We start from the raw sequence: 56,160 nt of genomic DNA, 5'->3' as shown, positions 1-56,160 counted from the left end.
GTCAGCGAGCTGTTCTGGGCGGCCCTGTTCGTGGTCGGCCTCGGGATCGTCTTTGCGCTCGCGACGGGCGGTTACCACGGTGGTTTTCACACCGTGCACACCCTCACGCAGGCGATCCTGCCGGAGGAGGCCTGGGAGTGGCTGACGCGTTTCGGCGATGCCCGGCTGCTGTTCGTCGTCGGCCTGCTGTTCATACGTCGGCGCCCGGAGATCTTCTGGACACTGGTCGTGGCAGCCCTGATCGCCGGTCTCAGCGCGCGCGGCCTGAAGATCTACTTCGACCAGCTGCGGCCGCCGGCGGTACTGGACGGCACGCAGATCCATGTGATCGGGCCAGCGCTCAAGCACCACAGTTTCCCGTCCGGGCACTCGCTGTCGATCTTCGTGTTCTGCGGGGTGTTGGCCGGCTACTTTCGGACCTGGCGGGCACGTGGTGCCCTGGCGGCCGCCGCCGTGCTGGTCGGGACCAGCCGGGTGGCGCTCGGCGTGCACTGGCCGCAGGACGTCGTCGCCGGGGCCTTCCTGGGCCTGATCATCGCCGGCGCCGCGATCTGGCTGACCCGCTTCTGGCGCGTCGGGTTGCGCCCACAGGTCCACCTGGCGCTGTTGCTGCTGCCGGTGATCGCCTTGTTGCTGTTGTTGATCGACGACGAGGGCAACCCGGCGGAACCCGAGCTGATCTATCCGCTGGTCGCGATCGGCGCGGCCAAGCTGATCTACGACTACCGGGATCTGATCATTGGCGCGATTCGCCGCGCGCTGACACGCTGAGGGAACGGCACCGTGCCGATGAGGTTGGAGCGGCCAGCGGGAGTCGAACCCGCCTCTCTGGCTTGGGAAGCCAGGGTAATACCGATATACGATGGCCGCGTGAGCCACTCATTCTAGTGAGGGTGACGCCCGCTGGACAAGACATCAGTTGTTCGCGCCGCCATACATCCCCTCGATCTCGCCGGAGAAACGTTCCAGCACCTTGGCGCGCTTTATCTTCAGCGTCGGGGTCAATAGCCCGTCGTCGACCGTCCACGGATCCAGCGACAGGTGGACCTGGCGGATCTTCGCGTAGCCGGGGAAATCCTTCAGCGCGGCCTTGACGCGCCGGGTCACCGCATGCAGCACCTTGGAATCGCTCAAGCTGCGCGGATCCATCGGGTCGGCACCCTGGGCCTGGGCGAACGCCGGCCAATGTTCGCCGTCTATCACCAGCAACGCGGCCAGGAACGAACGCCCTTCACCGACCACCATCACCTGCTCGAACAGCGGGTCGAGCGCGATCGCCGACTCCATGTCGCCGGGCGGGATCTTCTCGCCGTTCGACAGCACCAGGATGTCCTTGATGCGCCCCGTGATGTAGATGTGATTGGTCTCATCGATGCGTGCCTGGTCTCCGGTGTGCAGCCACCGGTCCGCGTCGATCACCTGCGCGGTCGCGCGATGGTTGTTCCAGTACCCGAGCATCACCCCCGGACCCTTGACCAGCAACTCCTGGTTGTCGCCGATCCGGACCTCGACACCGCGGATCGGCACCCCCACGCTGCCGGGCACGTTGGCATTGAGCGGATTGACGCTGACGATCGGTGCGGTCTCGGTCAGTCCGTAACCCTGCACGATCGGCACCCCGAGCCCGATGAACACGCGTGCGATCTCCTCGTTCAGCGGCGCGCCGCCACTGATCGCGATGCGCAGACGACCACCGAGCTTCGCGGTGACCTTGTTCGCCACGAGGCGCTGCAGCAGCGGCCACAGCAGGCTGCCGAGCGGCCAGCCTCCACGCCGCTGCTGGTGCAGAAAGCGCTTCCACCCGATCTTCACCGTCAGGTCGAACAGGTGCTTGGCGATACCGCCCTTGGCATCCATCTGGTCGGCGATACGGCCGTAGACGCGCTCGAAGATACGCGGGACTGCGACCATCACGCTCGGCTGTATCTTGGCCAGGTCCTCGCCGAGCTGCGCCACCGAGCGCGCATACGCGACGCAGGAGCCGGTCATGATGCACAGGTAGTAGCCCGCGGTGCGCTCCAGGGTGTGCGACAACGGCAGAAACGACAGGAACAGGTCTTCCTGGTAGCAGTCGATCAACGTCAGCCCGCCATGCGCAACGGACATCATGTTGTTGTGGCTGAGCATCACGCCCTTGGGGCGACCGGTCGTGCCGGAGGTATAGACGATCGACGCCAGCGCATGCCGATCGCCGTCCTTGCGCCTGAAAAACGCGTCGGCCTTGAGCGGCAACCAGTCGTCGACCAGCTGCACGCGCGGGTCGGCCGCGACCAGGCGGTGCGCCGCATCGCTTTCTTCGAGCAGCAGCACGCGCTTGAGCGGACCTTCTTCGTCGACCACCTCGGCCAACCGGGCCCAGCGCCCGGCATCCTGCACCAGCAGGACATTGACGTCGGCCTCTTTGAGGATATACGCGATATTGTCGGGACGGTCGTCGGTATACAGTGGCACGGTGACCAGGCCGAGACTGAGCGCCGCCTGGTCGAACATCACCCACTCCGGGCAGTTGCGCAGCTGGATGGCGACGCGGGCACCGCGCGGCATCTGCTCGGCACGCATCGCCACCTGCCAGCGCGCGACCGCCTGCGCGATCTCGGTCCAGCTGTAGCTGACCCAGGCGCGCTGCGCCTTGTCGTAGTAGCGATAGGCCTCGCGCTCCGGCGAACGACGCACCCGCGCGGCGAACAACCCGTCGAGCGTGACCGCCTCGTCGAGCGAGATCAGGTTCTCGTGAAAGCTGCCCAAGCGGGGCTCCTCCGTCATTTGCCGGGCTTGGCTACCCGTGTTTTTCTTGGAAGTGGTGGCCGGGTTCGTCGCGAACCCGCTGGGTCGCGCTGAGTTTAGTGTAAAATCGCGTTTTGTTTCATCTACCTGGCAACCTGAACGGATGCACGTAGTGCTGAATGGCGAAAGGCGCGAAATCGCGGACGGCACCACCCTCGCCGATCTGCTGGACACGCTCGATCTGCAGAACCGGCGATTCGCCGTCGAGGTCAACGAAGAGCTGGTCCCGCGCAGTGCGCACACCACCCACCCGCTGCGTGCGGACGACAGGATCGAGGTCGTACACGCAATCGGCGGTGGTTGAGCGCCCGCCCGACGCACCGAACCGACATCCCTCCGCCACTCACCCATCAGTTTCAAGATGCTGCAAGACAACACCGACCCCCTGAACATCGCCGACCGCACCTTCACCTCGCGCCTGCTGGTAGGCACCGGCAAGTACCGCGACATGGACGAGACACGCGCGGCGATCGAGGCCAGCGGTGCCGAGATCGTCACGATCGCGGTGCGCCGCACGAACATCGGACAGAATGCCGATGAGCCCAACATCCTGGACGTGTTGCCCCCCGAGCGTTACACGATCCTGCCGAATACCGCCGGCTGCTACGACGTGAAGACCGCGGTGCGCACCTGCAAGCTGGCCCGCGAGCTGCTCGACGGCCACGACCTGGTCAAGCTCGAGGTGCTGGGCGACGAGAAGACCCTGTTTCCGGACGTGATCGCGACCCTCAAGGCGGCCGAGGAGCTGATCGCCGACGGCTTCAAGATCATGGTGTACACCAACGACGACCCGATCATCGCGCGTGAGCTCGAGGCGATGGGTTGCGTCGCGGTGATGCCGCTGGCCGCGCCGATCGGTTCGGGACTCGGCATCCGCAACCGGTTGAACATCCGCACGATCGTCGAGAACGCCAAGGTGCCGATCCTGGTCGATGCCGGTGTCGGCACCGCATCGGACGCGGCGATCGCGATGGAACTCGGCTGCGACGGTGTGTTGATGAACACCGCGATCGCCGCGGCCACGAAGCCGGTACTGATGGCCAGCGCGATGCGCAAGGCGATCGAAGCCGGTCGCGAGGCCTACCTCGCCGGGCGCATGCCGGCCAAGCGTTTCGCATCGGCGTCGTCGCCGCTCGACGGCCTGTTCTTCGAATAGGTCTCGGCGCACATCGCGCGGTCCGACGCCATGCATTCCGACCCGCCCGCCGACGACCCCAACGCCCGGCACCGACACCGATCAGTGCGCAGCTTCGTGCTGCGCGCCGGACGCCTGACCACCGGTCAACAGCGCGCGCTCGACCAGTTGCTGCCGCAGTGGGGCCTCGAATTCGCCGCGCAGCCGCTCGATCTGGCCGAGGTGTTCGGCAACACGCAGCCGGTGTACCTCGAGATCGGTTTCGGCAACGGCGAGAGCCTCGCCGCGATGGCCCAGGCGCACCCGGAACGCAACTACCTGGGCGTCGAGGTGCATCGCCCCGGCGTCGGTCACCTGCTGCTCAGACTCGAGGAGACCGGCTGTCGCAACGTGCGCGTGATCGCCCACGATGCGGTCGAGGTGCTGCAACAGATGTTGCCGGCGGGCGCGCTGCAAGGGGTCTACCTGTTCTTTCCCGATCCGTGGCACAAGAAACGGCACCACAAAAGGCGCATCCTGCAGCCTGCACTGCTCGACACCCTGGCGCGGGTGATCCGTCCGGGCGGCCTGTTCCATGCCGCGACAGACTGGCAGGACTACGCCGAGCACATGCTGCGCGTGCTCAACGACGATCCGCGCTTCATCAACACCGCCGCGGGCGGCGACTATGTGCCACGCCCCGCGGACCGACCGCCGACCAAGTTCGAGCGCCGCGGGCAGCGCCTGGGTCACGGCGTCTGGGACCTGGTATTCACACGGCAGCCGTGAGCAGCCTGCGCATCGAGCGTCTGACCGGCAACGGGGTCGACGCACCCGAGCTGCTGGTCGCCGCCGGCTGCTGTACCGCGCTCTCGGGACCGTCCGGCAGCGGCAAGACGCTGCTGCTGCGCGCGATCGCCGATCTCGACGAAACCGCCGGCGAGGTGTGGCTCGACGACCGGCCGCGCAGTGGCTTCAGCGGCCCGCAGTGGCGGCGCGAGGTCGGCTACCTCGCCGCGGAGAGCCACTGGTGGGCGGAAAGCGTACGCGAACATGCGAGTGGATGGCGCCCGTCCGATCTGCAGGCGCTCGGCTTCGATCCGGACGTGCTCGACTGGAAGGTGCGGCGCCTGTCGAGCGGCGAACGCCAGCGCCTCTCGCTGGCACGCGCCCTGAGCCTCGCACCGGCTGCGCTGTTGCTCGATGAACCGACCGCGAATCTCGACCAGCACAATACCGCCCGGGTAGAACAACTAATCGCCGACTGGCGCCAGCAGACCAGCGGCTGCGTGCTCTGGGTCAGCCATGACCCCGCGCAACGCGCACGTGTCGCAAGCGCGCACTACCGGCTGAACGCGGGTCATCTGGTCGCCGCCGATGACGCCTGACACACTGATTCCACTCAGCCCGTTCGACCTCGCCGTTGCGGCGCTGCTGGTGATGCTGCTCGCCGGGCTGTCGTGGCGGCTGCAGCTGGCGATCGGTCGCCGCATGCTCATCGCCGCCGCACGCAGTACCGTGCAGCTGCTGTTGCTCGGGCTGGTCCTCAAGGCCCTGTTCGACAGTGCCGATCCGTGGCTGGTCGCCGGGCTGGCGACACTGATGCTCGCGGTCGCCGGCTACGAGGTGATGGCACGCCAGAAGCACCGGCTGCGCGGTTTCTGGGGCTACGGCACCGGCGCGCTGTCGATGTTCCTGTCGTCGTTCTCGATCAGCGTGCTGGCCCTGGTCGTGCTGCTGCAGCCGGCGCCCTGGTATGCGCCGCAGTACGCGATCCCGCTGCTGGGCATGCTGCTCGGCAACACCATGACCGGGATCGCGGTCGCGCTCGACAATCTGACCCGCGAGACGCTCGACAAACGCCTGCAGATCGAGGCCCGGCTGGCGCTCGGCCAGGCCGCCGGCGAGGCGATCGGCGACATACGCCGTGACGCACTTCGCGCTGGGCTCATCCCGATCGTGAATGCGATGACCACCGCTGGTATCGTCAGCCTGCCGGGCATGATGACCGGACAGATCCTCGCCGGCAGCCCGCCGATGGAGGCGGCCAAGTACCAGCTGCTGATCCTGTTCCTGATCGCGGCCGGCACCGGCCTGGGCAGCATGACGGCGGTGCTGATCGCATCGAACCGGCTGTTCGACAGTCGTTCCCGGCTGCGCCGCGAGCGGTTGCGGGACTGAAGACACCCGGGTATTCCGGCGAAGCGGTCGACGCGTTTTCGCGAGGAGGCCGAAATGGACAACCCACCCAGCGTGCTTTTCGTGCTCCCCTGGGCCCTTTCGCCGGTCAACGGCGTCGACCTGGCGGTGTTGAACCTGGCACGCAGCGCAGCCGCGCACCGGGGGCTGCGGCCGCTGATGTTCTGTGTCGACCCGACGCAGGAGACCTGCAGCACCACCGAGTACGACGACATCCGGATGATCAGCGGACGCCTGCACGCACCGCAGTCCCAGCCGTTGGCCGCCGGTGGCACGGTCGATTTCCTGCGCAGCGTGCGCGGCGAACTTGCCGAGTGGCGCGCACTGATCCGTCAGCACAACGTGCGGGTCATCGACGCCCATTTCCCCGGACTGCACTATTTCACACTGGCCCTGCTGCGACGCCGAACACGGGGCCGGGTGCGCCTGATCTTCTCGCTGCACGGTGACGACCTGCGCGCGATCCAGGGTGCCGGCCGCATCGCCCGGGCGGGCGCTCGCTGGGTGCTGCGCCAGGGCGATGCCGTGGTGTGCTGTTCCGATGACCTGGCGCGCGTTGCGCAGCAGACGCTGCGCCTCGACGAGCGGCGCCTGCACACGATCTACCAAGGGGTCGACATCGAGGAACTGGAACGCAGTCGCGGATGCCGCTATCGACCACCCACCGGTGCATTCACGGACTACCTGGTATGCGTCGCCGCGTTCGATCAGAAGAAAGGCCAGGACCTATTGCTCGAGGCGTTCACCCAACTGGTCCGCCAGGGGCTGAAGGCCGCGTTGGTGCTGATCGGCCGACGCACGCCGTTTCTGACCCGGGTGCGCGGCCTGGTACGGCGGCTCGGCCTGCAGGACCACGTGTTCTTCGTGCACGACCTCGATCACCAGGACACCCTCGCGGCGATCCGCCAGGCGCGGGTACTGGTACAGCCGTCCCGGGAGGAGGCGTTCGGCCTGTCGCTGCTCGAGGCGGGCTACCTCGAAACGCCGATCGTCGCGACCGCGGTCGGCGCCATCCCCGAGGTGCTCGGAACCTACTATCCCTACCTCGCGCGCCCGGAAGATGCGGAGGCACTGGCCGAGACCATCCACGAGGTGCTGTACAACCCGACCGAGGCACGCCGCCAGGTCGAACTCATCCGACGGCATGTCGCGACACGCTTCACCTGGGGCATCGCGTACGACCGTTACGAAGGCGTCTGGCTGTCCGGCAGTTGAAGCAGCGGTGTTTCAGCGCGAGCGAGCTGCCAGTACCCGGCGCACCTGGGCGGGCGAGACCACGTCGAGCCACAGGCTGAACAGGGTGAGCACCAGCAGGCCCGCGACCAGCCCTACCAGCCGCCCGACCGGCATCAGCATCACACACGACAACAGCGCAAGAGCGACCGCGAGCAGCGGGCGCAGCGATGCCGAACGCCAGTCCAACGCGTCGGCACGCGCCAGTGTCCGCAGCTGTATCACGAGCACCGTGAAGTAACCGAGAGCGAGCGCGAGGAACGCACCGTGCAGATCCAGCCACCCGACCGCCGGTGGAAACGCCAGGGTGAAAACCGTCGCGCCGGCGAAAGCGGCACCGACCAATGTCGCGTGATGGGCCCGCGCGACCAGCACCCCCCAGAGCGCCTGGCTGCAGAAATGCATTCCGACCAGCAGCGTGGTCCACGGCAGCAACGACCCGACGGCCGCATAATCGGCGTCAAACAACAATCCCAGCGCCCAGTCGCCCAGCGCGATCGCTCCCAGTGTCAACAGTCCCGACAACAGCCAACCGACCCGAAGTGCGGCATCGGCGAAACGCCGCGTCTTACCATCGTCGCGGTCGGCGGAACGGGTCAGGACAGGGATTGCCGCTGAACCAAGTTCAGCCACCACCGAGCCCACAAGAGCATATACCTGCACCGCCAGCGCCAGCTGCCCGAGCCACTCGCCGTCGCCTCGCAGCGCGCGCAGCAGCACGACAGGTCCCTGGACGAGCCAGCCGAGCAGGAATGCCGATGCGAGCAACGGCAGGCCGGCCTTCAGCAATCTCGGCACAGCGCCTGGATGGACGGCTGGCCGGAGATGCGGATGGAAACGGCGCTCGACGAACGCAATGCTGGCCACCCCCTGCAACAGCCAGCAGGCCGCATGCACCACGGCCAAGGCCAACAGACCGAATCCCTGGGACAGCAACACCAGGCCGGCGAGCACCTCGAGCATGCGAAAACCCAGCTCGTGCACCAGCACATACTGTGCTGCCTCGCCACCGCGAAAGACCGCGTTCGACCAGGAAGACAACACGCGCCCGAACAATGCAACGGCGAACACCAGCAACAGGCTGCGCACCGGATCCGAATCGTCCAGCAACAAGCCGAGCACAAGGCTCGCCATGGCCGCTAGCAGGCCGGTTGCAAGGCGCAGTGCCAGGCTGTCTTCCACCACCCTGGAGCTGTCGCCCGAGCGTCGACCGATCTCACGCACCACGATCTCGTCGACACCGACGATGCCGAGTGGCACAAACAGCAGGTACCAGGACAGACCGTAGTTGAACAGGCCGTAGAGCTCGGGTCCGAGCTGATTGGCGATCACCACCACGTACACCGCCCGAGCGATGATGGTCGCGAGGCGCGCACCGGAGGCGTACAGGGTATTGATTACGATCGAGTGAACGCCTGACGGTCTCATCTCGTTACCTTTTCCGGCGACCGCATGAAACCAGAGGTGGGCACATCGGAGGATGGTACCGCGAATACCACACTGCGGCGCGCCACGGGACCATAGCGGGAACGAATGCATACCCGCACTCTAGGGCCTAGAATCTTCTGGCACCTGCAGGGCGAATAGGGATCATTCAATTTTGTCGGCTACCTGGCCGATACAGATAGGCGTGGACGAATATTCGCTACCGAGGCTGAATGACGGCAACACACCGGCCGGGTCAATGCCCGGGCAAAACGCAACAGTGCGGTGTAAGTCGTAATCGATAATCACAACAAGAACCATCGAATGAGCTGCCGCGCCTTCAACTGCCCCCTAGTCCCGCCAGCTGGCGCCGAATTCACATCGGCGCTGGTCGCTCGCATGCGGGGTGCCCGGCGATGAGCCTGAACACTGGAGAATCAGGACTGCTGATCAGCATTGTCGCGCCGGTTTTCGACGCGGCTGAGCACGCCCGGACGTTTGTCGAGGCGTTTGCCAGGCAGTCGCTGCCTGGAAAGGTCGAACTGATACTCGTCGACGACGGTTCTCAAACGCCGCTCTCGATCGCTTTCGAAGGGAACGACGGTCTCGATTTCAGCATTGTGCGGCTCCCACACAACCAAGGAAGGGCGGCTGCGCGAAACGCGGGCATTGCTGCGAGCAGCGCACCCTACGTGGCATTCATGGATATCGACTGCATTCCGCAAACCGACTTCCTGGAACATCTCGCTGCGCAGATCGCCACTGGCGCAGACCTGGTGTTTGGTCACGTCGAGTTCCGCTCCGGCGACAACTACTTCGATGCCTACGAGAACCGTGTGCAGCAATCCCGCCAGTCAGACCTGGGCAACTGGCAGCTGAGGATGACATCTGCGAACTTCGCGGTACGTCGTGATGTGCTGACGGCGGTAGGCGGTTTCGATTCAAGCTACCGGCAGTATGGACTCGAAGATCGGGATCTTTTCATTCGTATACGCCAGTCGTTTCCGGATCTGCAGCCGGTCTATCGCAAAGACTGCAGTGTGACCCACGTCGACCGCCCGCTGCTCGACGATGTGCTGCGCAAGTTTGAAGCCATGGGTCAGCATGCCGCGCCGTTGTTTCGACGCAACCATCCGCGCGAATATGCCGCCATGCCCTTGCATTATTTTGATGCGCGGTTCCTGGACGCGTATCGGGTGTTGCCGAAAGCAGTGCTGTCGAGGCTTGCGCTATCGGCCCACTCAACCTCCAACTGGGTTTTTGCATTGGCACGCAAGTGGCGCTGGCAAGGGGTCGCGAACACCAGCCTTCGCCTCCTGAAGGGTCTCACGTTCCTGCGTGGCACATTGCTCGACGAGGCCACGAATGACTAACCCGCCTTTCGTCAGCGTCGTGATGACGGCGTACAACGAACAACAGTACGTGGCCGAAGCCGTGCAGAGCATCCTCGACCAGACGTACCGCGAATTCCAGCTGATCGTCGTCGACGATGCCTCGCAAGACGCGACGCCCGAGATTCTGCAACGCCTTGCGCGATCGGACAGCCGAATCGAGGTGTATAGAAACGCTGAAAACCAGGGAATCGCACGCAGTGCGAACGTTGGCCTGTCGCATGCCCAGAGCAGCCTGGTGGCACGCATGGATTCCGACGACGTTTCATTGCCGCAACGTTTGCGCGCACAAGTGGACACCTTTGCAAGCCGGCCCGAGCTCGTATTGTGCGGCGGCAGCACGATTCGGGTGGACGCCGCGCGGAGACCCAGGGCAATAGGCGAATGGCCGCGTGAGCGTGATGCGATTCGCTGGTACGCGATCTTCAGGCCGCCGGTTGCGCAATCTGCCGCCATGTTCCGTTACGACGCCAAAACGCGCGATCTGCAATACGATGAGGCGTTGAATCCGGCAGACGATTTCGGCATGTGGTCGCGGCTGTTGCAGCGCGGAGAGATCGAGATCTTGCCGACGCCCCTGATCCAGTATCGTGAGCACAAGCGAAATGCAACGCATACCCGCAGACGACAGATGACGACAAACGCCGCCATCGTCTGTCGCGGCAACCTGCTGCAGGTCCTGCCGGCGTTCTTCGAAGAACACGGCGAGACCGCAGCCACCTCGATCGCCAATCTGGTGGAGCGAAACCCGCTGTCAGGTCCGACCGACATCGGGCAGACGATCGAACTGCTGTTCGCGGCGGAGCGCAGCTATCTGGCGTCCACGGACGCCCTTCCCAAGCAAACACGACACGCGATTCAACAGCTGACCGCACGCTGGCTCGTCCAGGCCCTCGCTTCGCCCGATGTCGCACCGCGCGCACAACGCCTGAAGGCCGCGCTCGCCTTGCGCCGAAGAATCCCACGCCTGTTATCCGAAGTCGTCGATTTTCTCAACAAAAGGATCCGGGCGAAGCGGTTTTGAAACGGCTCAATAGACGCGCGCCGACACCGACTTCAACCGCCGTCCCGCAGAAAAACGCGACGCCTTTCAACCGCCGCTGATATCGTCGAGAATTCGGGCGCACCCCTTAAGGATGTCTTTGCATGTCAGCTAGCAGCACAAACCAGGGTTTCCATGAGCGCCTCGGCGATCGACTGAGGGAAACACGTCCCAGCGAACTATGGCGACTGGCAAAGCGGGCGTTTGGGCTGTCGGCACTGGACCCCTCTGCGTACGACCCGGCGATCCTGGATGGTGTCGATATCCAGCGGATGCACGATATCGCATACAGCATAAGGGGCGAGAACTATCGCCCAGCGATCATCGTGCACGGTGTTATGCCTCGATCGGGGACCAATTTTGTTTCGGACCTGTTCAAGCTACACGACGATGTTTCGCACCACCCTCATCGGTTATGGGAATTTCCGCTATTACACACCGCCAAGAGCATCGATATTGCCCAGCGGGACTTTCTGCGAACCTATAAGAGGAATAGCGAGGTACTCACTAGGCACGAGTTCATGTCTGTTTTGGTCTCCGGTTACATGCGATACCTGCAAAGCCTGGCCGGAGAACACAAGACCATATTGCTCAAAGTCCCACATGCCGAATATTTGTACCTGTTCCATGCGCTGCTACCTCGGGACCACCTGATCGTGGTGTTGCGGGACGGGCGTGATTGCATCGCCAGCTATGAATCGACTTTTGGCCATGGTCTGTTGAAACCGGGATTTTCTGAGCTTTGCAAGAAGTGGAATTACTCGACTGTCGCCTCTTTGGCCTATGAGAAGTACCGCGTGTCCTCGCCGGGCGAAACGGTACTGGTACGATACGAAGATGCCAACGACGACCCCGCTACGACGATGCGGAACGTTATAGAGCGATGCGAACTGAACATCGATAACTATGATTTCTCGAAAGCAACAGCCCTCCCCGTTCGCGGTTCGTCGGCGATTCGCGAAGCGGGCAACGTGGACTGGAAACCGAGAGAGAAACCCGCCGATTTTCGACCAACAGGACGCTGGCATGGGTGGAGCGATGCCAAAAAAAAAAAGAGATTCAAGCGTGAAGCGGGCGCTGCCCTGATTGAGGCCAAGTTCGCAAATGATTTGTCGTGGTAAAGATTGCCGCCCGACGCAGCAAAGGGGAGTTGCCTCACCAAGTAGGCTGTCAATTCAATTGGGAAAGTCTGGAGTGGTTATTAACTCTTGAAAACAACGAACTGCGACACTAATACTCCAGCGCCAATAGCTATTGGTACCGCCTGACCAATGCTAGACCTGAACCGGTGCCACAGCCCCATGCCACATAGTCAAACAACCATATCGCACAGGCCGCGATACCTTGCACGATTACCCAGCAATGTATGACACGATACCGCCGCCCAAAGGCGAGCCCGAGATTGCACATATCTTTAGCGACGAGAAGTTCATCGATTCCGCACGCTACTACTTTGAACTTGTCGCGCCAGGGGCAAGCCAATACTTTCTCGTTTCCGAGGATGTGTCGGCAATAAAGTATATTAAAACCTTCAACCCACAAAAAATAGACGCCAAGACTGCGAGAGAATCATCCTTTGTCGAGAAACTCAATGGATTCAGAGCCATAGTCTTTCACTCAATGCGCCCTTTGCATATAGACATCCTGAAACTCATTAATAAAGACCCCAAAGTGGCCTGGGTCGGGATGGGTTTCGATTATTTGCCACTTTTGTACAGAAATACGAAAGAACTATTCCAAGCCAATACATATCGCCTGTATGTAAAACCGTCGCTGCGCAAGCCCGTTCATCAGCGGATTTTCAGATACCTAAAGAAGGTCGCAGGGAGCAGCCGAGATCCCTACAAAGAAGCCGTTTATGCTCTCGGTCGGACGACAATCTTCTCTCCCGTACTCGAGCGAGAATTCAGATTGATAAGCCAAGAATTTCATGCGGTTCGCGGCAAATACCTAAGGTGGAATTACGGCATGAATGCCAAACTCGTCGACAACATAGACGATGCAGCCGTCGTGTTCGATGAGAATATTTTGATTGGAAACAGCGCCGACCCACGAAACAATCATATAGAAACTTTCGAATTGTTGTCTAACTACGAATTGGGCAAGAAACGAATTATCGTTCCATTGTCGTACGGTAGCAAGAATTACGCGAAATTTGTGATGGATCATGGCAGGCACTTTTTCGGGAGCCGGTTTGAGCCCATCATGGAATTTATGGACTATGCCAGCTATATAAGAAAAATAAATTCTTGTTCTTATGTGTTCATGAACCATAATCGCCAGCAGGCAGGAGGAAACATCTTAATTGCTCTATTTTCCGGCGCCAAGTTGTTTCTCAACCAAAGAAATTTGTTCTATGAGGATTATCTACAAATGGGCATTGGCGACGAGGTTCTAGCATGCATGAATGAAGATGGAGTTGACATACATTCCAATACGGCATTCGAATATCTAAAATTGACCCGGGCGATCTTGAAAAAAGAAAGAGGCACCGAACAGCAAATTGCAAATACTCAAAACCTGGTTGACTCGATCACTCTGCAGCCGCAAGCGCCGGTCGCTTTTTAGCGACGAGATAGTGCAGCCTGTTTGGCCGGCCATTCAACAGCAAAGTTTGACCGTACCCCCGTAATCCGAGCCATGCGGGATGTGGGATTTCCTTGTATTTTGACCCCAAGGAGGCCCCAAGATGAAGCGCAAGCGCTACACAGAAGAACAGATCATCTCGATCCTCAAGGAGCTCCAGGCCGGCGCCTCAGTGCCTGACCTGGCCCGTCGCCACGGCATTGTGGAGAACACGATCTACCGCTGGAAATCGAAGTACGGCGGCATGGAGGTCTCGGAAGCCAAACGGCTGCGTGATCTCGAGCAGGAAAATGCCAGGCTCAAGCGCCTGCTGGCTGAGGCCGAGCTCGACAAGGCCGCGCTCAAGGAGTTGGTCGAGGGAAAGTGGTGACGGCCGCGCAGCGGCGACGGGCCGTGGAATACCTCAAGGATCGCCGTTTCAGTGAGCGTCGTGCCTGCCGCCTCGTCGACTTCAGCCGTTCTGCCATCTGGTCTCCGCTGAAAGGTCGCGATGATGCGGGGCTGCGCGAGCGGCTCAAGGCGCTGGCTGAGCAATATCCGCGCTATGGCTATACGACGTTGCATGACATGCTGAGGGCCGCTGGTCACGTGATGAATCACAAGCGGACCTACCGGATCTACCGCGAGGAAGGTCTGCAGGTGCGCACCAAGCGCCGTAAAAAGCTGATGCGGCCGCGCGTGCCGATGCTGGTGCCAGACAAGGTTAATCAGCGCTGGTCGATGGATTTCGTCTCGGATCAGTTGGCCAATGGCCGCCGCTTCCGCGTCCTCAACGTCGTCGACGATTATTCTCGGGAGTGTATGCTGCAGATCGTCGACACATCGATTTCCGGCCAACGAGTTGCTCGCGCGCTTGATCAGCTGAACAGGCCGTTACCGAAAACCATCGTTGTCGACAATGGCCCAGAGTTCACTTCGAAGGCCATGTTCTTTTGGGCGAAGCGTGCCAAGGTGAAGCTGCATTTCATCCAGCCCGGCAAACCGACGCAAAACGCGTTCGTCGAGAGCTTCAACGGCAAGTTCCGAGACTATTGTCTGGATCTACACTGGTTTGCCAGCTTGGAGGATGCGCGCGAAACCATCGACACCTGGCGAGACCACTACAACCACGTCAGGCCACACCGATCACTGGGAAAGAAACCGCCCGCCGTGTTCGCTCGGGAAGTGGCCTGATATGCTCAGACTCCCACATCAAACGTGGCTCACTTCCAGGGGTACGGTCAACGGTCACCATCTTTGCTAAATCAACATTGTCACTCATTCGAACCTTGGAACAGAGAAAGACAGAAAGAACACGGAATAGAAGCTAAAGACCACCCTAACACCGGCAGGAACCGAATATATCGGTGCCTGGGTATTGCTGATTTTACGTACGTCGACCGAACCGCAACCGCTTGGCCAGCTTTGCAATCAACGGCTGAAATTCGGAATAAAATGCGCCGTATGCACTGGTCGATAGCAATGCACTAAGCCCCCAGTACACCAACACATATGCCGTTCCCGAAACCACTAGCAAATTGAACCCCTCGAGAGGCATCGCCGCCCCCGTTACGGCCATCAAGCCTATCGCGACGACTGCAATGGCTGCTTGAACTGCGAAAGGTCGCACGAATTGCATCGGCGCAATCTCGGCTTCGCGTGCCGCAAAATAGATGTTTGCAGCCATACCTAGCACCGACACGACAACAAGTCCGTAAAGGTAGGTCATCAGACCAAAGCTGAAACCCACGACCATATTCATGACGCCAATGATTTTCTTTAGCAGTTCTAGGAGAAGAAATTGCCTTCCCCGACCCCTGCTGGACAACACGTTTACCAATACCGAATTGACAGGATAAGCAACACCGCTAAGCGCTAGGACAGCAAGATAATCCGCCGATGGCCTCCATTTTTCCGAGTAGAGAAATACGACCAAGGGCTCCGACGTAACATACACCCCACCGAACAGTAGAAACGACACAAACAGCACTACTTTGTAACTTTTAAGAACGACGGACTGAAACCTCGGCAGATCTTTTTGTATCTTGCTCAACACTGGGAGCAGTACAGACATCAGGCTCCCAGATGAATACTGGATCGCCAATTGATTCAGTACTTTTGCCCGCTGAAAGTAACCTAACGTCGCGATTGGAAACAGCTTTCCAATTATTACGTAGTCAACTCTCGCGTAAACACTATCGATTAGCCTCGCGAGAAACATATCTAATCCGAACCCCCAAAGTCCTTTCAACGCTTTCCACGAAAACGCTGCCTTGGGGCGCCAGTCACTTAGATACCAGAACAATGCTCCGGAAATCGCGCTGGTCGACAAGATCTGTATGACGAGAGCCCAAACGCCATATCCAGCGGCGGCGAAAACAATTGCGATTCCGCCAGCGGTTGAAGTTCCCAATAAAGTTATCGCAGATAAGCGCTTAGTGTTTAAATCTCTGCGCAAAATCACTCGTTGGGTTATGCCCAAAGAGCTAATCAAAAATAGTGGGGACGCCGCTTTCAGCAGCGTGCCAAGCTGAGGTTGTTGATACAGATCACCGATCCGTTCAGCAGACAAAAACAGCAACACACCCAGTACGGCACCGATGAGTACATTGAAGTAAAAGGCCGCGGAATAATGGGCGGCGTGAACATGCCGCCGCTGTATCAGCGCAATCCCGAGTCCGCCATCGATGAACACGTCGCCGACGGCAGCGAATGCGATAATCAATGCAACCAACCCGAAATCTTCGGGACTCAAGAGTCTCGCTAGTACCAGCGTTACTGCGAACGCAACGCCGCGAGTCGAGAGCGAACCCGCGAAGTCCCACGCAAGTGCCCTGACTCCCCTTTTCTTAAGGTCTCTCATATACCGGGTACTCTAGAATCTCGTTGCTAATTAGACTCGCTCGAGATGCAGTAGCCCGACAGATTTGGAGGTCGGTTCACACAGTGGCCACAAATGACGAACCAGTGTTCTGCAGCCGCGAGACTGAACGGATTTAGTGGAGTATGCCAAGACGTAGGCATTGACCAGACCTCAGGGGGCTACCAACGGTGTCGGCGGATCAATTTTTTTGAATCCCAAGCGCAGACAAACCCGTACGGACTGCTTGGCTCTCTGGCTTAAACGCATTGTTCGATCGTTGGCGGTAAAGCGCGCAACAGACCCGCATGGAGCAATTTAGCTGCCCCAACGAACCATCACTCAAGTGATCATGCGGCAGTTCACTCACATCTTCTTGAAACAGAATCATCATCCCGCTTTCGCCCCATCCACTAAAAGCGGCAAGTCGGGCATTGAGAAAATATTCTTTTGTCGTTGCCTTCATTCACAGCAACCTCCACGTCGGGGAGACGCGATTGGGTAACCGCAAGCGCAAGCCCGGACCGCACCCTACGATAACTCCAATGGCAGGAGACGACTAGCTGACGCCGCAGAACCCATCCGAGGCAGTTATTCACTCCCGCGATCAGTCTGATCACCGCACTCCATCACGGACAGGCCGCGCTCCCGTCGAAGCAGCTCACTTTCAGCCGGCATACAAACCGCACTTGGCATCTTCTCGCGCGTTCCCGTGACCCACTTTCAGTCTAATGAGCACTCCATTTCGAGCGAGTCATCGCTCTCTCTACGGCCGATCTTTGCGAACCCATGCTTCTCATAAAACGCAATTGCTCGGTGATGCTGTCGATTTACGTGAAGCAAAATGCGGTTACAATTCCAGATTTCGCTCAAACTGAAAATCGCCTCCATCAAGAGATCTGCAATGCCCATGCCCTGCCAAGCGCCCGCCACACAAACTGACGATATGTAGACGAAGCGCTCTGGCCGATTCACGTAGACTGCCGCATGCGCAACATCTGCTTTTTCGTACACGGCGAATAGGTTTTCGGCATTAGTCGACAATTTTTTCGCGTAGCTTTCAATATTGAGCCGTTCACTCAACGGCGGCTTGAATAGCCCATCATGTTTAATCAGAAATTGGCGAATTCTAGATATGCTAGAATCCGACACCCAAACCAGATCGCCGCGTATTGCCATCGATCTAAACGTCAGGACCCGTGGAAAACAGCTGCTGAAGCGAAACGAAGTTTTGCTCAGAAAGGTGCTTGGTATGAGGCATGGTCTCTTTCAGACGCTGCCTGTATTCTTTTCTTTGCGTCCAGCACATTTCTATTTTTTTAACCAACTCCATTTCTTTCGCCGGGTCCGCTACAAAATTCTGAGCGCCAGCTACCTGTGCGAATCCTCGCAACTTGTGAGCCTTTGGCTCATGCCCGTAATCAATTATGACAGTCGGCACCAACTGAGAAAGACCAGCGACGGCCGCGTGCACCCTTCCACTAACAAGCATATCGAAAGAACCGATAATCGCTTTGCTTTCCCACGCGTCATAGACACCGTCCAAAGCGACAACGTTCTTAGCTGATCCACGGCCGGCGATGACTTTCTGCAGTTGTTTAATTACGGGATAATCGCGCCCGTGCTTTAGCGAGAATTCCACGACTGGCACGTCGAATCCGTTGGAATGTGAGAGAAGTACGACCTTAGCGCCCAGTTTTTCGCTAATATATTCTACTGCTTCTGCGAACAAACGGTATTCGGCGTCAGCTCGCGGCCATTTGTCGAACGGACCCTCTAAGAAATTCCAGCCACACAGCACAAAGCCAACAACCGGCGTACTTCGGAATTCTCTGCTGATATTTTCTCGAGCTAGCAAAACCGCTGTCTTGTCAGCCGGTAACGGCTCAAACAAGAATGCGGGACAGGCCAGGCTTTTTGTTCGACTGATGTCGAACCCATTCTCTTTCAGGAGTTCAGTACTAATAGACTCACGATTGGTAACAAGGTCGAAGCCCGCGTACACTTGCTTTGCAAGTTCCCGAGTACGATCGTCGGTGAACGGACCCGGGGATCCAGCAATCATTGCTGTCTTTTTCCCAAGATTCATGGCGACTTGATCTTTCATTAAACCCACCTCAAACCGGTTCGGGCCTAAGAAATTCGCGTTATCTCCCCAGATGTCGCCACTAAAATCGACAACTAGGTCTGCCCATTCCACCGCAGCGATAAAGGCCGTGGAACCGTTCAATCGACCGGACTTCTTATACTCTTCTGTGATCGCCAACTCTGCTTCAGCGGCATTCAAATCCTTTCCCGTCCATCCGTAATACAATTCCATCGGCAAGACTTGGATATTTTCATCAGTGCAGAAGCGATCTGACAACTGGAAGGTCGTCCGTATGGTTGACATAGGAAAAGCGGCATGCAATTGCCTAATCATCGGCTCAAGGATGTAATAGTTGCCAATGTTGCCAAACTCCATCCTGCCCCAATGCAAAGTACATTGCCCGATAAGCAAAATATTCATAAACACTCCGTACTACAACTGATCAACTGATAACCGGCTGAAGGGGGAAAGTCGATTCATTTTTGAAAACACCTGATGGCGACGGATCTAGTAAAGTGGTTTTTGTAATTGCTCAAGGAGAACCAACATTTTTTGTTCGCACGAATCGACAAGTGAAAAAATTCCGCCACGAGGTGCGGTAGCTAAATGGCGAAAATCGGGGCGATTTGGGAAATTCATGTAGATTGATGCAGCGAGATGCAGGCTAGCAATCATCCAGGACACGGGCGGAATCGACATAGAGAAATTCTCGCGGAAAACTTTCGCTGACTTCACCGAAGCTGGCCAAACGTTTTTGTGCCATTACGCTACAATCGCTTTGTATAACCTAGCCTTTCATGTAAGCGTGTATTGATTCATCATTTCTATTACCGCTTCCTGGGAATTGGACATGAGGACATCGACAATCGACAGATTGTCGTGGAATTCGGCGCTCATCAACTGAGCGTAGTTACGCGCCGTCGATTGGAGGAAGGTCAGCCCCACCCCTTTAACAGCGAAATCGTCCTTATCATATAGCTGCACGCCGCCGATCGGATTAATATAAATGTCTCCACCCAAAGTTTTTACAATGTTTATTACGCGATCTGCACCTTTCAGCGCATTGTTCTTATCTAGCTCCGAGGAGACCAAGATCGGGGTTTCGCAGCACAGGTAACGGCAAATGATTTCCAACGTACATTGGATGTATCGAGATACACCTTCCTGCTGACAATTGACACATTGCTCAATCAAGCGAAATGCCTCAGGAAAATTTGCGGACTTTCGATAGCTTGAAGAAAGCCTGCCAAGAAACCGTTTCTTTTCTCTGTCGAAAGAATCGGCCCATGTCCGGGAGTTGATCGGAAGCAAGGAGGACGCCTTTGCGATTGGGAAGGTAAAATACTGAACATCCCCATTAATCAGCCACCGGTTGCGGTTGATCCATCCGCCTTTTATCCATTGCACATCGTCGTGGATCACGAACTGGTCAACGGCGCCGATGAGCTGAAAATACCCTATATATGGAAAGAGATAGGGTTGCATTATGGCAACTTTCATCACGAACCCTCGAACAAAAGTCGCAACAAGCCTGCTATGGCGTCGATATCTGCGCGCTGGATAGTGGTGCCTGTTGGAAACACCACCACCCGCTCGGCAACCTTCTCTGTATTGGGCAGCAACAAGCCGGCATGCGGATATAGATCCACGAACGGCTTCATCTTGTGGCATCCTGGCCAGAAGTATTTACGCACCAGTATGTTTTCCGCATGCAGCGCGCGCACCAAGTCGTCCCTGCGGATCGGCGCTTCGGGACTGAGTTCCATGACAACATACTGGTAATTGTTGTGTTCCTGATTGTCGTAGGGCATTACTGACAGGAAAGGAATGTCGGAAACAGCGTCCCGATACGCATTGTGGTTATATTTATTGGTATCGATGACACGTTGAACACGTTCCAGGTTGACCAATCCCATGGCAGCGGCGATTTCGATCATCTTCCCATTGGTGCCCGGGTAGATGACTCTATCCATCCCCGCAAACCCAAAATTTCGCATCAGGCGCATCTGTTCCGCCAGTTCGCCGTTGTTGGTCAGTACAGCACCCCCCTCAAACGTGTTAAAAAATTTTGTAGCGTGGAAGCTCAGCACCTCACATTCGCCGAAGTTACCCACCAAGGCACCCTTGCGCGAGCAACCGAACGCATGGGCCGCGTCGTATATCACCTTTAATCCGTAGTCATCGGCAATTTCCTGTAGCCCCTCGGTATCCGCTGTATGCCCCCAAGTGTGCACACCGATGATCCCAGTCGTGCGCGGAGTGATCATGCGCCTGACTGCTGCCGGGTCGAGCGTGTGCGTGGCGGGATCAATGTCCGCGAACACGGGCGTGATCGCCTGCCAGTGCAGCGCATGAGCGGTTGCGATGAAGGTGTACGACGGGACTATGACCTCGCCTTCGAGCCCCAGTGCGCGTATCGCGATTTCGAGCGCGATGGTCCCGTTGCACATCGCAACACAGTGCTGAACTCCATGGTATGCAGCAATCTGGCCTTCAAACTCCTGGACCAGCGGCCCGTTGTTCGTGAGCCAACGGCGTTCAAACATCTGTTCGACCAGTTGAAGGAATCGCTCTTTGCTACCGATATTCGGCCTACCCACGTGCAGCGGCTCGTCGTATGCAGGGGGTGCACCATTGATCGCAAGATCGGCCGAGCTACGAATTGTTTTCATAAAGCGCCATGTCCAATTGTGTTTTTATCGCCAACTTATCACCGAATTTGGTCGCATCGCCCTACCAACAGTGGAGTTGCGACATCCGTCCAGAATATCGAAGCAAACTCTATTCGGCTGAGGAATTGTGAGGATCACCAACTGCATTTGGTTTCTGCGAGTTGCAATTTATTCGGGTTGTCGGCTGCTCCGTGAGATTACAGAAGGTCATTGTTGGAAAAAATGGTCGCCCGATCCCGGAGCGGTTAGCGAGCCACTTGCTGAATGCCACCTTCGCCAGTCGCCCTAGATGGACAGTCATCAGGCTCGTCGGCCCAGCTCGCGAGAGAAACCGTCACCTGGGTCGGTTCGCCGTCAATGTTTGCTGCTTCGACGTGCACGTACCAATCCTCCGCAGCAGTTCGACAGTATCCTTTGCAACCCGTTTTGCTGACCGCGAAAATCTGTCCGAATCTGATCAATTCTCTTTTTTACTTGGTTTCTGGGCCTTCTTCGCAAAGAAAAGTTTTTCGCGGCTCGGTGCCAAAGTGCAACACTGTTTCACACCGCAAAGGGTGGCCCAATGCGGCAATTGTGTTCGAATTGAACTGATTATTCTCTCAACGGTTCCCCACCAACAGAAATGCGCACAAACTCGTAAGTGCGCACGATCTTCAACAGATAAATCGCGCCAACAACCATGGCAAAGCGAGCAATCCCCCCTTTGTACCGCCGCCTGGCATCCTTGATCTGAGAAATCGGCGGCATGAGCCCGCGAACAACTGTCTCCCCGTACTGCAGGAATTTTTTTAGTGGTGCAACAGAGCCCATTTCCAGCTTTTGCCGGCCACTCACTCGACGCGCCTTCACAATCAACTCGGCAAGGCTTGTCCGAGCCGGATGATAGACCTTAGCGCTAGGCACATACTTGAGTGTGAGCCCTTTTTGATGAACACGGTTGCCCCACTCCCGATCGCCGCCTGATCGCAACCCAGGATTGAACAAGCCGACCCGGTCAAACACATCTCGACGGGTAAACAGGTTTCCTGCGCCGCTATAGTGAAAAATCTCGACGTACTTTTCCTGGTCGAAATGAATCAGGCTATCGGTGAGTTCGGCAAGACTCGGTCGGCCCGGGTCCGCAAAACTGAACTCTACGGCCCCACCCACGAGCCCGAATTTGGGATCGGTATCGATAGCACTGACGCCTTCGTATAGCCAATTCGGATCTGCTTCGATGTCCGCATCGATGAAGGCGAATACATCTCCTCTGGCTGCAGCGATCGCCGCGTTGCGCGCGGCATACGACCCGGGCGTATCCTCGGCGATCAGCCGGATTCCGGACTCTTCGCCGACGACTTCTCCAATACGCGGGTTCGCGCCATTGTCGACCACGATAATCTCAAACAGGTCCGGTGGATACGATTGGTCGATCAGTGCCCGCAAACAAATGGCGAGCCCCCCCTTGTCGTTGTATACGGGAACCACCACGGAGACGAATGGCAGCGACTCCATGCCTCAAACCCCACCTTCACTTCGAATGAGGTGTAGCCGACGACGAACCACCCCCCCGACCCAGTCGAAATACCACCGCATTGGCAATACCCCTTTCACAACGCCTCTCGTCAATTCACGCAGAGAGGCAACAGGCGAGGACCTGATCTTTCTGGGAAAGATCTGTCGCACCCAGAATGCTGCCGCCGCTGCATCGCCGAGCTGTTCTCTGCGCGAGTCGAGAAACGCCTCGGACACCTCCACGCCAACTGACTTGCTGATTCGGTCGCCCCGATTGTCGTGCCGCCAGGTCACCAATGGTTGATCCACGAGCACAAAATCGGCACCCAAACGATCCGCCCGCAGACAGAAATCGTAGTCCTGGTGCCGCCGCAACTGCGGATCGAACCTTGTGCGCATCGCAAGCTCGCGACTGAGCAGAATCGTGCTCGTCTGAATATGACCCGCGTTCGTGAACAGATAGGTGCCCACCGATTCTTCCGCCCGCTTCGCCCGGCGAGGCAATATTTCAGTGCCGTGCGAAGACAGCGCGCGCACCTGCGTGTAACACAGCGTTTCCTCGGGGCACGTCGATCTGTCCAACGCGGCCAGCTGCTTCATCAACTTTTCAGGATGCCATTGATCGTCGGAATCCAGAAAGGCGACGTACCGTCCTCTTGCCTCTTCTATCCCGGTGTTCCGTGCGGCTCCACCGCCTCGATTGACCTCGTGCCTCACGAACCGAACCTTGTCACCGGAAAACTGCGCCACGATGCTCGCTGTATCGTCAGTAGAACAGTCGTCTACAACCACGACCTCAAGCGCGTCTATCCCGACCTGCCCCAAGGCGCTTTGCACCGCCGCGCCAAGGTAAGCGGCACGGTTGAACGTCGGAACGATGACGCTGATCAGCGGAGCATTCATTTCAAGCTGCCTGGGTTCAGGTGGTTCCGAATCCGTGCGATGTCACCCATGGAAGCCGCCAAGCGCTTCAACCGCATATCGGCAGCACCCACTTATAAGTAACACCCCGCAAATGTACCAGGACACACCCCGATCCGTTTCGATCGCGGGGATTTGGGATATTGGTGCCGGAGCCGGCCACAAACTGCATCGGACGCATCGACCGGCTGTGTCATTCAAAGCGATTCGAACAGGTCCACATACTCACCGACCATCCGCTCCAGGTCGAAACGTGCCACCGCGTCTTCGCGTGCGGCTTCACCCATTCGCCGCAGATTCTCCGGATCGGCGCAAAGCTCCCGGATCGCGTTCGCGAATGCAGCGGTATCGTCTTGCGCACAGAGCCGCCCCGTGACACCGTCGCGAATCACCTCGGGCAGCGACGAGCTGTTGCTGGCGATGACGGGCGTGCCACAGGCCATGGCCTCCATCGCGACCAGCGGCAACCCCTCGAGCCGGGTCGGAAACAGCAGCAGATCCGCATCACGGTAAGCGTTGCGCACCTGATCGTGATCCAGGCGGCCGAGCGACGTGGCATTGGGAAGGCTGGCCAGCGCATCGGTGGTACGGAGCCCCACGGCGTAGCGCAGTTCAAACCCGTCCCCGAGGGCCTGCATGATCGGCGCGATCATGTCGACCCCCTTACGGTGCGTCAGGTTGCCCACGAACAACAGCCGCACCGCCCTTCCGCTGACGGTCGGTTTCGGCTGGTCATGCGGCGTAAAGAATGTCGTGTCGATCCCGTTCAGGATCACTTGCGGTCTCGGATCACCCAGCACCCTATGATGCGCGTCGGCGGTGTATCGGCTGACGGCGACCTGCACATCCGAAACACGCTGGCTCGCGCGCTCGAAATGGGCCACCAGGGTCTTGTGAAAAACACCCTGGGCGAAGCTGCGGTAGGCGCTGAGCGCGGGGTCGAGCACGAACAAGTGCTCAATTGTGACGAGGGGGATGCCAGATCGCTTGAAGGCGAAACCATTCCAGCTGTTCGCCAGGGTGAGATCCGTGCCGGGAGGTGGGGGTACCCGACCCAGCAGCCACGGCGCATACTGCAGCCTGTGTGCAAACGGCTGTTCGACCGTGTCGATGTCGCGTCGGCGCAGGCCGTCGACCAGCATCCGCGTGAATACGTCCGAACCGCTCCCACCGCGGGTGTAAGGCAACCAGACCTTCATGCGCGACCTTCCATCATTTCCATCGACAAGCCACGAAAAGGTACGAGGGCAGGATGCCGCGCAGCGGCCTGGACCACAGATCGGAGTGGCGCAGCAACCAGCGTTTGAAACCCGGCGCACATTCGATCTCGCCAACCACTTTCACGCCCTCGATACTCACTTCGCGGGCTTTGTATCCGGCGTCCTCCAGCAGGGTGGCCAGTTCCGAATGACTGGGCGGGTCGCAATCGTACCGGCTGCCCCGCCCCATCCAGCGGACATAGCGGTCACGCATTGAACGCGGAAACCAGCTCAACAAAGGCAGGCGGAAATGGGGTTCGACAAGCGTCCACCGGTTGGGCACGGCCAGGTACAACCAGCCGTCGGGGCGAAGAACGCGCCTGATCTCGCCCAAGTGGTGCTTCTGCGCCGAGCGGTCGCCCACATGCTCCAGGACATGATTGGAGATACAGATGTCGAAACTTTCATCGGGGAAAGGCAGCGTGGTGTCCGTCACGAGTTGAAACTCGAAACCGTCGCGCAGCTGCCTTTGATCGATGACGTCAACGGCAGAAACCGCGCCATCTGACCCGACGCGGCCGGAGAGATAGGCAGCGATATACCCCGCCCCCGTTCCAACCTCGAGCACGCGTGCACCCGAAAGTTTCGTTACCAGGGACAGCAGGCGCTCGATCTTCACTGCCTTGCACGTGCGGGAATCCCGGTCGAGGGCGGCGTGGGGTTGGCGCGATTCGTCACTCATGGGCGGCCAGGTTCGGCGGAATTGAGCTGCGCGGAAAACAGATCGGAGAACGCGGCAGCCGACACCTCGCGGCTGAAGCGTGTGGTCACTTCGGCATGGGCGGTTTGCTTGAGGCGTTCCACCAGACCGGGATCAGCCGCCAGCGTCCGCACCGCGTCCGCGATCTGATCCGGCGCGCGCTCATCGACCAGCATCCCTGTCACACCGTCTTGAACAGAATCGACCACCCCACCCAGTCGAGTGGCGATCACTGGCACGCGGGCCACCATGGCCTCGAGGAATGTAAGCCCCTGGGCCTCGACCCACCCATTCTCGGCACGGCGCGACGGGCCGACGAATATATCCGCGGCAGCCATGTAGTAGGCGACCTCGTCCGGCTGCACCCAGCCGGTGAAACTAACGCTGTCCACGAGACCACCCGATGCCACGTACTGCTCGAGTTCGGGCCGATCCTGACCCTCGCCGACAATCAGCGCCCGGACGCCGGGGAGACTGGAGCGCAATATTCCCACGGCATCGATCAGATCCCGCACCCCCTTTTCCTCGACCACTCTCCCGACAAACACGAGCAGCGGCCCGCCATCCCGAAGGTACCGGTCGCGTATGGCCTTCACGGGTTCGGCATCCGGGGCCACGTGCTCGACCGATACGCCCATGGGGATACGGTGGATCGGCGCAGCCCCCGGGCCGAGTTCACGTACGGCGGCCTCTGTGACCGAACTGTTGACGGTCACCGCGTTGGCGTTGCGCAGCGTGAACCGCTTGAAAGAGGCCATCACCCCTCCCTTGAGGGCAAACACGTCTCCACCGTGCACGGTGATGACGTGGGGCACCCGAAACGGCTTCGCCGCCAACACCCCGGTGAATCCCTGCGGCAGTATCCAATGCGAATGCAGCAGATCGTAACGGCGGCTGGCCAGGCGGCGCATCACGGCCGCCCACTCCACTCCCACCAGCAGCGGCAGCTTGATGGCGTTGCTTCGCCGCTTTCGGAGGTTGATCAAGGCCCCGCCCTGGTAACAGACGGTCTGCTGTGAATCCGGCCAAAGGTAGCGAAATCGCTCGACCTTGATGCCCCCCAGTGTCTCGCGGGTCGCACAACCCGGTGCATGCGGAGCCAAGACATCCACCGACCATCCCAACGCCTGCAGGTCCTGAGCGAGGTGCAGCACGAATGGCGTCGTGCTATCTCCGGCCCACCGCGGAAAATTGGAGGTAGCACAGAGAATTCGGCCGCGACGCCCCATCAGTCTCCGGACCGGCGCTGCTCTAACTCCATCCGCCGCACGCGCTCCAGCGTCATCTCCAGTAGCTGCCGGTTGAACGAGATCAGGTCGGCGACCAGCCCGGCGAGGTACGCGATGAAACCCATGAGCAAGAACACGCCACCGAGGACCAGTGACTGGATGTGACCACCGCCGTCACCGACGAAATAAAAGTAGACGAAGCGCAGTATCGGGATCAGGCCGATCAGCATCAACAGGCTGCCCAGATAGAAGAACACGCGCAGCGGCTGGTACATCGCATACATGCGCACGATCGTGCTGACCTGGCGCTCGATGAACGCCGGGATGCTCTTGAACAGGCGCGATTCGCGGGTCTTGGGGTTGGTCGCGATCGGCACCGAGACCACGGCCATGTCCTTCTTTCCGGCCTGGATGACCGTCTCGATGGTATAGCTGAACGACGACACGACATTGGTACGGATCGCCGCCTCGCGCGAGAAGGCGCGAAAGCCGCTGACCGTATCCGGCACCCAGACGCCCGCGAGCTTGCGCACCACGCCGCTGCCGAGCCACTGCAGGAACTTCTTGAATCCCGAGAAATGCGCGATCTTGTCGGTCTGCCGATCGCCGATCACCATGTCCGCGCGTCCCTCGAGGATCGGCTGGACCAGCTTGGGGATGTCGGCGCCGGCATACTGGTTGTCGCCATCCGTATTGACGATGATATCGGCGCCCGCGCGCAGACACGCGTCCAGCCCCCGCCGGAAGGTGCGCGCGAGCCCCATGTTCTTCTTGTTGCGAACGATATGCTCTACGCCGATCGACCGGGCCACCTCGATCGTGCGATCGGTGCTGCCGTCATCTATGATCAGTATCTCGACCTTGTCGATGCCCTCGATATCGCGGGGGATGTCGGCCACCGTCTGCGGCAACGTGTGCTCTTCGTTGTAGCATGGAATCTGAACGATCAGTTTCATCGGGTCGACATCCTGCGACTGCACCGCGGGGTCGATCGGTGCGCTGCGGGCAGAATATCAGGCGACCAGACAAACAGGAAGGATCACCCGTGCGGCCAGACAGCGACCCGTCACACAGCCAGGCAGCGCCGCGCGCGATCGGTGGACCATGAGCAGTCTCGCACCCTTGCTGGTGATCTTCGTGCTGGCGTGGATCTGGCTGGACGGTGCGCGTGCACGCGAGTTCGCCATCGAGCTTGCGCGCCGCTATTGCCAGCATCGCGGATTCCAGTTCCTGGACGATACGGTCGCACTGGCGCGCATCGGCGTGCGCTGGACCCGGCAGGGGCTGCGCCTGCGACGCATGTTCCGTTTCGAATTCAGTCTCGAGGGTGTCGGTCGGCGCGTCGGCTACGTGCTGCTGCTCGGCACCCAGCTGGAGCGCATCGAAGACGGGCTGTTGCACCACAAGGAAAACCCGATCGAACCGGTACGCATCGAACGCGAAGAATCCGGCCCGCAGGCAAACTCAGAATCGGACGGCCAATCCAGCAACGTGGTGCCGTTCAGACGCAGACGCGGCCCGCACTGAGGGCGCCCGCGAAGCGGCTATTTGACCACCTTCAGCGACGGCTTTCCGTTGCCACCGGGAGTCGGCCGGGTGGGTTTCGGTGGCTCGGGTTCGGCACCGTCGTCCTCAGGAAACAGCATCCCCTTGCCGTTCTCTCGCGCATACACGCCGAGCACGGCATCGGGCGGCAGAGAGATCGCGAACGCGCTCCCGCCGAAACGCGCCTCGAACGCGATCAGTTCGTTGCCAAGTTGCAGATCGCGCACCGCGCTCGGACTGACGTTGAGCACGATCCGACCCTCTTCGACGTATCGACTGGGCACGTGCACCGATTCGCGGTCGGCATCCACGAGCAGGTAGGGGGTCAGTTCGTTGTCGACCAGCCAGTCGTACAACGCACGAATCAGGTAGGGGCGGTTGGATGTCATGCGCTCGAACCGACGCGCTCAACGCCGCATTTCGCGTTCTTGTTCGGTGAGGCTCGCGATGAAACCGTTGCGGGTGAACAGGCTGCCGGCATAGGTATTCACCTGCTTCAGAGCCTGTCCGGTCAACTCGACACCGAGCGCCGGCAGGCGCCACAGCAACGGTGCGATGCTGGCGTCGACCAGGGTGAATTCGTCGCTCATGAAGAACGGCTTGTGCGCCAGGATCGGCGCCGCGGCGGTCAGACCCTCACGCAGCTCCTTGCGTGCCTTGGTGGCCGCCTTGCCGCCAGCGAGGATCTGGTCGACCAGCACGTACCAGTCGTTCTCGACCCGATACATGTACAGCCGGGCGCTGGCGCGCGAAACGGGATCGACCGGCAGCAACGGCGGATGCGGGAAGCGCTCGTCGATGTATTCGCAGATGATCCTTGAATCGTAGAGGGCCAGGTCGCGATCCACGAGGGTCGGGACAGTCCCGTAGGGATTCAGGTCGATGACGTCCTCCGGCAGCGCCAGCGGATCCACGTCGATGATGTCGCAGGTGACATTCTTCTCGGCCAGCACCATGCGCACCCGATGGCTGTGCAGACTCTGCGGGTCGGAAAACAGGGTCATCACGGAACGGCGGGCGGCTACAGCGGTAATCACGAGATCGAACTCCGTAGGGTGCCAGCGCGACGCGGTGCGCCGGGAGATAAAAAAGGCGCATAGTATACCAAACTATGCGCCTTTAGCTTGGATGGGTGGCCGGCCGCTCAGTGAACGTCCTTCCACCACTCCTTCTTCATCAGGTAAGCGATCACGGAGAACACGATCAGGAACAGCATCGCCCAGACGCCCATGCTCTGGCGCTCCAGCTTCATCGGCTCCGAGATATAGGCGAGGTAGGTCGCCAGATCGCGCGCGACCTGATCGTATTCCTCGGTCGTCAGGCTACCCGGCTGAGCCATTTCGAGGTGGTCGACGACCTTTTCGAGCCGGTAGGTCTCACCGTGCTCCTGCACGTAGGCAGCCGCCTCCGCCTCGGTCTCGAACTCGGCGACCGAGTGACCGTCATGCTGCGCCTCGTACCTGTAGACCGGGCTCTGTACACCCTGCATCTCCCACAGCACGTGCGGCATCCCGACGTTCGGGAACACCGTGTTGTTGACTCCCATCGGCCGGGACGGATCGGTGTAGAAACCCTTCAGGTAGCTGTAGATCCAGTCGGCCCCGCCGTGGCGGATACGCGCGACCAGGGTCAGATCGGGAGCCGGCGCGCCGAACCATTTGGCAGCGTCGTCTTCCGGCATCGCGATCTTCATCAGGTCGCCGATCTTGCCGTCGGTGAACATCAGGTTTTCCTTGATGTCGTCTTCGGTCAGACCGACCTCGGTGAACAGCTTGTAGCGCACGTACTTCGCCGAGTGGCAGCCCATGCAGTAGTTGACGAACAGCTTCGCGCCGCGCTGGATCGAGGCGTGATTGCCGAGGTCGATGTTGGCCTGCTCGAGCTCAGGCCCGCCGCTCGACGCCATGCCGGTGACGGGCAGCAACGCGAGAGAAATCAACGCAATCAGTTTCTTCATTTCGTTACCCTCTCCGGCACCGGCTTGGTCTTGTCCATCTTGCTGTAGAACGGCATCAGGAAGAAAAACACGAAATACAGCGCGGTGAAGATCTGCGCGAGCAGGGTCTTGGTCGGCGTGGCCGCCTGCATGCCCAGCCATGCCAGCATTACGAACGTGACCACGAAGATCGCGATCGCGACCTTGAACAACATGCCCTTGTAGCGAATCGATTTCACCGGACTGCGGTCGAGCCAGGGCAGGAAGAACAGGATCAGGATCGCCGCGAACATCACGATGACGCCCGGGAACTGCGAATTGAACATCGGCGGAACCGCACGCAGCATCGCGTAGAACGGCGTGAAGTACCAAACCGGGGCAATGTGTTCCGGCGTCTTCAGCGGGTTCGCCGGCTCGAAGTTCGGCGGTTCGAGGAACAGTCCACCGAAGTCAGGCCAGAAGAACACCACACCAAGGAAGAAGATCATGAACACGCCGACGCCGACGATGTCCTTCACCGAGTAATACGGATGGAACGGAATCCCATCGGCCGGTGCCGTTTCGCTCCAGCGGTTGCCCTTCGGCCCCTTCTTGATCTCGATACCGTCGGGGTTGTTCGACCCCACCTTGTGCAACGCGACGATGTGGATGAACACCAGCGCGGCGAGCACGAACGGCAACAGGAAGTGCAGCGCGAAGAAGCGGTTCAGGGTGGCGTCCGAGATCACGTAGTCGCCGCGGATCCAGATCGACAACGGCTCACCGATGCCGAATGGGAAGGCCGCAAACAGGTTCACGATGACCTGTGCACCCCAGTAGGACATCTGCCCCCAGGGCAGCAGGTAGCCCATGAACGCGGTGGCCATCATCGCCACGTAGATGATCACGCCGATGATCCACAGCAGTTCACGCGGCTTGCGGTACGAGCCGTAGATCAGACCGCGGAACATGTGCAGGTACACCACCAGGAAGAACGCCGACGCGCCGGTCGAGTGCAGATAGCGCAGCAACCAGCCGTAATCGACGTCGCGCATGATGTACTCGACCGAGGCGAACGCGTCCGCCGCGGACGGCTTGTACAGCATCGCCAGCCAGACGCCGGTCACGATCTGGTTGACCAGCACCAGCATCGCCAGCGAACCGAAGAAATACCAGAAGTTGAAGTTCTTGGGCGCGTAGTACTGCGCCAGGTGCTCGTTCCAGACCTTGGTGGCCGGGAAGCGCTCGTCGATCCAGTTCATGAAGCTCATACAGCACCTCCGTCAATACCGATCAGGATCACGTCATCAGAAAGGTACTGATGCGGGGGCACCACCAGGTTGGTCGGCGCAGGCACGCCCTTATAGACGCGGCCGGCCATGTCGAAGGTCGAACCATGGCAGGGGCAGAAGAAACCACCCTTCCATTCGGGGCCCAGGTCTGCCGGCGCGACGTCCGGGCGATAGGTCGGCGAGCATCCCAGGTGGGTGCAGATGCCGACGAGCACGCCGTATTCCGGCTTGATCGAACGCGTCTCGTTCTTGCAGTACGGTGGCTGCTGGCTCTCGACGTCCGAATTCGGATCGGCGAGTTTGCCGTCCAGGCTCTTCAGGTCGGCGAGGTTCTGCTTGGTGCGGCGCACCACCCAGCACACCTTGCCGCGCCACTTGACGCGCAACAGGCCGCCCGGTTCGAGTTTGCTGATGTCCGCTTCTTCCGGCGCGCCGAGTGCCTTGGCCCGCTCCGACGGGTTCCAGGACGCAATGAACGGCACGGCCGCGAAACCGACACCCACCGCTCCGACGACCGCCGTGGTAGCTGTCAGGAAACGGCGTTTCTTGAGGTCTACGCCTGCTGCAGTCATGAATGAACTCCCACGACCCGGACACCGACGTTGCAGAACGCCAACATGCGAATCGAACTTTAAGAATATGCTGAATTTCCCCGAACGACCGCGGATTCTCCAACATCGGCCAATACCCCGTCAAGAAAAGGGGCTCTGACGGTGCCGACGCCCGACGCCAAGTGTTTGTAATAGCAAACAAAAATCAAACGGGGTTGGTGATCTCGATGAACCGGTGGGCGACATCGAAGCGGGTGGCCAGTTCATTGCCCAATGCCTGCACACCGTAGCGCTCGGTCGCATGGTGGCCCGCCGACAAGAACAAAACACCCAGTTCGCGCGCCAGGTGCACCGTCTGCTCGGAGATCTCTCCACTGATGAAGGCGTCAAAACCCAGCGCCGCCGCCTGCTCGATCATCCCCTGCGCGGCACCGGTGCACCATGCGACGCGACTCACCGCGGCGTCCGGGCCGACCGTGAGCGGCGGCCGGCCCAGCGCCCCTTCGACACGCTCGGCGAGGTCGCCCGCGGTCATCGGCCTGGCGAGTTCGACACCCCACAGCAGACCGTCCTGCGGCGACGCATCGACGAATCCCATCGCCAGACCCAGCTGGCGGTTGTTGCCCAGTTCCGGATGCGCATCGAGCGGCAGGTGATACGCCAGCAGGCTGATCCCCGCGTTCATCAGCGCGCGGATCCGGCGCCCCTTGATGCCGACCAGCGGCGCCGGCTCGTTGCGCCAGAAATAGCCGTGGTGGACCAGCAGCAGGTCCGCGTCCGCGTCGATCGCAGCGCTGATAAGCGCCTGGCTCGCGGTCACCCCGGAGACGATCGTCGCGACCTGGTCACGCCCCTCGATCTGCAGCCCGTTCGGGCAGTAGTCGTCGAACGTGGCGGCCTCCAGGCGCTGATCGCAGTACGCGACGATATCCTCCAGTCGGGCCATCGGCATTCCTCGGGCGGGTCACACGGACCCTTGTCATGGCGCGCGATGCACGGCAATCTGCAGGCCGAAGAGCGAGCGTCGCCCGCTTGCTTCGACGACGCCACACCCCGCAGTGACCTATGAACCAACGCACCGTTAGGGTTTGCGCATGAAGTGGTACCGCGCATTCTCGTTCCTGTTCACCTCGATTGCCACCGGGCTGGCCGCGGCATTTCTGGTGTTGCTGCTCCGCCCGGACCTGGTCGGCCGGGAGACGGCGACGCCGACTCAACCGCCCCCACAGCCGCTGGTGGTCGAACGCGCCGTGGGACCGGTCTCGTATGCGGCCGCGGTGCAGCGCGCCGCACCGTCCGTGGTGAACGTCTACGCGACCAAGATCACCCGTGAGAAAGTCCATCCGCTGCTCGACGACCCTTTGTTCAAGCGATTCTTCGGCGACCGCGTCAGCCGCCCGCGTCTGAAGCGCGAAAACAGCCTCGGTTCGGGCGTGATCGTCGACGACAACGGCTACATCCTGACCAACAATCACGTGATCGCCGGGGCCAGTGAGATCCAGGTGGTGCTGGATGACGGCCGCAATCTTCCGGCACGCATCGTCGGTTCCGACCCGGAGACCGACGTTGCCGTGCTCCAGGCCGCAGGCGAGAGCCTGCCGCTCGCCTCGCTCGGCAACTCCGACCAACTGCAGGTCGGCGACGTCGTAATGGCGATCGGCAACCCGTTTGGCGTGGGCCAGACGGTGACCATGGGCATCGTCAGCGCCACCGGCCGCAACGAACTCGGGATCACCGACTTCGAAAACTTCATCCAGACCGACGCGGCGATCAACCCCGGAAACTCGGGCGGCGCATTGATCAACGCGCTCGGCGACGTGGTGGGCATCAACACCGCGATCTTTTCGCAAAGCGGCGGCTCGCACGGCATCGGCTTCGCAATCCCGGTCCAGCTGGCGCGCGACGTGATGGATCAGATCATTGCGCACGGCCGGGTGATCCGCGGCTGGCTCGGGATCACCGGGCAGAACCTGACCCCGGCGCTGGCGAAGTCGCTGGAGATCGAGTTCCGCAGCGGCATCCTTGTCTCCGGGGTACTCGACGGGGGTCCCGCCGATCTCGCGTCGATCAAGCCCGGAGACATCCTCGTCGCGGTAGACCGGCATCCGATCAGCGGATCCCAGCAACTGCTCAAGGCCGTGGCCGACAAGGCCCCGGGCAGCCCGATGACGGTGACGCTGTACCGCGACGGGGGCGAGGTGGAGCAGGTCGCGATCGTCGGCGAACGCCCGGCGAGCGGCACGCAGTCGCCGTGAAGTGGCTTTCGGACCTGCTGGACAGACTGCGCCCGCCGGGCGCGGCGCGCGACAAGGTGGCGATCGAGATCGACCTGGAGGCCGGCGTTTTGAACGAATGCCCGGTGTGCCGGACGATCTTCGACCTAAACAATGACGGCCAGCTGCCGACAGCAGATCTGCTGGCGCACCAGCGATTCGACCACCGCGACCCCAGCGTCGCCGTGTTCGCCGGTGACCGCGGGGATCTGTTGCGGCGTCTGCGTAGCGTGCGCGACAGGTTTGATTACCACTGCAACTGCCTCAAGGCTGGATAAGGAACATTTGTCGATGCAATACCCGAAGCGCTGTATCCGGTTCGCATGGCCGTCTCTGCTTCTGCCGACGCTGTGGCTGGCATTGCTCGCCGGACCGACCGCGGCGCAAACGCCGGAGGAGACCCGGATGCTGGCGAAGCTGAAATCGGACTGCCAGCTCGAAGGCGAGGGTGGCGGCTTGAGCGGTACGGACCTCGACCACTACATCGACCAGTGTGTCAAAGACCTGCTCGAGGTCGAGATCCTGCACTCGACCGACGGCAAATGAGTGCGCCGCGCGGCTCAGCCGCGTAACGCGAGCGACAGCACCAGCAGCGCGCTCGCCGCGGCCCAGGACCCCAGAATCCGCAGACCGATGCGCTGCCACTCGCGGCGCCCGAACCACTCGGCGAACACCATGGCGTAGAGCAACAACAGGTAGGCTGCGATCGCGCTGCCAAGCATCGCCGCCAGCCAGCCACGGCCACTCAGACCCTCCTGAGCCGAATCGACCCCGACCAGCAACGTCACGACACCCCCCAGGGCCGCAATTGCAGGCACAGACAAAGGTCGGGCGAGCGCGACCAGCGCGCCGCTGACCGCCGCAAACGCCAGCAACGGCACCTCGACACTGATCGCGGCCGCCGGCACGCTGGCGGCGAGGCCCACCAGCAGCGCGACCAGGCAGGCGACGATCGCGACCTGCACACGCTGCGCGCCCTGTTGGCCCAGCAGAACGCCGAGCACCAGTATGCTCAGCAGGTGCGCCGGGACGAATACGGGGTGCAGCAGACCGGCGTAGAAATTGTCGAGTCCCTTGATCGGACTGTGTGCCCACGCGAGGCCCGGCAACAGGCCAAGCGCCACGCACAGCGCCAGGGAGCGCCGCGTCATACCACGCCGGTCAGGAAGCCGACCCCGGCCAACGCGATCGCGCCACCGCCGGCACGCACCACGACCCGCCCGGCGGGCCAGCGCACCAACAGACCGAACGCGATGCCGCACAGGTGCAGCAGGCCGGTGGCCACCACGAAACCGAGGCTGTAGGCCAGCGGATTGGCGGCGTCGGGCAGCTCGGTACCGTGCGCATGGCCATGAAACACCGCGAATACACCGACGATCAGCGCCGCGACCCAGAGCGGCGGGCGCGCGGCGAGGGCCACCATCAGGCCAAGGATCACCGCCGAGCTGGCGATCCCGGTCTCGACCGCCGGCAAAGGGATGCCGAGGACGCCCAGCGTCCCACCGACAACCATCACCATCGGGAACACCACCGGCAGGACCCAGATTGCCGGGTTGCCCAGGAATGCGCCCCAGAGTCCGACCGCGACCATCGCCGCGACGTGGTCCCAACCGAGGATCGGGTGCATGAAGCCCGCACCGAACCCGCCCGCGATGCCAACGCCCTGATGCGCCATGGCGACGCCCGCAAACAGGCCCCCCATGAGCAATATCAGTAGTTTCGCGCCTTGCACAGCCATCTTCGTGCCTCCCCGATGAGGTCGTGTCATGCATCGCCACTCGATGCAGCGGTGGCCGAACGCCGTCAGTCCACGGCGCCGGCCAATGTACGCAATCCGGCGAGCAGCGCGTCGTTCTCTTGCGGGGTGCCGACCGTTGGCCGCAGGCAGTCACTGAGCATCGGATGCGCGCCGTTCAGGTTCTTGATCAGCACGCCGCGCGCGCGCAGGCCTTCGAACCATGCCGCGGCCTGCCCAGGCGGGGTGCGCATCAGCAGGAAGTTCGCCTGCGACGGGTAAAGGCGCACCCCCGGCAACTCCGCCAATACCGCACTGACGCGCTCGCGTTCACTGCGCACGAGTTCGGTCTGTGCATCGAACACCGCGTGGTGGCGCAGCGCGAACTCGGCGCTGACCTGGGTCAGCACGTTGATGTTGTACGGCAGCCGTACCTTGTCGAATTCATCCAGCCAGGCCGCCGGGCCCGCCAGCATGCCGAGGCGCAGCCCCGCCAGCCCCATCTTCGACACCGTGCGCATCACCAGCAGGTTGTCGTATTCGCCGAGGCTCGACATGAAGCTGGCGTCGGTAAACGGCGCATAGGCCTCGTCGACCACCACCAGTCCGGGGGCCGCGCGGATCACCTCGTGCACTGCCTCGGCATCGAACAGGTTACCGGTGGGGTTGTTCGGGTAGGCGATGAACACCACCGCCGGCTGATGCTCTTCCATCGCCTGCAACACGGCCGGCAGGTCGAGACCGAAATCCTCGGCGCGCAGCGGTACGCCGATATAGCGCAGCCCGGCGAAGGTCGCGATCATGCGATACATCACGAACCCGGGGTCGACCGACAACACACAGCGCGACGGCCCCGCCAAAGCCAGCGCGATCATCTGGATCAGCTCGTCGGAACCGTTGCCGAGCAGGACACGCATGCCCTCCGGGACGGCCATCGTCTCGGCGAGGCGCTCGCTCAGGCGCCGTGCCTGTGGATCCGGATAACGGTTGACATCGGTCGCGCGCAGCACCTCGGTCCAGGCATCGCGGAGCTCGGCCGGCCAGGTATAGGGGTTCTCCATCGCGTCGAGCTTGATCATCCCGCCGGCGGACTGCACGTGATACGCCGAAAGTGTGGCGATTTCGGGGCGTATCCAGTGTTGCACGAGATCGTTGAGCGAACCGGACATCGGTGGTCTGAGGCCTCGAATGATGAATCGACAGTTTCCCGACGGCGCGGCGCGCACCGTGCCGGGCGGCTTCGCGACGCTAGTCGTCCAGCCGGTACTCGGCGGAACGCGCGTGCGCCTCCAGGCCCTCGCCGCGCGCCAGCACCGACGCGGTGCGACCGAGTGTCTGTGCGCCGGCCGCCGAGACCATGATCAGGCTCGACCGCTTCTGGAAGTCGTAGACACCCAGCGGCGAACTGAAACGCGCGGTGCGCGACGTCGGCAGCACGTGATTGGGCCCGGCGCAGTAGTCGCCGAGCGGTTCCGAGGTATGCCGTCCCATGAAGATGGCGCCGGCATGCCGGATCTTCGCGACGTACGCCTCAGGATCGGCAAGCGACAGTTCGAGGTGCTCCGGGGCGATGAAATTGGCGACCTCGGCGGCTTCGTCGAGATCGCGGCAGACGATCAGGGCGCCGCGCGCGCGCAGCGCGGTGGCGATGATCTCGCCACGCTGCATCGCCGGCAGCAACCTGTCGATGCTCTGTTCCACGCGGTCGACGAACCCTGCGTCCGGACACAGCAGGATCGACTGGGCGTCTTCGTCGTGCTCGGCCTGGGAGAACAGGTCCATCGCGACCCAGTCCGGATCGGTCTGCCCGTCGCAGATGACCAGGATCTCCGACGGCCCCGCGACCATGTCGATGCCGACCTGTCCGAACACCGTGCGTTTCGCGGTGGCGACATAGATGTTGCCCGGACCGACGATCTTGTCGACCGGCGGCACCGATTCGGTACCGTAGGCGAGCGCCGCGACCGCCTGGGCCCCTCCGACCGCGAACACCCGGTCGACCCCGCAGACGTGCGCCGCGGCGAGCACCAGCTCGTTGAGTTCGCCGCGCGGGGTCGGGACGACCATGATCAGCTCACCGACCCCGGCGACCTTGGCCGGCAGCGCGTTCATCAGTACCGACGACGGATACGCGGCCTTGCCACCGGGTACATACAGGCCCACGCGGTCGAGCGGCGTGACCTGCTGACCGAGCACGGTGCCGTCCGGCTCGGTGTAGCTCCAACCTTCCATCTTCTGGCGCTCGGCGTAGCCGCGCACACGATCGGCGGCGTGCCGCAGCGCATCGCGCTGCGCGTCCGGAATCGCGTGCCATGCCTGCTCCAGACGCGCGAGCGGGATCTCCAGGTCGGCTGCGGAACCCGCCTCCCAGCCATCGAACCGGTTGGTGAACTCGATCAACGCGGCGTCACCGCGTTGCCGGATCTCGGCGATCACCTCCTGCACGACCCGGTTGACCCGATCGTCGGACACGGACTCCCATGCCAGCAGCTCATCGAGCTGGCGCTGGAAATCGGCATCGGCGGTGTTCAGTCTGCGTATCTCAGCCATGGCTCGTATTCCGTGGGCGATCCTGGGCACGGCCGCCGTGGCGACCATTCTAGCGCGCCGTGCGGCGGATCAACCGCGCGGACGGTGCGACATCGGGTGACGCGCGTCAGGCCGCCGCGCGTTCGACGGCACCGCGTAGCGCATCGACCAGGGCCTGCACGGTCGCGTGTTTCATCTTCCACGATGCCTTGTTGACCACCAGGCGTGAACTGATGTCGTGCATATGCTCGAGAGGGACCAGGCCGTTCGCCTTGAGGGTGTTCCCGGACTCCACCAGGTCGACGATCAAGTCCGACAGGCCGACCAGGGGCGCGAGCTCCATCGACCCGTACAGCTTGATCACCTCGACCTGCTGGCCACGCGCCGCGAAGAAGCTGCGCGCCGCCTGTACATACTTGGTCGCTATCCGCAGACGGCGGGCGCCGGTGTTGGTGTCGGGGCGCCCGGCCACCATCATCCGGCAACGCGCAATTTTGAGGTCGAGCGGTTCGTACAACCCCTCGCCACCGTGTTCCATCAACACGTCTTTGCCGGCCACACCGAGATCGGCCGCGCCCCATTGCACATAGGTCGGCACATCGGTCGCCCGGATCAAGACGAACTTCACCAGCGGATGTGAAGTGTCGAGGATCAGCTTGCGGCTGGTCTCCGGATCCTCCAGCGGCGCGATGCCGGCCTCGGCCAGCAGCGGCAGCGTGTCCTTGAATATCCGTCCCTTGGACAGCGCAATGGTCAGCGGTGCGTCGATCGATACAGCCATACCCATATCCTCAACCGGGCACCCGACGGATATGTGCGCCGAGCCCGGCAAACTTGTCTTCGATGTTCTGGTAACCGCGATCGACGTGATAGATGCGGTCGACGACCGTCTCGCCTTCGGCGACCAGGCCGGCGAGCACCAGGCTGGCCGAGGCGCGCAGGTCGGTCGCCATCACCGGCGCCGCGGTGAGACGCTTTACCCCACTGCAGATCGCGGTGTTGCCCTCGAGCTTGATCTTGGCGCCCATGCGCTGCAGTTCCTGGACATGCATGAAACGGTTCTCGAATACCGTTTCGGTGATGGTCCCGACCCCATCGGCCACGCTGTTGAGCGCGGTGAACTGTGCCTGCATGTCGGTCGGAAACGCCGGGTAGGGCGCGGTGTGCACGTTGACCGCACTCGGCCGTCGGCCACGCATGTCGAGCAGCACGCTGTCGTCGCCGATCTCCAGCTCGGCACCGGCCTCGCGCAGCTTCTGCAGCACCGCGTCCAGCTGCTTGGGATCGGTGTCGCGGACCCGTACGCGGCCACCGCTGATCGCGCCGGCGACCAGGAAGGTGCCGGTCTCGATACGGTCCGGCAACACCTTGTACTCGGTACCATGCAGCGCCTTGACGCCCTGGACCGTGATCGTCGAGCTGCCGGCGCCGCTGACCCGGGCGCCCATCGCGTTCAGGCAGTTGGCCAGGTCGACCACCTCGGGTTCACGCGCCGCGTTTTCGATGATCGTCGTGCCCTCTGCCAGGGTCGCCGCCATCATCAGATTCTCGGTGCCGGTCACGGTGATCAGATCCAGCACCAGGCGCGCCCCCTTCAGGCGGTTGGCGCGCGCCTTGATGTAACCACCCTCGACGTCGATCTCGGCACCCATCGCGCGCAGGCCCTCGATGTGCAGGTCGACCGGCCGCGAACCGATCGCACAACCGCCCGGGAGCGACACGTCGGCATGTCCACAGCGCGCCAGCAGTGGCCCGAGCACCAGTATCGATGCGCGCATCGTCTTGACCAGCTCGTAGGGCGCGAACGGTTTGTCCAGGCGCCCGGCGTCGACCTCGACGCGCATCTTCTCGTCGACGGTCAGTTCGACCCCCATCCGGCCGAGCAGCTCCATCGTCGTCGTGATGTCGCGCAGGTGCGGAATGTTCCCGATCACCATCGGCTGATCGGCGAGCAGGGTGGCGGCGAGGATCGGCAGCGCAGCGTTCTTGGCGCCCGAGATGCGCACGTCGCCGGCGAGCGGGCGGCCGCCGTAGATGATCAGTTTGTCCATGACCGCCCTGGGCACGCACCGCGCCACGCAGCAAAAAGGGCGTCAATGATAAAGAAAATCGGGGACCTGCGGGAGTCCGGATCCGGCCGCGCCGGCGTCATGCCTCGTTGGCGAGCAGGCCCTCGCAGCGCGACATGCGCGCCAGGTCGAGCAGTTCGGCCGGCAGGTCGGTCAGGTGCAGGTGGCAATGGGTCCGCTGCGCGACGTCGCGCGCCTCGACCAGCAACACCAGCCCCGCGCTGTTGGTCTGGCGGATCCCGGCGAGCGACAGGGTCATGCGACCGCCGGCAGACACCAGCTTCTCGAGCGCCGGCCAGATCGCCGGCACGCTGTTGAAATCCAGCACGCCAGACAGCTTCCACCGTCCTCTGCCGGCCTGCTTGAGGGTGGCTCCGCTCACGGACCCGCCGAGCGGTTCTTGTTGGCCAACGCCTCGATCAGGCCATCTATGCCGTTACGGCGGACTTCTGCGGCGAACTGGCTGCGATAATTGGTGATCAGGCTGACCCCGTCGATCACGACGTCGTACACCAGCCAGCGATCCGTGCCGTCGGCAAGTTTGAGCCGGTAGTTGATCGGCACCGGTGGCGCACCCGAAGACGCGATCCGGGTCGGGATCAGCACCGTGGTGTCGCCCTGGCTGTACTGCACCGGCAGGTACTCGATGGTCTGCCCGGTGTAGCCGAGCAGCGCGGTCGCGTAGGTACGCACCAACAACTCACGAAACTCGCGCGTCAGGCCGTCTTTTTGCGCCTCGCTGGCATCCCGCCAGAACCGACCCAGCGCCGACTGCGACATCGAGCGGAAATCGAAATGCGGCAGCACGGTATTTTCGACCAGCGGATAGATCCGGCTCGGGTTCGCCTCGAGCTCGGCCTTGCGCTCGCTGAGCTCGGCCAACACCTTGTCCGCGGTCGCACGCAGCATCACCTGCGGATTTTCGATGGCCGCCGACGCCGCCGACCAGAGCACAGAAAGCCCCGTCAACAGGATCAACGACCGCAACAACGCACCCATCACTTGACTCCTTCGCTCGCCTTGCCGTAGATGAACTGGCCGATCACATCCTCGAGTACCAGCGCCGATTGCGTCACCGCAATCTCGCTGCCCTCTTTCAGTACCGACTCGCTGCCGCCCGGATCCAGCCCGACGTATTGCTCACCAAGCAGCCCGGCCGTCAGAATTTTCGCAAACGTATCATCCGGGATGGTATTGAATTGCGAGTAGATTCCCAAAACGGCCACCGCACGGAAATCCTTAGCGTCATAGTAGATATCGACCACGCGCCCGACCTCGACGCCCGCCATGGTCACCGGCGCCTTGACCTTTAGACCGCCGATGTTGTCGAAACGTGCCTGCACCCGGTACGAATTGCCGTGATTGACGCTCCCCAGGTTGCTGATCTGCATCGCCAGGAAGAACAGCGCGACAAACCCCGCGGCCATGAACGCACCGACCAAAATCTCAATTTGTCTCGTCTTGGACATTTTCAGTTCCCGTTGGCCCCGGCGGTCGGGGCGACCGTGGCGCCGTGAATTCGACATGGCATCGGTCGTTGCATCCTAGTTGAACATCAGCGCGGTGAGCACGAAATCCAGGCCGAGCACGGCCAGAGACGAGTGCACCACGGTGCGGGTGGTCGCGCGACTCACCCCTTCGGATGTCGGCACGCAGTCGTATCCCTGGAAGATCGCGATCCAGGTGCATACGACACCGAACACGACCGACTTGATCACGCCATTCACCACATCGTCGTTCCAGTCGATCTGAGACTGCATCTGTGCCCAGTAGGTGCCGTCGTCCACCCCGAGCAGGCCGACCCCGACGAACCAGCCCCCGTACACCCCAAGCACGCTGAACAGCGCCGCCAGCAACGGCATCGAGGCGATCCCGGCGATCAGGCGCGGGGTCAGCACACGATGTTCCGGATTCACCGCCATCATCTCCAGACCGGACAACTGTTCGGTGGCCTTCATCAGGCCGATCTCGGCGGCCAGCGCCGATCCGGCACGCCCGGCGAACAGCAGCGCGGTGACCACCGGTCCCAGCTCTCTCACCAGCGATGCGGCGACCATCACGCCCAGGGTCGCCTCGGCACCGAAACGCGACAGGATGTAATAACCCTGCAGACCGAGCACCATGCCGACGAACACGCCCGACACCGCGATGATCAGGATCGTCAGGACGCCAACGGCAAACATCTGTTCGAGCAGCAGACGCGGCCGGCGCAGCAGGGCCGGTACGCCGCCGAGCATCGCCACCAGCAGCATGTTCGCGCGCCCCAGCCGCGCGGAGAACGACAGGCCGACCCGACCGAGAGCCGCCAACCACTCCATCAACCGGTCTCCCCGAACAGATCGCCGCGCAGTTCCGGTGCGGGATAGTGGAACGGCACCGGACCATCCGGGAGCCCGTGCATGAACTGCTTGGTCCATTCGACGCCGCGCTCGCTGAGCTGGCGCGGCGGACCGGACTCCACGACCCGGCCATCCGAGATCACGTAGACCAGGTCCGCGATCTGCGCGGTCTCGGCGACATCGTGCGACACCACCACGCTGGTGATGCGCGCCGCGTCGTTGAGCCGGCGAATCAACTGCACCACGACGCCCATCGAGATCGGATCCTGTCCGGCAAAGGGTTCGTCGTACATGATCATCATCGGATCCAGCGCGATGGCACGCGCCAATGCGACGCGCCGCGCCATGCCACCCGAGAGCTCGGCCGGCATCAGCTGATGCGCGCCGCGCAGTCCGACCGCCTCCAGCTTCAGCAACACCAGCTTGCGCACCATCGAAGGACTCAGACGGGTGTGCTCGCGCAGCGGATAGGCGACATTGTCGAAAACCGAGAGGTCGGTGAGCAGGGCGCCGCTCTGGAACAGCATGCCCATGCGCATGCGCAGTCGGTACAGCTCAGCCGTGTTGAGCCGATGGACGTTCTGTCCGTCGACCTCGATGCTGCCGGCATCCGGCGTCAGCTGACCGCCGATCAGCTTCAGCAGCGTGGTCTTGCCGGTCCCCGACGGCCCCATGATCGCGGTCACCCGGCCGCGCGGAATGTCGATGTCCACGCCGTCGAATATCGCCCGTGTTCCGCGATAGAACTTCAAGCCGCGGATGCGAACGAGGGTGTCACTTGGGGAACGCTTTTGGGTCATGAGTATCCGGCAAGCTGGGCGCCGGTCGGCGGTCCGTGTACGAACCGGGCCCCAATCGCGAAGCGGAACGACAATTCTGATGACCCGGCCGGGTAGCGTCAAGCCGACTCATCCGCGCCCGAGAAGTTCCAGCAGGGTGCGCAGCTCCGGCACCCTTGCCGGGCTCGCACCCGGACCACCGATCACCAGTGCACGCAGGTCGTCCGGCAGTTGCGCGGCGCGACCGCGCAGTGCGCGCAGGTCAAAGGTCTCGACGGACCAGCACACCAGGCTCGCGCCGCTCTGCGGGTCGCGCCACTCGCCCGCCCCCCGGGCCTCCCATTGAGGGTAGTCCGCAAGATCGGCTTGCCGCTGTTCGACCAGCAGCACCACGGGACGGCCGGCGAAGGGCTGCAACGCGCGCCGGGTCGACCCCGGATCCGCCGCGGCCCTGATGAACAACCGCAACCGGGCGGGCACCTCGGCCAGCATCTCGGTCGACGGCAGGCCGTCGACTGCGCGCAGCGGGTCGGCGTCCAGCAGACTGCAGCCACAGTCGTTGGCGTAGTACGCGAGGCGCCACTCCTCGGGCAGATCCTCGGGATAATAACCGGTCAGCCAGTCCGGCCTGGCCCACCCGACCGTGCCGAGCAACAGGCGTTGTTCGGCGCTACCATTGTCCACTTCCACCCCCCGAAGAACCGGATCCATGGGCGAGATTCTACCGTTCAAGCCGCGCAGACCCAGCGAACGCCACCGCGGCAATACGCTGTGTCGCAACGGGCATCACAAATGGGAGGTCGACAAGCGCGCGGTGTTCGACGTCAAACTCGGCCGCCTGGTGACCCGTTATCGCTGCAGCCGCTGCGGCAAGATCAAGGTCCAGGCTGACTAGTGGGGCGGGCAGGTCATCGTGTACCGCTCAGCCGTGCCACACGCATTGCGGGCAATGCACGGTGCGCAGGGGATGGCAGGCCCTTCCCAAGGACTGCAACGCAGCCCACGATGCGTGTAACGGGGCCTTTCGGCAGCCGCTGGGCGTTACGCGATCATCCACTTGGCCCACCAGAGCGGCGTTTGGACATCATCCCGGGCATTCGCGACAATCCGCGCTCCTGAACGCCGTCAGCGGGGACCCGGTCTTAGATGCTGTTGCCCATTGCCTCCATTGCGCTCGGCCTCGCGCTGCTGGTGTGGTCGGCCGACCGTTTCGTGATCGGCGCCGCGGCGCTGGCGCGCAATCTGGGCGTACCGCCGCTGCTGGTCGGGCTGACCGTGGTCGGTTTCGGCACCTCGGCCCCGGAGATCCTGGTGTCGACGATGGCGGCGCTGCAGGGCAACACCGGGATCGCCATCGGCAACGCGGTCGGGTCGAACATTGCGAACATCGCGCTGATCCTCGGCACCACCGCGCTGGTCGCACCACTGAGCGTGCAATCCGACATGCTGCGGCGCGAATACCCGCTGTTGCTGCTGGTCACTGTCGCGGTCTTCCTGTTGCTGCTGGATCGCGACCTCGATCTAACCGACGGCCTGATCCTGCTGGGCGGCCTGGTGTTCAGCATGTCGCTGCTGGTGCGCATCGGGCTGCAGCGCCGCGACCACGACCCGCTTGCCGAGGAGATCGAGGCCGAGGTGCCCGGCGATCTCAGGACCTCGGCGGCGATCACCTGGTTCGCGATCGGCCTGATCGTGCTGGTACTGAGTTCGCGACTGCTGGTCTGGGGCGCGGTGGAGATGGCGACGGCGCTCGGCGTCAGCGACCTGGTGATCGGATTGACCATCGTCGCGATCGGCACCAGTCTGCCGGAACTGGCTGCAAGCATCGCCAGCGCACTGAAAGGCGAGCCGGACCTGGCGATCGGCAACGTGGTCGGCTCCAACCTGTGGAACCTGCTGGCGGTGCTGGGTGTGCCGGCCCTGCTCGCCCCCGGGGCGATCCCGGCCGAAGCCCTCGATCGCGACATGCTGGTGATGTTGGCGCTCACCCTGGCGCTGTTCGTGATGGGACGCAGCGCCCAGACCCATGGCACCATCAACCGGATCGAGGGCGGCGTCCTGCTGTCCAGTTTCATTGCCTACCAGAGCTGGGTGATCTGGCAGGCACACACGGCTGCTTCGAGTTGAGATCGGGGGATCAAAACGGTGCGCGCGGATACTGAACACTTGTGCCGCTCCGGCCGGAGCGTGATCGAGATCGAAAGCGCCGCGGTCAGTGCGCTCGCCGGACGGGTCGACGAGAACTTCGCGGCCGCGTGCCGACACATGCTCGACTGCCATGGGCGCATCGTCGTCACCGGCATGGGCAAGTCGGGGCACATCGGCAACAAGATCGCCGCGACCCTGGCGAGTACCGGAAGCCCGGCATTCTTCGTCCATCCGGGCGAGGCCAGTCACGGCGACCTGGGCATGATCACCGCGGCGGACGTGGTCCTGGCGCTGTCGAACTCGGGTGAAACCAGCGAGATCGTCACGATCCTGCCGCTGATCAAGCGCATGGGAGCACCCCTGATCAGTATGACCGGGCGGCCGGACTCCACCCTGGCACGCGAGGCCGAGGTGAATCTCGACGTCAGCGTCGCCAAGGAGGCCTGCCCGCTCGATCTCGCGCCGACCGCGAGCACCACCGCGGCGCTGGTGATGGGTGACGCCCTGGCGATCGCACTGCTCGAGGCGCGCGGCTTCACCGCCGAGGATTTCGCGCTGTCGCATCCGGGCGGCAGTCTCGGGCGACGCCTGTTGCTGCACGTGCGCGACGTGATGCACAAGGGCGAACGGATCCCGGCGGTCGCCCAGGCGGCACCGCTGCGCGACGCGTTGATGGAGATGAGCGCCAAAGGTCTGGGCATGACCGCGGTGGTCGACGACGCCGGACACGCGGTCGGCGTGTTCACCGACGGCGATCTGCGGCGCTGGCTGGATCGCGGCCTGGACGTACGCCAGGCATCCGTCGCCGAGGCGATGACCCCGGGTGGCAAACGCATCGCACCGGAAAGGCTCGCGGTCGAGGCGTTGAACATGATGGAAGAGAAGAAAATCAACGCGCTGCTGGTCGTCGATGCCGAAGGGCGGCTATGCGGCGCGCTCAACATGCACGACCTGCTGCGTGCCGGCGTGATGTAAAAGAGGGACGAGGTTCATGCAGGATCTACACGAGAAGGCGGCTGCAATCCGGCTGGTGATCTTTGATGTCGACGGCGTTCTGACCGACGGCAGCCTGTTCATCGGCGACGACGGCCAGGAATACAAGGCGTTCAATTCCAAGGACGGGCACGGCATGGTGATGCTGCAGGAAACCGGGGTGAAGATCGCGATCATCACCGGGCGCACCTCGGAAGTGGTGCGCATCCGCATGCAGAGCCTGGGCATAGAGCACGTTTACCAGGGCAGGCGCGCCAAGCTGCCGGCGTTCGACGAACTCAAGCGCGCGACCGGGCTGGACGACGCACAGATCGCCTATGTCGGCGACGATGTAGTCGATCTGCCGGTGATGACGCGCGTCGGGCTGGCGATCGCGGTGCAGGATGCGCATGCCCTGGCCAAACGACATGCCCACTGGGTCACGCCGAGCGGCGGCGGGCGCGGCGCCGGCCGAGAGGTCTGCGAGCTGATCATGGATGCCCAAGGCACGCTGCAGCCGGCGCTGCAGGGCTACCTGGACTGAGCATGCGCCGTTTTCGCCCCTTGCTGGCGATGCTGCTGGTGCTCGGCGCGTTGTTCAGCTGGTGGCTGGTCGACCGGGTCGAGGAGTCGACGGCACCCGGCGACGCCGGCCCGTCCCAGGGGCCGCGCGAGATCGATTATTACGTGACCGGGCTCGACGCGACCCGCATGACCGCGGCGGGCGTGCCGGCACACCGGCTGCGCACCCCGCAGCTGCGCCACTACACCGACGACGACACCACGGAGCTCGAAAAACCCCGTCTGACCGTGTACCAGGACGAACGCCCGCCGTGGGAGGTCGCGTCCGAGCGTGCCTGGATGTCGGGCGACGGCAGTCTGCTGCTGCTGCACGGCGATGTGCTGATCGAGCGTGCCGGGGATGCGCAGAATGCACCCTTGCGGATGACGACGCGCGATCTGCGCGTACAGCCCCGCGAAGACTATGCGGAGACGGACGAAAAGGTTAGGGTAGTCAGCGATGCGCACAGCGTGGATGCCGTCGGCATGCAGGCCTGGCTACGCCCCCCATCGCGCGTCAAGCTTTTGTCCGAGGTAAAAGGTCTGTATGTCCCCGAAACCCATTGAATTCAACGTGTCGCGTTGCCTGTGGACCTGGGCAGCGGCCCTGATGCTCGCCTGCGGCCCGGCGACCGCGCTCGAATCGGACAACCAGCAACCAATCGAGCTGTCTGCCGACTACGCGGATATCGACGAAGCCAAAGGGATCAGCGTCTACAAGGGCGATGTCGACCTGCGCCAGGGCACGCTGCGTCTGCGCGCCGATGTGCTGACGGTGCACCATGCCGGGCGAAAGCCGTCGAAAATGATCGCCGAAGGTAAGCCGGTCCACTTCGAACAACAATCCGACGAGGGTCCGGTCAAGGGCCAGTCGCGGCGCGCCGAGTACGAGGTGAACACCGAGAATCTGGTGCTGATCGGCGATGCGGTGGTAGTCCAGAACAAGGACACGATGCGCAGCGATCGCATCGTCTATGACCGCGTGCACTCGGTGGTCAAGGCGGGCGCGGCCGCCCAGGGCAAGCAACGCGTGCAGATCACGATTCAGCCGCCGGCCAAGTAGTCCGCCCCGCCTCCCGACGATGACCCGCCTCGCCGCCGAAGACCTGGTGAAACGCTACCGCGGGCGAGCGGTGGTCAACGGCGTCTCGCTGCACCTGCACGATGGCGAAGTCGTCGGCCTGCTGGGTCCCAACGGTGCGGGCAAGACCACGACGTTCTATATGATGGCCGGGCTGATACCCGCGGACCGGGGCCGCGTGATACTCGGCGAACACGACCTCACCGACAAGGCGATGCATGCCCGCGCCCGCCTCGGCCTGGGGTACCTGGCACAGGAGCCCTCGATCTTCCGCCGACTCAGCGTCGCGCAGAACATCCTGGCGATCCTCGAGACCCGCCCCGAGCTGGACCGCCAACAACGCGAGGCGCGCTGCGACCAGCTGCTGCACGAATTCGGCATCCGCCACCTGCGCGACAACCTGGCGATCAGCCTGTCGGGCGGCGAACGCCGGCGCCTCGAGATCGCCCGCGCCCTGGCGGTACAGCCCCGTTTCATCCTGCTCGACGAACCCTTTGCCGGCATCGATCCGATATCGGTGGTCGATATCCAGCGGATCGTCGGCCAGCTCGCCGATCGTGGGATCGGGGTTCTGATCACGGACCACAACGTCCGCGAGACCCTTGGGATCTGCAGCCGCGCCTATATCATCAACGAAGGGGCGGTCCTCGCCCAGGGCCCACCGGACGAGATCCTCGCGAACCCCGAAGTCAGGACTGTCTACCTCGGCGAGCACTTTCGGCTGTAAGACGACCGGGCGGCATCGGGTGACACCGGTCAATCGGGGCGCCAAATGTACTTGCGTCGACCGCCGGACAGTTGCGCTAGAATGAACTCGACGGAAGCATAAACAAGTTTCGTACCAGCAAGAGACCGAATGAAGCCCACGATCCAGCTTCGCCTGGGCCAACACCTGACGATGACGCCCCAGTTGCAGCAGGCTATCAAGCTGCTGCAGCTGTCGACGCTCGACCTCAAACAGGAGATCCAGGATGCGCTGGAATCGAACCTGATGCTCGAGGCCGAGGAGGAATCGTCGCGCACCGACGACGGCGATTCCGAGCGCGGCGGGCTGACGGGCGAATCGGACGGCGCCGATCAACTCGCCGCCGAACCGGGCAAGAACGATCCGAACAACGAAAGCGAGATCTCGATCGAATCCGAATCGATGCCCGACGAACTGCCGGTCGACACGGTCTGGGACGATATCTACGACAGCGTGACCCCGGTGAGCAGCGCCGGCGCGGGTGGTGGCGACGAAAATCAGGATTTCCTCAATCAGCAGAGCGTCGGCGAGTCGCTGCGCGACCACCTCGTGTGGCAGATGCAGCTGACCCCTTTCAGCCCGACCGATCTGGCGATCGCCGAGGCGATCATCGACGCGATCAACGACGACGGCTACCTGAGCGCGCCACTGGAAGACATCCTCGCCAGCACCGACATACCGGATATCGAACTCGACGAGGTCGAGGCCGTGCTGCACAGGGTGCAGGCGTTCGATCCACCGGGCATCGCGGCGCGCGACCTGCGCGAGTGTCTGCTGCTGCAGCTGCGCCAGCTGCCGGAAGATTTCGAGTGGCGGCGCGAGGCGATCACGCTGGTGGACGAGCATTTCGACCTGCTTGCGCAGCAGGATGAGGCGCAGATGCGCCGCCGGCTGAAGCTCGAGGGCGACGAACTCCTGTCGGTGATCCACCTGATCCGTTCGCTGAATCCGCGCCCGGGCACCAGCGTGGCCAGCGAGTCGCCGAGTTACATCGAGCCCGACGTGTTCGTCTACAAACACAACAACCAGTGGCGCGTGGAACTGAATCCGGATGCCGCACCCAAACTGCGTGTGAATGCCGAGTACGCCAGCATGATCCGGCGCGCCGACAACAGCGCCGACAACGTCACGATGAAAAACCACCTGCAGGAAGCAAGGTGGTTCATCAAGAGCCTGCAGAGCCGCAACGACACCCTGCTGCGGGTCGCCACACGCATCGTCGACTTTCAGCGCAACTTCTTCGAATACGGAGAAGAAGCGATGAAGCCGCTGGTGCTGCGCGATATCGCCGAGGCGCTCGAGATGCACGAATCGACCATCTCGAGGGTGACGACGCAGAAATACATGCATACGCCGCGCGGCACCCTCGAGTTCAAGTATTTCTTTTCCAGCCACGTCAGCACGGCGAGCGGCGGCGAGGCCTCAGCGACTGCGATCCGTGCCCTCATCAAGAAGCTGATCGGCGCCGAAAAACCCAATAAACCCCTTTCCGACAACAAGATTGCCGCCATACTCGCTGATCAGGGGATCAACGTGGCGCGCAGGACGGTTGCCAAATACCGTGAATCGATGGCCATCCCGCCATCGAACGAACGCAAGCGCTTGGCCTAAAGCGCTTAACCGCAAGGAGAAAACCATGCAAGTCAACCTGACCGGTCACCATGTCGACATCACCGATGCCCTGCGCTCCTATGTCGACGAGAAGATCGCGCGACTGGAGCGGCATTTCGATCATGTCACCAATGTGCATGTCATCCTCAGCGTTGAAAAGCTGGAACAAAAGGCGGAAGCGACCGTACATATTGCGGGCGCGGATGTGTTTGCCGATGCCGTTCATCAGGACATGTACGCGGCGATCGATTCTCTGGTCGACAAACTGGACCGGCAGGTGTTGCGCCACAAGGAGAAAATCAAGAGTCACCGCAACAACGGCGGTGGCCACAGGGAATCGGCAGAAGCCGCCGGATGAGCTGAATTCCCGTCGCCATGTTACCCGAAGGCATCCTTGCACTGAGCAGCATCAGCGTCGCAGATCCGGCGTCGAGCAAGAAACGAATCCTCGAACAGGCCGCGCGCCTGCTCGCGGCGACCGCCGATGAGCCGCCTGCCGAGCAGATCTTCGAACGCCTGCTGGAACGCGAGCGGCTCGGCTCCACCGGTCTCGCGGGTGGGGTCGCGCTGCCGCACGCGCGGATGCCGGGGATACAAGACAGCCGCGGGGCCTTCCTGCGGCTTGCCGAACCCGTGGAGTTCGATGCCCTGGATGGCAACCCGGTCGATCTGGTATTCGCCCTGTTGGTGCCGGACGATGCCACCGAGGAGCACCTCCAGCTGCTCGCCACATTGGCCGGAATGTTCAACGAGGCCGAGCTGCGAAACCAGCTGCGCGAAGCGGATGCCGAGGAGGCGATGACAATCCTCACCGGGCACTCCACGACCCATGCCGCATAGCATTCGCGTCAACGACCTCGTTGACGCGCTCAGCGAGCGCCTGCAACTCGTCTGGGTGGCCGGCAGATCAGGAAGCAACAAGACGCTGCTGTCGGGTACGAGCGACACCGGCAGCGGCATCGTCGCCGGCCCCCTGAACTACATCCATCCCAACCGTGTGCAGGTAATCGGCCCAGCCGAGGAAACCTACCTCGACAGTCTGCAGCCGGCCAATCGCCAACAGGCCCTGCAACAGCTATTCGCCGAGCAGCCGGCACTGGTCGTGCTCGTCAACGGCATCGAAGGCCCTCCGGAGCTACCCGCACTTGCCGATCGCGCCGAGGTCGCCTTGATGCGATCGCCCCTGCCGGACAGCCAGGTGCTGGACAACCTCCAGTACTACGCCTCGCTGTTCCTGTCGGAAAAGACCACGCTGCACGGCGTCTTTCTGGAAGTGCTCGGCATGGGCGTGCTGCTGACCGGCGACCCTGCGGTCGGCAAGAGCGAGCTGGCACTCGACCTGATCACCCGCGGCAACCGCCTGGTTGCGGACGACGCACCGGAGTTCACGCGCATCGCACCGGACATCATCAGCGGCACCTGTCCAGCCTTGTTGCGCGAGTTCCTGGAGGTGCGCGGCCTGGGGATTCTCAACATCCGCGCCATGTTCGGCGACAGCTCGATCAAGCGCACCAAATACCTGCGGCTGATCGTACATCTGAAGCGCATGTCATCCGACGAGATCGCCGGCATGGACCGCCTGTCCGGGGCCTATGCCAACCGCGACGTACTCGGCGTATCCATCCCGCAGGTCACGGTACCGGTCGCTCCGGGACGCAATCTCGCGGTACTCGTCGAATCCGCGGTGCGCAACCACCTGTTGCGCCTCAAGGGCTACGATGCCACCGAGGTGCTGATCGAACGCCAGCAGCAGGCGATCCTGGACCAGCGATGACCAGGGCCGCAGCGCCGCAAAGACACAGCGGCTAAACTTTAGGCCTTGGTACGCACGCCCCCTGACCTGGGTCGGACCACAGGCATGACATACGACGACAACAACGACGTCCCGCGAGTAGTACTGGTGACCGGCCTCTCCGGCTCCGGCAAGAGTATCGCCTTGCACGTACTCGAGGACGTCGGCTACTACTGCATCGACAATCTGCCGGTCAGCCTGTTCGAGGCCCTGGTCCGTGACATCACCCTGCATCCGACCAAATCCCGCGGCCAGACTGCAATCGGCATCGATGCGCGTAACCCGGGCAACGAACTCGATCAACTGCCTGGCCTGATCAAGCGCCTGCGTGACCATGGCGTGGACTGCGAGGTGGTCTTCCTGGATGCCGAAGATGCCGTCCTGATGCAGCGCTTCAGCGAGACCCGTCGGCGTCACCCGCTGACCGACGATGGGCGTACCCTGCAACAGGCCATCGACCTCGAACGCAAGCTGCTGAATCCACTGCTCGACCTGGCCCGTCTCAAGATCGACACGACGCGCACCACGCTGCACGAACTGCGTGAGATCATCCGCGCGCGCGTCGCCGAACGCGAGCGCGGCGAGATGTCGATCATGCTGCAATCGTTCGGGTTCAAGCATGGCGTGCCGCGCAACGCCGATTTCGTGTTCGATGCGCGCTGCCTGCCAAACCCACACTGGCATCCCGACCTGAGGCCGCTCACCGGCAAGGACCCGGAGGTCGCAAACTTCCTCGGGCACGATCTGCAGGTACGCGGCCTGCTCAGCCATATCAGTGATTTCCTGACCCAATGGATACCCTGCTTCGAACGCGAGGGCCGCAGTTACCTGACGATCGCGATCGGCTGCACCGGCGGGCAGCATCGATCCGTCTACCTGATCGAAGAGCTGGCGCGCTTCCTGACCGACCAAGGGCTCAAGGTCGTGCGTAGCCACCGGGAGTTGCCATGAGCGTTGGGGTCCTGCTGATCACTCACCCCGGTGTCGGCTCGGCGATGCTGCACATTGCAAGCCGCATCATCGGGCGCATGACCCTGCCGATCAAATGCCTCGAGGTACCCCCCGATGCACCGGTGGAACCTGCACTGGAAAGTGCACGCAGCATGCTCAAGGTACTCGACCGCGGCAGCGGCGTACTGGTCCTGACCGACATCTACGGCGCCACGCCGCACAACATCGCCCAACAGGTCGCGTGCAACAGGCTCGGAACCGTGGTCCTTTCCGGTCTCAACCTGCCGATGCTGGTCAGGGTGTTCAATTACCCGCAGGACGACCTCGACACGCTGGGGAGCAAGGCAGCCGAGGGCGGGGCCCGCGGGATCATGACCTGTCCCCTGCCCAAGGCAGACACCTGAAGAGAAACCGACCATGCTGGCTCGTGACGTGACCATATCAAACAGACTCGGCCTGCACGCGAGAGCCGCGGCCAAGCTGGTCAACGTCGCGAGTGGCTACGCGGCCGAGGTGATGCTTCACAAGAACGGCCAGCGGGTCAACGGCAAGAGCATCATGGGCGTCATGATGCTCGCTGCGAGCCAGGGGACCGTGTTGCACCTGACGGTCGACGGCGAGGGTGAAGAACAGGCGATGGCAGCGCTTGTCGACCTGATCGACAACAAGTTCGGAGAAGGCGAATGACAGTCGCCTGCGTCGGCATCGGTGTCGGAGGCGGCACCCGCATCGCGATCGGCGACGCGTATCTGGTGTCACGCGGTCCGGTCTGTGCAACTCCGGGTTGGATCGAACACGATCAGATCGAAGCGGAGATCTTTCGTTTCGAGGCGGCGATCCGGATCGCAGGCGAACAGCTGCGCGCCATCCGCGAACAGATCCCGTGCGATACGCCATCGGAGATCGCGGAGTTCATCGATACCCATCTGCTGATGCTCGAGGACCGGGCGATCTCCGGCCAGCCCATCAACCTGATCCGCAGCGAAAGACTGAGTGCGGAATGGGCTCTGCAGCAACACCGCGAACGCCTGATGCGGGTGTTCGAGCAGATGGATGATGCCTATCTGCGTACGCGACGCGACGACCTGGATCACGTGGTCAACCGGATCATGTGCATCCTGCTCGAACAAAACGAGGCACCGTTCGGCGACCTGAACGGCCGCATCGTACTCGCCGAGGACCTGACACCCGCGGACATGATCCTGATGAAGAACCAGGGGATCGCGGGGTTCGTCACCGAGTACGGCGGTCCGATGTCGCACACGGCGATCCTCGCACGCAGCCTGAGCATACCGGGCGTGGTTGGCACGCGAGGCGCAACGGCCTGCCTGCAGCACGGTGAACCGCTGGTCCTGGACGCCGGCAGCGGCGTCGTGCTCGCCGACTGTGACAGGGAGGTCCTCGCGGAGTTCGAAGGGCGGCGTGCAGCGGAGATCCAGCGCACCGCCGAATTGAGACGGCAGGGTGATCGCGTCCCGGTCACACGCGACGGCGAAAGAGTCGTTTTGCTGGCGAACATCGAACTGGCCGACGACGTCGCCATCGCGCGTGCCAACGGCGCCCAGGGTGTCGGGCTGTTTCGTACCGAGTTTCTCTACATGAACCGCGAATCACCACCCTCCGAAGAGGAACATTTCGCGGCCTATCTCGCGGTCGTCGAGGGTATGCAGGGCCGGCCGACGACGATCCGCACGCTCGACCTGGGGGCCGACAAGCAGCCCGGCGGGGCGAGCCATGCGCAGGCGTCGAGCAACCCGGCGCTGGGACTGCGCGCCATCCGTCTGTGCCTCAAGGAGCCGGAGCTGTTCCTGCCACAGATACGCGCCATCCTGCGCGCATCGGCGTACGGACCGGTGCGCATCATGCTGCCGATGCTGACCACCACCTGGGAGGTGGCCCAGACGGAACGGATCATTACCCAGGCGATGCTGCAATTGGACGCCGAGGGCATCGAATACGACCGGCACCTGCCGATCGGCGGCATGATCGAGGTACCTGCGGCCGCGCTGAACGCCCGGGCTTTCGCGCAACATCTAGACTTCCTGTCGATCGGGACCAATGACCTGATCCAGTACACGCTGGCGATCGACCGGGTCGATGATGAGCTCAACTACCTCTACGACCCGGCCCACCCCGCGGTGCTGCGGCTGATCCGCGAGGTGATCCTGGCCGGTCGCGCGGAGGGCGTACCGGTGAGCATGTGCGGCGAGATGGCCGGTGACGCACGCTTCATTCCCTTGCTGCTGGCGATGGGACTGCGCGAGTTCAGCATGCAGCCCAGCGCGCTGCTGGACG

At 62.1% G+C, this 56,160-nt stretch carries 63 protein-coding genes and 1 tRNA gene (2 of these 64 only partly in view); 31 read left to right on the top strand and 33 right to left on the bottom strand.

Annotated elements, in window-relative coordinates:
• Positions 1–771, top strand: partial view of a phosphatase PAP2 family protein gene (locus H6955_16770; GenBank protein ID MCP5315214.1) — the 3' portion only. Its footprint begins 84 nt before the window's first position; only the last 771 of its 855 coding nucleotides appear in the window; its start codon lies off the left edge, out of view; its stop codon occupies positions 769–771.
• Between the two features lie 25 nt (positions 772–796).
• On the opposite strand, the gene H6955_16765 is transcribed toward H6955_16770, so the two are convergent.
• Positions 797–870, bottom strand: a tRNA-Gly gene (locus tag H6955_16765).
• Positions 871–915: 45 nt separating this feature from the next.
• On the bottom strand, positions 916–2,763 hold the full coding sequence (locus tag H6955_16760; protein MCP5315213.1) for a long-chain fatty acid--CoA ligase: 1,848 nt from the start codon (positions 2,761–2,763) through the stop codon (positions 916–918).
• Between the two features lie 124 nt (positions 2,764–2,887).
• Between H6955_16760 and thiS the strand changes: the two genes are divergently transcribed.
• From thiS to H6955_16730, 6 genes are read left to right on the top strand one after another with little or no spacing between them, the layout of a single operon-like run.
• A complete protein-coding gene (gene thiS / locus H6955_16755; GenBank protein MCP5315212.1) occupies positions 2,888–3,088 on the top strand; it encodes a sulfur carrier protein ThiS in 201 nt (66 codons plus the stop codon).
• A 57-nt stretch (positions 3,089–3,145) separates the two neighbouring features.
• The gene (locus H6955_16750) at positions 3,146–3,940 is read left to right on the top strand and encodes a thiazole synthase (protein ID MCP5315211.1); all 795 of its coding nucleotides are present in this window, start codon (positions 3,146–3,148) and stop codon (positions 3,938–3,940) included.
• Positions 3,941–3,970: 30 nt separating this feature from the next.
• Positions 3,971–4,687, top strand: coding sequence for a tRNA (guanosine(46)-N7)-methyltransferase TrmB (trmB, locus tag H6955_16745; GenBank protein ID MCP5315210.1), 717 nt, complete (start codon positions 3,971–3,973; stop codon positions 4,685–4,687).
• Complete coding sequence (locus H6955_16740; protein MCP5315209.1) at positions 4,684–5,286, top strand: ATP-binding cassette domain-containing protein; 603 nt, start codon at positions 4,684–4,686, stop codon at positions 5,284–5,286. The genes trmB and H6955_16740 overlap by 4 nt, the downstream gene beginning before the upstream one ends.
• Complete coding sequence (fetB, locus tag H6955_16735; protein MCP5315208.1) at positions 5,276–6,079, top strand: iron export ABC transporter permease subunit FetB; 804 nt, start codon at positions 5,276–5,278, stop codon at positions 6,077–6,079. The genes H6955_16740 and fetB overlap by 11 nt, the downstream gene beginning before the upstream one ends.
• A 54-nt stretch (positions 6,080–6,133) precedes the next feature.
• Entirely contained in the window at positions 6,134–7,312 is a 1,179-nt protein-coding gene (locus H6955_16730) for a glycosyltransferase family 4 protein (GenBank protein ID MCP5315207.1), read from the top strand.
• Between the two features lie 12 nt (positions 7,313–7,324).
• Here the strand turns inward: H6955_16730 and H6955_16725 are convergent, their stop codons facing one another.
• Positions 7,325–8,758 carry an oligosaccharide flippase family protein gene (locus H6955_16725; GenBank protein ID MCP5315206.1) on the bottom strand — a complete coding sequence of 478 codons (1,434 nt, stop codon included), beginning with the start codon at positions 8,756–8,758 and terminating at the stop codon, positions 7,325–7,327.
• Positions 8,759–9,171: 413 nt separating this feature from the next.
• Here H6955_16725 and H6955_16720 point away from each other — a divergent pair, with 413 nt between their 5' ends.
• The 5 genes from H6955_16720 (at position 9,172) to H6955_16700 (ending at position 14,947) form a co-directional block, all read left to right on the top strand.
• Positions 9,172–10,128: a glycosyltransferase gene (locus H6955_16720; protein MCP5315205.1), complete on the top strand. Its 957-nt coding sequence runs from the start codon at positions 9,172–9,174 to the stop codon at positions 10,126–10,128.
• The gene (locus H6955_16715; protein MCP5315204.1) at positions 10,121–11,170 is read left to right on the top strand and encodes a glycosyltransferase family 2 protein; all 1,050 of its coding nucleotides are present in this window, start codon (positions 10,121–10,123) and stop codon (positions 11,168–11,170) included. Before H6955_16720 ends, H6955_16715 begins: the two co-directional genes overlap by 8 nt.
• Positions 11,171–11,292: 122 nt before the next feature.
• Positions 11,293–12,309: a sulfotransferase gene (locus H6955_16710; protein ID MCP5315203.1), complete on the top strand. Its 1,017-nt coding sequence runs from the start codon at positions 11,293–11,295 to the stop codon at positions 12,307–12,309.
• A gap of 241 nt (positions 12,310–12,550) precedes the next feature.
• Positions 12,551–13,756, top strand: a complete 1,206-nt coding sequence (locus tag H6955_16705) for a TDP-N-acetylfucosamine:lipid II N-acetylfucosaminyltransferase (GenBank protein MCP5315202.1) — start codon at positions 12,551–12,553, stop codon at positions 13,754–13,756.
• Between the two features lie 121 nt (positions 13,757–13,877).
• Positions 13,878–14,947 (top strand): IS3 family transposase gene (locus tag H6955_16700; protein MCP5315201.1). Its coding sequence is split into 2 segments (ribosomal slippage): positions 13,878–14,133 and positions 14,133–14,947, totalling 1,071 coding nucleotides; the frame shifts between segments, so codons are not numbered across the junction.
• 193 nt (positions 14,948–15,140) lie between these two features.
• Here the strand turns inward: H6955_16700 and H6955_16695 are convergent.
• The 12 genes from H6955_16695 to H6955_16640 all read right to left on the bottom strand — a co-directional run bounded on the left by H6955_16695 (position 15,141) and on the right by H6955_16640 (position 27,933).
• Positions 15,141–16,508, bottom strand: a complete 1,368-nt coding sequence (locus H6955_16695) for a lipopolysaccharide biosynthesis protein (GenBank protein MCP5315200.1) — start codon at positions 16,506–16,508, stop codon at positions 15,141–15,143.
• A gap of 307 nt (positions 16,509–16,815) precedes the next feature.
• Positions 16,816–17,079, bottom strand: coding sequence for a hypothetical protein (locus tag H6955_16690; protein MCP5315199.1), 264 nt, complete (start codon positions 17,077–17,079; stop codon positions 16,816–16,818).
• Between the two features lie 257 nt (positions 17,080–17,336).
• Positions 17,337–17,792, bottom strand: coding sequence for a GNAT family N-acetyltransferase (locus tag H6955_16685; GenBank protein MCP5315198.1), 456 nt, complete (start codon positions 17,790–17,792; stop codon positions 17,337–17,339).
• 4 nt (positions 17,793–17,796) lie between these two features.
• Complete coding sequence (locus H6955_16680) at positions 17,797–19,077, bottom strand: polysaccharide pyruvyl transferase family protein (GenBank protein MCP5315197.1); 1,281 nt, start codon at positions 19,075–19,077, stop codon at positions 17,797–17,799.
• A 420-nt stretch (positions 19,078–19,497) separates the two neighbouring features.
• On the bottom strand, positions 19,498–20,202 hold the full coding sequence (locus H6955_16675) for a WbqC family protein (GenBank protein ID MCP5315196.1): 705 nt from the start codon (positions 20,200–20,202) through the stop codon (positions 19,498–19,500).
• Positions 20,202–21,374, bottom strand: a complete 1,173-nt coding sequence (locus H6955_16670; protein MCP5315195.1) for a DegT/DnrJ/EryC1/StrS family aminotransferase — start codon at positions 21,372–21,374, stop codon at positions 20,202–20,204. Before H6955_16670 ends, H6955_16675 begins: the two co-directional genes overlap by 1 nt.
• Positions 21,375–21,965: 591 nt before the next feature.
• On the bottom strand, positions 21,966–22,868 hold the full coding sequence (locus tag H6955_16665; GenBank protein MCP5315194.1) for a glycosyltransferase: 903 nt from the start codon (positions 22,866–22,868) through the stop codon (positions 21,966–21,968).
• A gap of 3 nt (positions 22,869–22,871) precedes the next feature.
• Entirely contained in the window at positions 22,872–23,771 is a 900-nt protein-coding gene (locus H6955_16660) for a glycosyltransferase family 2 protein (protein MCP5315193.1), read from the bottom strand.
• 215 nt (positions 23,772–23,986) lie between these two features.
• Positions 23,987–24,988, bottom strand: coding sequence for a glycosyltransferase family 4 protein (locus H6955_16655; protein MCP5315192.1), 1,002 nt, complete (start codon positions 24,986–24,988; stop codon positions 23,987–23,989).
• 13 nt (positions 24,989–25,001) lie between these two features.
• A complete protein-coding gene (locus tag H6955_16650; GenBank protein MCP5315191.1) occupies positions 25,002–25,667 on the bottom strand; it encodes a methyltransferase domain-containing protein in 666 nt (221 codons plus the stop codon).
• 59 nt (positions 25,668–25,726) lie between these two features.
• Entirely contained in the window at positions 25,727–26,977 is a 1,251-nt protein-coding gene (locus tag H6955_16645) for a glycosyltransferase family 4 protein (protein ID MCP5315190.1), read from the bottom strand.
• Positions 26,977–27,933 (bottom strand): glycosyltransferase family 2 protein, encoded by a 957-nt coding sequence (locus H6955_16640; GenBank protein MCP5315189.1) that lies wholly within the window; start codon positions 27,931–27,933, stop codon positions 26,977–26,979. The genes H6955_16645 and H6955_16640 overlap by 1 nt, the downstream gene beginning before the upstream one ends.
• A 148-nt stretch (positions 27,934–28,081) precedes the next feature.
• On the opposite strand from H6955_16640, the gene H6955_16635 reads away from it, so the two are divergent.
• Positions 28,082–28,504, top strand: coding sequence for a DUF3301 domain-containing protein (locus H6955_16635; protein MCP5315188.1), 423 nt, complete (start codon positions 28,082–28,084; stop codon positions 28,502–28,504).
• A 17-nt stretch (positions 28,505–28,521) separates the two neighbouring features.
• Here H6955_16635 and H6955_16630 read toward each other — a convergent pair whose 3' ends face one another.
• The 6 genes from H6955_16630 to H6955_16605 form a co-directional block, all read right to left on the bottom strand.
• On the bottom strand, positions 28,522–28,911 hold the full coding sequence (locus H6955_16630; protein MCP5315187.1) for a ClpXP protease specificity-enhancing factor: 390 nt from the start codon (positions 28,909–28,911) through the stop codon (positions 28,522–28,524).
• A gap of 18 nt (positions 28,912–28,929) precedes the next feature.
• Positions 28,930–29,526: a glutathione S-transferase N-terminal domain-containing protein gene (locus H6955_16625; GenBank protein ID MCP5315186.1), complete on the bottom strand. Its 597-nt coding sequence runs from the start codon at positions 29,524–29,526 to the stop codon at positions 28,930–28,932.
• A 140-nt stretch (positions 29,527–29,666) separates the two neighbouring features.
• On the bottom strand, positions 29,667–30,479 hold the full coding sequence (locus tag H6955_16620) for a cytochrome c1 (protein MCP5315185.1): 813 nt from the start codon (positions 30,477–30,479) through the stop codon (positions 29,667–29,669).
• On the bottom strand, positions 30,476–31,708 hold the full coding sequence (locus tag H6955_16615) for a cytochrome b N-terminal domain-containing protein (GenBank protein MCP5315184.1): 1,233 nt from the start codon (positions 31,706–31,708) through the stop codon (positions 30,476–30,478). Before H6955_16615 ends, H6955_16620 begins: the two co-directional genes overlap by 4 nt.
• Positions 31,705–32,301: a ubiquinol-cytochrome c reductase iron-sulfur subunit gene (gene petA / locus H6955_16610; GenBank protein MCP5315183.1), complete on the bottom strand. Its 597-nt coding sequence runs from the start codon at positions 32,299–32,301 to the stop codon at positions 31,705–31,707. The genes H6955_16615 and petA overlap by 4 nt, the downstream gene beginning before the upstream one ends.
• 184 nt (positions 32,302–32,485) lie before the next feature.
• A complete protein-coding gene (locus H6955_16605; protein ID MCP5315182.1) occupies positions 32,486–33,232 on the bottom strand; it encodes a Nif3-like dinuclear metal center hexameric protein in 747 nt (248 codons plus the stop codon).
• Between the two features lie 142 nt (positions 33,233–33,374).
• Between H6955_16605 and H6955_16600 the strand changes: the two genes are divergently transcribed.
• Genes H6955_16600 through H6955_16590 form a run of 3 tightly spaced genes read left to right on the top strand, consistent with a single transcriptional unit; the run spans position 33,375 to position 35,099 of the window.
• Positions 33,375–34,535: a trypsin-like peptidase domain-containing protein gene (locus H6955_16600; protein MCP5315181.1), complete on the top strand. Its 1,161-nt coding sequence runs from the start codon at positions 33,375–33,377 to the stop codon at positions 34,533–34,535.
• Positions 34,532–34,831, top strand: a complete 300-nt coding sequence (locus H6955_16595) for a hypothetical protein (GenBank protein ID MCP5315180.1) — start codon at positions 34,532–34,534, stop codon at positions 34,829–34,831. The genes H6955_16600 and H6955_16595 overlap by 4 nt, the downstream gene beginning before the upstream one ends.
• Positions 34,832–34,844: 13 nt before the next feature.
• Positions 34,845–35,099: a hypothetical protein gene (locus H6955_16590; GenBank protein MCP5315179.1), complete on the top strand. Its 255-nt coding sequence runs from the start codon at positions 34,845–34,847 to the stop codon at positions 35,097–35,099.
• Positions 35,100–35,113: 14 nt separating this feature from the next.
• Here H6955_16590 and H6955_16585 read toward each other — a convergent pair whose 3' ends face one another.
• The 12 genes from H6955_16585 to H6955_16530 form a co-directional block, all read right to left on the bottom strand.
• A complete protein-coding gene (locus H6955_16585; GenBank protein MCP5315178.1) occupies positions 35,114–35,704 on the bottom strand; it encodes a HupE/UreJ family protein in 591 nt (196 codons plus the stop codon).
• Positions 35,701–36,291, bottom strand: coding sequence for a HupE/UreJ family protein (locus H6955_16580; GenBank protein ID MCP5315177.1), 591 nt, complete (start codon positions 36,289–36,291; stop codon positions 35,701–35,703). Before H6955_16580 ends, H6955_16585 begins: the two co-directional genes overlap by 4 nt.
• A 65-nt stretch (positions 36,292–36,356) precedes the next feature.
• Positions 36,357–37,457, bottom strand: a complete 1,101-nt coding sequence (locus tag H6955_16575; protein ID MCP5315176.1) for a histidinol-phosphate transaminase — start codon at positions 37,455–37,457, stop codon at positions 36,357–36,359.
• A gap of 79 nt (positions 37,458–37,536) precedes the next feature.
• Positions 37,537–38,838, bottom strand: a complete 1,302-nt coding sequence (gene hisD, locus H6955_16570) for a histidinol dehydrogenase (protein MCP5315175.1) — start codon at positions 38,836–38,838, stop codon at positions 37,537–37,539.
• Between the two features lie 106 nt (positions 38,839–38,944).
• Positions 38,945–39,598, bottom strand: coding sequence for an ATP phosphoribosyltransferase (locus H6955_16565; GenBank protein MCP5315174.1), 654 nt, complete (start codon positions 39,596–39,598; stop codon positions 38,945–38,947).
• A 10-nt stretch (positions 39,599–39,608) separates the two neighbouring features.
• Positions 39,609–40,868, bottom strand: coding sequence for a UDP-N-acetylglucosamine 1-carboxyvinyltransferase (murA, locus tag H6955_16560; protein ID MCP5315173.1), 1,260 nt, complete (start codon positions 40,866–40,868; stop codon positions 39,609–39,611).
• Positions 40,869–40,965: 97 nt separating this feature from the next.
• Positions 40,966–41,268: an STAS domain-containing protein gene (locus tag H6955_16555; protein ID MCP5315172.1), complete on the bottom strand. Its 303-nt coding sequence runs from the start codon at positions 41,266–41,268 to the stop codon at positions 40,966–40,968.
• Positions 41,265–41,885: an ABC transporter substrate-binding protein gene (locus H6955_16550; protein ID MCP5315171.1), complete on the bottom strand. Its 621-nt coding sequence runs from the start codon at positions 41,883–41,885 to the stop codon at positions 41,265–41,267. The genes H6955_16555 and H6955_16550 overlap by 4 nt, the downstream gene beginning before the upstream one ends.
• Positions 41,885–42,355 carry an outer membrane lipid asymmetry maintenance protein MlaD gene (gene mlaD, locus H6955_16545; protein ID MCP5315170.1) on the bottom strand — a complete coding sequence of 157 codons (471 nt, stop codon included), beginning with the start codon at positions 42,353–42,355 and terminating at the stop codon, positions 41,885–41,887. The genes H6955_16550 and mlaD overlap by 1 nt, the downstream gene beginning before the upstream one ends.
• Positions 42,356–42,430: 75 nt before the next feature.
• A complete protein-coding gene (mlaE, locus tag H6955_16540; GenBank protein MCP5315169.1) occupies positions 42,431–43,204 on the bottom strand; it encodes a lipid asymmetry maintenance ABC transporter permease subunit MlaE in 774 nt (257 codons plus the stop codon).
• Complete coding sequence (locus H6955_16535) at positions 43,204–44,025, bottom strand: ABC transporter ATP-binding protein (protein MCP5315168.1); 822 nt, start codon at positions 44,023–44,025, stop codon at positions 43,204–43,206. Before H6955_16535 ends, mlaE begins: the two co-directional genes overlap by 1 nt.
• 108 nt (positions 44,026–44,133) lie before the next feature.
• Entirely contained in the window at positions 44,134–44,715 is a 582-nt protein-coding gene (locus H6955_16530; GenBank protein MCP5315167.1) for a hypothetical protein, read from the bottom strand.
• Between H6955_16530 and H6955_16525 the strand changes: the two genes are divergently transcribed.
• From H6955_16525 to ptsP, 15 genes are all read left to right on the top strand, one after another.
• Positions 44,714–44,899, top strand: coding sequence for a hypothetical protein (locus tag H6955_16525; protein ID MCP5315166.1), 186 nt, complete (start codon positions 44,714–44,716; stop codon positions 44,897–44,899). The genes H6955_16530 and H6955_16525 overlap by 2 nt on opposite strands.
• Positions 44,900–45,150: 251 nt before the next feature.
• Positions 45,151–46,131 carry a calcium/sodium antiporter gene (locus H6955_16520; GenBank protein MCP5315165.1) on the top strand — a complete coding sequence of 327 codons (981 nt, stop codon included), beginning with the start codon at positions 45,151–45,153 and terminating at the stop codon, positions 46,129–46,131.
• 138 nt (positions 46,132–46,269) lie between these two features.
• Positions 46,270–47,127, top strand: coding sequence for a KpsF/GutQ family sugar-phosphate isomerase (locus H6955_16515; protein ID MCP5315164.1), 858 nt, complete (start codon positions 46,270–46,272; stop codon positions 47,125–47,127).
• A 16-nt stretch (positions 47,128–47,143) separates the two neighbouring features.
• The gene (gene kdsC / locus H6955_16510; protein ID MCP5315163.1) at positions 47,144–47,668 is read left to right on the top strand and encodes a 3-deoxy-manno-octulosonate-8-phosphatase KdsC; all 525 of its coding nucleotides are present in this window, start codon (positions 47,144–47,146) and stop codon (positions 47,666–47,668) included.
• Positions 47,669–47,670: 2 nt separating this feature from the next.
• Positions 47,671–48,252: an LPS export ABC transporter periplasmic protein LptC gene (lptC, locus tag H6955_16505; GenBank protein MCP5315162.1), complete on the top strand. Its 582-nt coding sequence runs from the start codon at positions 47,671–47,673 to the stop codon at positions 48,250–48,252.
• Positions 48,233–48,748: a lipopolysaccharide transport periplasmic protein LptA gene (lptA, locus tag H6955_16500; GenBank protein ID MCP5315161.1), complete on the top strand. Its 516-nt coding sequence runs from the start codon at positions 48,233–48,235 to the stop codon at positions 48,746–48,748. Before lptC ends, lptA begins: the two co-directional genes overlap by 20 nt.
• 19 nt (positions 48,749–48,767) lie before the next feature.
• Entirely contained in the window at positions 48,768–49,493 is a 726-nt protein-coding gene (gene lptB, locus H6955_16495; GenBank protein MCP5315160.1) for an LPS export ABC transporter ATP-binding protein, read from the top strand.
• A 129-nt stretch (positions 49,494–49,622) separates the two neighbouring features.
• Positions 49,623–51,122: an RNA polymerase factor sigma-54 gene (locus tag H6955_16490; protein ID MCP5315159.1), complete on the top strand. Its 1,500-nt coding sequence runs from the start codon at positions 49,623–49,625 to the stop codon at positions 51,120–51,122.
• 25 nt (positions 51,123–51,147) lie between these two features.
• The gene (raiA, locus tag H6955_16485) at positions 51,148–51,480 is read left to right on the top strand and encodes a ribosome-associated translation inhibitor RaiA (GenBank protein MCP5315158.1); all 333 of its coding nucleotides are present in this window, start codon (positions 51,148–51,150) and stop codon (positions 51,478–51,480) included.
• A gap of 17 nt (positions 51,481–51,497) precedes the next feature.
• The gene (ptsN, locus tag H6955_16480) at positions 51,498–51,962 is read left to right on the top strand and encodes a PTS IIA-like nitrogen regulatory protein PtsN (GenBank protein MCP5315157.1); all 465 of its coding nucleotides are present in this window, start codon (positions 51,498–51,500) and stop codon (positions 51,960–51,962) included.
• Positions 51,952–52,896 (top strand): HPr(Ser) kinase/phosphatase, encoded by a 945-nt coding sequence (gene hprK, locus H6955_16475; GenBank protein MCP5315156.1) that lies wholly within the window; start codon positions 51,952–51,954, stop codon positions 52,894–52,896. The genes ptsN and hprK overlap by 11 nt, the downstream gene beginning before the upstream one ends.
• 84 nt (positions 52,897–52,980) lie before the next feature.
• Positions 52,981–53,865 carry an RNase adapter RapZ gene (rapZ, locus tag H6955_16470; GenBank protein ID MCP5315155.1) on the top strand — a complete coding sequence of 295 codons (885 nt, stop codon included), beginning with the start codon at positions 52,981–52,983 and terminating at the stop codon, positions 53,863–53,865.
• A complete protein-coding gene (locus H6955_16465) occupies positions 53,862–54,269 on the top strand; it encodes a hypothetical protein (GenBank protein MCP5315154.1) in 408 nt (135 codons plus the stop codon). Before rapZ ends, H6955_16465 begins: the two co-directional genes overlap by 4 nt.
• Before the next feature lie 13 nt (positions 54,270–54,282).
• Positions 54,283–54,552 (top strand): HPr family phosphocarrier protein, encoded by a 270-nt coding sequence (locus H6955_16460; GenBank protein ID MCP5315153.1) that lies wholly within the window; start codon positions 54,283–54,285, stop codon positions 54,550–54,552.
• A protein-coding gene (gene ptsP, locus H6955_16455) for a phosphoenolpyruvate--protein phosphotransferase (protein MCP5315152.1) crosses the window boundary here: on the top strand, positions 54,549–56,160 show its 5' portion. It continues 122 nt past the right edge of the window; only the first 1,612 of its 1,734 coding nucleotides appear in the window; its start codon is at positions 54,549–54,551; the stop codon falls past the right edge of the window. Before H6955_16460 ends, ptsP begins: the two co-directional genes overlap by 4 nt.

The sequence above is a fragment of the Chromatiaceae bacterium genome, from assembly GCA_024235395.1.
Taxonomy (GTDB): Bacteria; Pseudomonadota; Gammaproteobacteria; order Chromatiales; family Chromatiaceae; genus Thiosocius.
This window is presented reverse-complemented; position numbering and strand designations above follow the sequence as displayed.

Bases quoted from the DNA above. Each gene is read 5' to 3' on its own strand.
- H6955_16550 (MCP5315171.1), bottom strand. From the start codon at position 41,885: ATGGGTGCGTTGTTGCGGTCGTTGATCCTGTTGACGGGGCTTTCTGTG.
- H6955_16535 (MCP5315168.1), bottom strand. From the start codon at position 44,025: ATGACCCAAAAGCGTTCCCCAAGTGACACCCTCGTTCGCATCCGCGGC.
- H6955_16600 (MCP5315181.1), top strand. From the start codon at position 33,375: ATGAAGTGGTACCGCGCATTCTCGTTCCTGTTCACCTCGATTGCCACC.
- lptC (MCP5315162.1), top strand. From the start codon at position 47,671: ATGCGCCGTTTTCGCCCCTTGCTGGCGATGCTGCTGGTGCTCGGCGCG.
- thiS (MCP5315212.1), top strand. From the start codon at position 2,888: ATGCACGTAGTGCTGAATGGCGAAAGGCGCGAAATCGCGGACGGCACC.
- H6955_16710 (MCP5315203.1), top strand. From the start codon at position 11,293: ATGTCAGCTAGCAGCACAAACCAGGGTTTCCATGAGCGCCTCGGCGAT.
- H6955_16660 (MCP5315193.1), bottom strand. From the start codon at position 23,771: ATGAATGCTCCGCTGATCAGCGTCATCGTTCCGACGTTCAACCGTGCC.
- rapZ (MCP5315155.1), top strand. From the start codon at position 52,981: ATGACATACGACGACAACAACGACGTCCCGCGAGTAGTACTGGTGACC.
- raiA (MCP5315158.1), top strand. From the start codon at position 51,148: ATGCAAGTCAACCTGACCGGTCACCATGTCGACATCACCGATGCCCTG.
- petA (MCP5315183.1), bottom strand. From the start codon at position 32,301: ATGACTGCAGCAGGCGTAGACCTCAAGAAACGCCGTTTCCTGACAGCT.
- H6955_16585 (MCP5315178.1), bottom strand. From the start codon at position 35,704: ATGACGCGGCGCTCCCTGGCGCTGTGCGTGGCGCTTGGCCTGTTGCCG.
- mlaE (MCP5315169.1), bottom strand. From the start codon at position 43,204: ATGGAGTGGTTGGCGGCTCTCGGTCGGGTCGGCCTGTCGTTCTCCGCG.
- H6955_16490 (MCP5315159.1), top strand. From the start codon at position 49,623: ATGAAGCCCACGATCCAGCTTCGCCTGGGCCAACACCTGACGATGACG.
- H6955_16525 (MCP5315166.1), top strand. From the start codon at position 44,714: ATGGGCGAGATTCTACCGTTCAAGCCGCGCAGACCCAGCGAACGCCAC.
- H6955_16590 (MCP5315179.1), top strand. From the start codon at position 34,845: ATGCAATACCCGAAGCGCTGTATCCGGTTCGCATGGCCGTCTCTGCTT.
- H6955_16565 (MCP5315174.1), bottom strand. From the start codon at position 39,598: ATGGCTGTATCGATCGACGCACCGCTGACCATTGCGCTGTCCAAGGGA.
- H6955_16605 (MCP5315182.1), bottom strand. From the start codon at position 33,232: ATGCCGATGGCCCGACTGGAGGATATCGTCGCGTACTGCGATCAGCGC.
- hisD (MCP5315175.1), bottom strand. From the start codon at position 38,838: ATGGCTGAGATACGCAGACTGAACACCGCCGATGCCGATTTCCAGCGC.
- hprK (MCP5315156.1), top strand. From the start codon at position 51,952: ATGCCGCATAGCATTCGCGTCAACGACCTCGTTGACGCGCTCAGCGAG.
- fetB (MCP5315208.1), top strand. From the start codon at position 5,276: ATGACGCCTGACACACTGATTCCACTCAGCCCGTTCGACCTCGCCGTT.
- H6955_16675 (MCP5315196.1), bottom strand. From the start codon at position 20,202: ATGAAAGTTGCCATAATGCAACCCTATCTCTTTCCATATATAGGGTAT.
- H6955_16705 (MCP5315202.1), top strand. From the start codon at position 12,551: ATGTATGACACGATACCGCCGCCCAAAGGCGAGCCCGAGATTGCACAT.
- H6955_16730 (MCP5315207.1), top strand. From the start codon at position 6,134: ATGGACAACCCACCCAGCGTGCTTTTCGTGCTCCCCTGGGCCCTTTCG.
- H6955_16725 (MCP5315206.1), bottom strand. From the start codon at position 8,758: ATGAGACCGTCAGGCGTTCACTCGATCGTAATCAATACCCTGTACGCC.
- mlaD (MCP5315170.1), bottom strand. From the start codon at position 42,355: ATGTCCAAGACGAGACAAATTGAGATTTTGGTCGGTGCGTTCATGGCC.
- H6955_16615 (MCP5315184.1), bottom strand. From the start codon at position 31,708: ATGAGCTTCATGAACTGGATCGACGAGCGCTTCCCGGCCACCAAGGTC.
- H6955_16655 (MCP5315192.1), bottom strand. From the start codon at position 24,988: ATGAAGGTCTGGTTGCCTTACACCCGCGGTGGGAGCGGTTCGGACGTA.
- lptA (MCP5315161.1), top strand. From the start codon at position 48,233: ATGTCCCCGAAACCCATTGAATTCAACGTGTCGCGTTGCCTGTGGACC.
- H6955_16520 (MCP5315165.1), top strand. From the start codon at position 45,151: ATGCTGTTGCCCATTGCCTCCATTGCGCTCGGCCTCGCGCTGCTGGTG.
- H6955_16690 (MCP5315199.1), bottom strand. From the start codon at position 17,079: ATGAAGGCAACGACAAAAGAATATTTTCTCAATGCCCGACTTGCCGCT.
- trmB (MCP5315210.1), top strand. From the start codon at position 3,971: ATGCATTCCGACCCGCCCGCCGACGACCCCAACGCCCGGCACCGACAC.
- H6955_16465 (MCP5315154.1), top strand. From the start codon at position 53,862: ATGAGCGTTGGGGTCCTGCTGATCACTCACCCCGGTGTCGGCTCGGCG.
- lptB (MCP5315160.1), top strand. From the start codon at position 48,768: ATGACCCGCCTCGCCGCCGAAGACCTGGTGAAACGCTACCGCGGGCGA.
- H6955_16760 (MCP5315213.1), bottom strand. From the start codon at position 2,763: ATGACGGAGGAGCCCCGCTTGGGCAGCTTTCACGAGAACCTGATCTCG.
- H6955_16630 (MCP5315187.1), bottom strand. From the start codon at position 28,911: ATGACATCCAACCGCCCCTACCTGATTCGTGCGTTGTACGACTGGCTG.
- H6955_16635 (MCP5315188.1), top strand. From the start codon at position 28,082: ATGAGCAGTCTCGCACCCTTGCTGGTGATCTTCGTGCTGGCGTGGATC.
- H6955_16665 (MCP5315194.1), bottom strand. From the start codon at position 22,868: ATGGAGTCGCTGCCATTCGTCTCCGTGGTGGTTCCCGTATACAACGAC.
- H6955_16750 (MCP5315211.1), top strand. From the start codon at position 3,146: ATGCTGCAAGACAACACCGACCCCCTGAACATCGCCGACCGCACCTTC.
- H6955_16715 (MCP5315204.1), top strand. From the start codon at position 10,121: ATGACTAACCCGCCTTTCGTCAGCGTCGTGATGACGGCGTACAACGAA.
- H6955_16515 (MCP5315164.1), top strand. From the start codon at position 46,270: ATGCTCGACTGCCATGGGCGCATCGTCGTCACCGGCATGGGCAAGTCG.
- H6955_16625 (MCP5315186.1), bottom strand. From the start codon at position 29,526: ATGACCCTGTTTTCCGACCCGCAGAGTCTGCACAGCCATCGGGTGCGC.
- H6955_16575 (MCP5315176.1), bottom strand. From the start codon at position 37,457: ATGTCCGGTTCGCTCAACGATCTCGTGCAACACTGGATACGCCCCGAA.
- H6955_16580 (MCP5315177.1), bottom strand. From the start codon at position 36,291: ATGGCTGTGCAAGGCGCGAAACTACTGATATTGCTCATGGGGGGCCTG.
- H6955_16685 (MCP5315198.1), bottom strand. From the start codon at position 17,792: ATGGCAATACGCGGCGATCTGGTTTGGGTGTCGGATTCTAGCATATCT.
- H6955_16670 (MCP5315195.1), bottom strand. From the start codon at position 21,374: ATGAAAACAATTCGTAGCTCGGCCGATCTTGCGATCAATGGTGCACCC.
- H6955_16530 (MCP5315167.1), bottom strand. From the start codon at position 44,715: ATGGATCCGGTTCTTCGGGGGGTGGAAGTGGACAATGGTAGCGCCGAA.
- H6955_16720 (MCP5315205.1), top strand. From the start codon at position 9,172: ATGAGCCTGAACACTGGAGAATCAGGACTGCTGATCAGCATTGTCGCG.
- murA (MCP5315173.1), bottom strand. From the start codon at position 40,868: ATGGACAAACTGATCATCTACGGCGGCCGCCCGCTCGCCGGCGACGTG.
- H6955_16645 (MCP5315190.1), bottom strand. From the start codon at position 26,977: ATGGGGCGTCGCGGCCGAATTCTCTGTGCTACCTCCAATTTTCCGCGG.
- H6955_16460 (MCP5315153.1), top strand. From the start codon at position 54,283: ATGCTGGCTCGTGACGTGACCATATCAAACAGACTCGGCCTGCACGCG.
- ptsN (MCP5315157.1), top strand. From the start codon at position 51,498: ATGTTACCCGAAGGCATCCTTGCACTGAGCAGCATCAGCGTCGCAGAT.
- H6955_16640 (MCP5315189.1), bottom strand. From the start codon at position 27,933: ATGAAACTGATCGTTCAGATTCCATGCTACAACGAAGAGCACACGTTG.
- H6955_16620 (MCP5315185.1), bottom strand. From the start codon at position 30,479: ATGAAGAAACTGATTGCGTTGATTTCTCTCGCGTTGCTGCCCGTCACC.
- kdsC (MCP5315163.1), top strand. From the start codon at position 47,144: ATGCAGGATCTACACGAGAAGGCGGCTGCAATCCGGCTGGTGATCTTT.
- H6955_16680 (MCP5315197.1), bottom strand. From the start codon at position 19,077: ATGGAGTTTGGCAACATTGGCAACTATTACATCCTTGAGCCGATGATT.